The following is a 57,671-nucleotide window of genomic DNA, read 5'->3' on the forward strand; positions in this document are numbered from 1 at the left end:
ACTTGAAGATTTTGTTCGTCAATGTGCAGAATTTTATTGAATCGATCCATCGAAAGACCAATGCCACCGTGAATTGACAAAGCACCACCGCTCAAACCAGTTCTTCCGCCGATTGGGGTCACCGGAATTTCATACTGAAAAGCCAATTTCATAATTTCAGAAATTTCCTCAACAGTTCTGGGTTTTAAAACTACGCTTGGCGGAAAAACATAATCTTCCGTTTCATCGTGTCCATAATTATTTCGGGTTTCTTGGTCTAAAAAAAGAAAAGATTGACCAACTATGTTTTGAAATTTTTGGATTATTTCTGGAGATAAAATATCAGTTTTCATAGTATGATTTAATGAGCTAACAATTTTCAAAAATACTATTAATTTATGAGTAAGATCCTATCATTTTTGATTTTATCCAAAAGAAAAATGCCACAGATGTAAGGATTAAAACGGACTTATGTTTTTGTAAAATCCGTGAAAATCTTAAATCTGTGGCAATAATTTTTTATTAGAAACTTAATAATTCGTAGCCTTCGTTTTTTTATAAATAAAATGGTCTATAGAATATTTTCCGCTTCCGGTAATCAATAAAAGCAGGTAAATCAACAAATAAAGTGAAGCCAATTCACGTTCTTGAAAACCTTGTGAACCGTGAACCACAAAGACTGCGATTACCATTGTGAAGATCAAAGGAACGACAACTAATCGTGTGGCAAAACCTATAAAAAGTAATCCTGAACAAACAACTTCGGCAAAAACAGCCAAGCCTAAGGAAGTCGAATGTCCCACACCAAGCGGATCTGGAAATTGACTTGTATCAGCGCCAGACATCAGCATCTGCCACTTTCCGATTCCGTGAACGAGCATGAAACAACTCACCGTCGCCCTAACTATAAACAGCATCATATTGGTCAAACCTTTGTTTTGCGCTGTACTAAAAATTCTAATCATGATTTCTGTGGTTTTTTGGTTAATCTAGAACCATAAAATTACTGAAATTAACAAGATTAAAAAGGCAATCGGTGTTAAATCTTCTTTTTCAAATTTGGAAGAAACAAAGCTATTATTCCGATTAAAGGCAAATAAGCGCAAATTTCATAAACTCTTTCAATACCAATATGATCGGCGGTATATCCTAATAAAGCGGAACCCAAACCGCCCATTCCGAAGGCAAATCCGTAGAAAAGTCCAGAAACCATTCCGAGTTTTTTTGGAAGTAATTCTTGCGCATAAACCAAAATCGCTGGAAAAGCAGAAGATATAATTAAACCGATGATTACGGATAAAACGCCTGTCCAAAATAAATCGACGTAAGGCAACATCAAGGCAAACGGTGCCGCGCCTAAAACTGAGAACCAGATGACATATTTTCTTCCGAATTTATCGCCCATTGGTCCGCCCATCAAAGTTCCGACCGCGCAGGAAGCTAAAAATAAAAACAGATGAAACTGCGCATCTTGAACTGAAAGATTGAATTTTTCAATCAAATAAAAAGTAAAATAACTCGACATGCTTGCCATATAAAAGAACTTTGAAAAGATCAAAACCAGCAAGATTACAACAGAAACAACAATCTTTGTCTGAGATAAATCTGGAAGAATTATTTCGACTTTTTTCTTGGAACGCAACGTCAAATGATTGTCATACCAAACCGCGATATGTCGTAAAACGAATAATGCAATTGTGGCAACAATCACAAAAACCAAAATGTATTTTTGAGAATTTGGAACCACCAAAAGCGCCACTAATAAAGGGCCGATTGCTGTTCCTGCATTTCCTCCTAATTGAAAAACCGATTGTGCCAAACCACGTTTTCCGCCAGAAGCCAAGAACGAAATTCGGGAAGCTTCGGGATGAAAAATCGAAGAACCAATTCCGACTAAAATTACCGAGATAATTATGATATAAAAATGATCGGCAAACGACAGCAAAATAATGCCGCAAAGCGTAAAAAGCATTCCGTAAATTTGAGAATAGGGCTGTGGTTTTTTATCAGTGTAAAGTCCGACGAAAGGCTGTAAAATCGAAGCCGCCATTTGATAAGCAAACGTAATCAGACCAATTTGTGTAAACGATAATTGATAACTATCCTTCAAAATTGGATATACCGACGGAATCACCGCCTGAAGCATATCGTTTAATAAATGCGCAAATGCAATCGAAAATAAAATTGGGTAAACCGTTTTTTGCGCGTTGTCAGTTGCAACAGCGTTATCAACGTTTAAAGTTTCTTTCATAGGATTTAAAATCTGGTGCAAAAGTACGCTTCAAAGGTTAAAATATGTCTTAAAAAAAGATAATTTGTAAGAAGGAAATCTACAGAATGTTCAAAATATAATACCAAAAAGCGAGCGTCACAAAAGAAATCGGGATGCCAAAACCAATCATCATACTGCTTAATTTTGGTTTCAAGCCATAACTTGAAGCTAAAATTGCCGCAGTAATCATTGGTGCCATCGCCGATTCTAAAATAGAAACATCCACTTCGATGCCGCTACCTTTTAGAATAAATTTATAAAGAATTACGAAAAACAAAGGCGTGATTACTAATTTGAATAACAAACCTAAAGTCAGAAAATTCCAGTGCTGGCTTCGCTTGTCAATCTTTAATTGTAATCCGACAGCTACTAAAGCGATTGGAGTAACCGTATTTCCTAAACGTTGAAAAACCAACTGCAAATCTTCCACAAAATCAAATTTTAAAACGTTCATCATTACCGCCAAGAAAAACGCGATAAATGGAGGGAATAGTAAAATTTTGGAAGCAATCGCTTTTGGATTCGGAGTTCCTTTGGAATAAATTGAAGCGACGATAATTCCTAAAGTCGCCATCACGACAAAGGTTCCTGGTTGGTCAACTATAATTGCGGTTTCCATGCCTTTTTTGCCATAAAGTGCTTCGATTACTGGAAAACCTACGAACGAAGTATTTCCCAAACCGCCTGTCAAAACCAAACATCCGATGAGTTTTTTAGACCAGCCAAAATATTTTCCTAGTACGTTAAAAAATAAAAAAGCTAATAAAAATCCAATCCAAGCAATTCCGAGTGGAAATAAAAGTTTGGTACTTATTTCAATTTTTGGAATATAAAATAAGGCTAATGCTGGCAACGAAATATATATAACAAATTGGTTTAAAACCTGATGTGAATTCGCGGGAAACGCCTTTACTCGTTGTAAAGCGATTCCTAAAATCATACATAGAAATAGTAAAATTATGCTATCCATAAATTGTTTTTTGCCACGAATTCACGAATTTCAAACGTCTGCTTTTTTTTGAAGTTAAAAATAAATTCGTGAATTCGTGGCTAATAATTAAGCGATTTCTGCTTTCCACTTTTTAATCTTAAAATTCAAAAGCAAGATAATCAAAAAGCAAATCGTTCCGCAGAAAAACATTCCAAAAACCATCGGAAAAGTCGTTCCGTTGTGCAAAAGGCTCACCAATGCAGAAATTCCTGCGCCAGTAATCATTTGGATAAATCCGATTAATGCCGAAGCGCTTCCGGCGTTGTAAGTAAATGGCGCCAAAGCCAAAGCCGTGCAATTTGGAACTAACAATCCGAGTGAGAATAAAAAAGTGAAAATCATTGCAATTAAAAGTCCTGGCGACAGTAAATTTAATCCGAATAAAACGAACATTAAAATTGAAATTCCAACCAAAATAATACTTGAGATTGTAATAACTTGTAACGAAGAAAATTTATTTAAAAGTACGCGATTCATTTGGCTTCCGATGATGAAACCCATTGCGTTGCCACCGAAAACCCAACCATATTGTTGTTCAGTAAAACCGTGGAATTTCATAAAAACAAACGGCGAACCGCTGATATAAGCGAACATTCCCGCCATGGCAATACTGCTTGCCAACGCGTAATATAAAAATGTTTTTTCTTTCAAAACATCGGCATAATCGTTCAAAACATCTTTTGCTTTCAAGGATTTGGCACGATTTGGATTCTTGCTTTCCGGCAGAAAAAAGAACACACAAATAATCAATATGAAACTAAAAGTGGTCAAGAAATAGAAAATTGTTCGCCAAGAAGAAACCGTCAAAACCCAGCCACCGATTGTTGGTGCTAAAATTGGTGCAACGCCCACAATCAGCATCAAGATCGAGAATATTTTTGCTATTTCTGAGACTGGAAATAAGTCGCGAACCACTGCTCTACTTACCACCATTCCCACGCAACCGCCTAAAGCCAAAACAACTCGCATGGCAATCAGCCAATTGATGTCTGGCGATAACGCGCAACCAATGGAAGCCAAAAGAAATAATGAAAGTCCGAAAATTAGAGGTTTTTTTCTTCCGAATTTGTCGGTAATTGGTCCGTAGAATAATTGGCCGATGCTGATTCCGATGAAGTAACTTGTTAGCGATAAAGCCACTTGAGAAATATCAGTATTCAATGATTTTGCAATCGAAGGAAATGCGGGAAGATACATGTCGATGCTGAATGGCGCCAAGGCAGACAAGCCTCCAAGTATAAAAAGTATGGAATATTTTTGTTTTGTGGTCATAAAATTGTAGGACTAATTTGTGGCGCAAAATTAAGGCTTGAATATTTGTTTGAAGTGGTTTAAATCTTAAATAATTCTTAATAAAAAACCTTCGATACAATTAAAACAACTACATTTGTAATATAATTTATTACAGTATGATTTCAGGTAAATTCGCCATAACACTTCACATTCTTACGTTGCTTTCAAAGTTTCCAGACGAATATTTGTCTTCAGACTTTATCGCGGGAAGCATGAATTTGCATCCGGTTTTGGTCCGAAAGGAGATTGCAAACCTGAAGAAAAATCATATTGTGGAAAGCAAAGAAGGAAAAAACGGCGGTACAAAATTGCTGAAACCAGCTTCCGAAATTAGTCTTGATCATATTTTTAAGATGACTTTTGAAACGGTTTCTTTAGGTTATTCAAAAAATGATCCGAATCCAGATTGTCCAGTTGGAAAACAAATCAATAAAAATTTGGATGAATTGTATGCCGATATCAATCAGAAAATCAGCGTGCAATTAAGCGGGATTTCCTTAACGGAATTCTCAGATAAATTCTAGCCTTTTTTTTATATTAAACTGTAACATTTTTTATTACTTATAAATTCAATACTTATGAAAATCGCACTTATCGGAGCCACTGGCTTCCTTGGCAAAAGCCTTACAAATGAATTATCAAACCGCAAACACGAGGTTACGGCAATTTCTAGAACCGCGCAAGAATCTGACAAAGACAACTTAAAATATGTTGCCACTGACGTTTACAATATAGAAGCTTTGTCTGCAATTTTAAAAGGTCACGATGCCGTTATCAGCGCATTTAATCCAGGTTGGACGAATCCAAATATTTCTGCTGACTTCTTAAAAGGGGCTAAAGCAATTCAGGAAGCGGTAAAACTTTCCGGCGTAAAAAGATTGATCACTATTGGCGGTGCCGGAAGTTTGTACATCGACGGAAAACAATTGGTTGACGGTCCAGATTTTCCTGCTGACATCAAACCGGGAGCAACTGCAGCACGTGAATATTTAGACATTATTAAAGAAGAAAAAGATTTAGATTGGGCATTTTTCAGTCCGGCGATCGAAATGCATCCGGGAATTACTACAGGAAGAACTGGGAAATATCGTTTAGGTACTGACAATCCTGTTTTTAATGAAGAAGGACGAAGCCTACTTTCTGGTGAAGATGTGGCTGTGGTTTTGGCTGACGAAATTGAAAATCCAAAGCATCATCAAGTTCGTTTTACGGCGGCTTATTAAGTTGCAACGTCTTAAAGTCAAAAGACGCTAATTGATTTCTCGCAAAGTCGCAAATTATTGTGACTCGCGAGATTTCTTATTTTATATCTTTTTTTTGCAATCCAGCGACTTTATGACTTTTGACTTTAAGACTTTCAAACTTACCTCCTTTTCCCTACTTTTACTTTTCAAAATATAAAAAGTGTCCAAACCAAATCTACATAAATCAGCGTTGCAAGAAAAAGACGGAATCCCACAGCCGGAAAGTATTGGTGTGGCATCTGTTGCGCAAATTATTCAATCTCGAAAGCGCCAACCTTCGGCAGAAGAATTGATTTCTGGAATTTTAAAAGGTGATAAAACGGCTCTTTCTCGAGCAATTACTTTGGTGGAAAGCACGAATCCAAAGCATTTGGAAAAAGCAAATCAAGTCATTCAAGCGTGTTTGCCTTATGCCAATAATTCTGTAAGATTAGGAATTACGGGAGTTCCCGGCGTTGGAAAAAGTACTTTTATTGAAGCTTTTGGAAAGTATCTGACTTCTAACGGAAAGAAGGTCGCGGTTTTGGCGGTTGATCCCAGCAGTACGATTTCCAACGGAAGCATTCTTGGCGATAAAACCCGAATGGAAGAATTGGTCAAAGATGAAAACGCTTACATCAGACCTTCGGCTTCTGGCGAAACTTTGGGCGGTGTTGCCCGAAAAACTCGCGAAACCATTATTTTATGCGAAGCTTGTGGTTTTGATATGATTGTCATTGAAACTGTTGGCGTTGGCCAAAGTGAAACTGCCGTTCACAGTATGGTTGATTTCTTTTTACTCCTGAAAATTTCTGGCGCGGGCGATGAGTTACAAGGAATTAAACGTGGTATTATGGAAATGGCGGATGCTATCGTGATCAACAAAGCCGACGGCGATAACATCAAAAAGGCGAATTTAGCCAAGACAGAATTCAATCGTGCTTTACATCTATTTCCTGCGAAAAGTTCTGGCTGGCAACCCAAAGTGATTACGGCAAGCGCCATAACTCACGACGGAATTTCAAATGTTTTGGAAATGATTTCAGAGTATTTAAATCTTACGAAAGAAAATAATTATTTCAACGAAAGACGTCAAGCCCAAAACCAACATTGGCTTTTGGAAACCATAAATGAACAATTGAAAACCAATTTTTTCAATCATCCGGAGATTAAAAATTTATTGGAGGAAAATAAAAAAGCGGTGCAAAACAACGAAATTTCACCGTTTGCTGCCGCTTCAGTTTTGCTTGAGAAGTATTTTAGATAACAGATTTCAGTCGGCAGATTTCAGGAATTTGATTACCTTAAAAATTTCAGACTAAAGAAACTTGTTTGGATTTCTCATCATATAGTTTAACAATTTCCCAACCTCCAAACTTTTTTCAGTTAAACTGTTGAATACTTCCAAATCTAAATAACCACAAGAATAAGCATATTCTAACCAGACTTGGGTTTCAGAATTTTCAGCATCACTATCAGTAAGTTTTGAAATAAAGTGCTTTTCATAAATTCTTTTTCTTGTAGCTTCTGCAATATTTGCCGAAACACTTCTCGAAGATCTTCGCGCTTGATCAGTAAGTGAATATTTTTCTTCCGAAGGAAAACTTTTAGATACTTCAAAAATTGCCATTGCAACTTCAAAAGATTTTTTATAAGCTAATAAATCTTGGAATCTCATAATTAATCTGTTTGGTTTATATAATTTCTAAAGTCTAAATCGACTGTAATCTGAAAACTGCAATCTGAACATTGCCTACTCCTCGTATCTTCCCACTTCTCTATCATAAAAGTCATTTGCTTCTATGATTAACGTTTCCATAACTTCGTTAAGTTCGCCTTCGTCAAGATCTTCAGCCTCTTCTAAAAACTCCACTTCATCGTCTTTTAAATTGATTATGAATCGAGGATAATCCATGTGGATGATAAAAATATCTTCTGGAAAATCAGTGTTGTCTCCTAATAAAAATTTTGGTAATTCCATTTTTGAGTTATGAATTATGAGTTATGAATTATGAGTCGCTGTTGGCAATCTCCTTATTTGTTTCTGAACTAATGATCAATTTTTTGGTCAAATAATTAAAGCGAATATACAAAAATACTGCGGCAACTGTCAAACCAGCCAAAAGTCCGATCCAGATTCCTGTGGCTTTTAGTTCGGTAAATTTTCCTAAATAATAGGAAATTGGAAAACCTACAACCCAATACGCCGCAAAAGTAATATACATCGGAATTTTTACATCTTGCAAACCTCGCAACGCACCTAAAACTACGACTTGAATTCCGTCAGAAATTTGAAAAACGGCTGCAACTAACAGCAATTTTGCTGCAATGGCAATTACTTCTTCGTTGTCTAAAACCAACATCGTGTTTTCCATATTTAAGAAAAAATGTGGTAAAAATTGGTGAAAAGCGATGAAGAAAATAGCAAAAACTGTTTCTAAAATTATGGCTAGCAAGAAAATTGATCTTGCCACAACGACTAATTTCTTGAAATCAGATAACCCTTTTTGGTTACTCACACGAATCATTGCTGCAACGCTCAATCCCATCGCAAACATGAATGTAGCCGAAGCCAAACTCAACGCAATTTGGTTCGCCGCCTGACTTGTTTTCCCTAGAGAACCTGAAAGCCAAATCGCTGCTGTGAACAAGGCTACTTCAAAAAACATCTGCATGGCCGACGGAAGTCCGAGATTTATGATTTTATTCAGCATTGATTTCTTGATATCTTGAAAACTAAAATTCTGAAAATATGCTTTTAACTTGCTATTTTTAGATAAAATTACGTGCATAAAAATCAGCATCATAAATCTTGAAATCACGGTTCCTAAAGCGGCTCCGATAATTCCCATTTTTGGAAAAATCCAAATTCCGTAAATCAATAAATAATTTAAAATTATGTGAACGACGTTTGCCATAATGATTGCGTACATCGAATATTTTGTCATTGAAAGTCCGTCAGCGAACTGTTTGTAACCTTGATAAACCACCATTGGAATTAGCGAAAAAGCCACCCAGTCAATATAAGGTCTTGCCAAGACGATTACTTCTTCGCGCTGGCCCATATAATTCATTAATGGTTTTGCCAAAACAATTACGCCAAAAAGTGAAATTCCGAGAATCGTACACAAAAATAATCCGTGGTGAAAAGTGGCACGAATATCATCGGTATTTTTTGAAGCATCGGCTTGTGCTACAATTGGTGTGATTGCCGTTGAAAATCCAATTCCGAGAGAAATAGCGATAAAAATAAAACTGTTTCCAAGCGAAACCGCCGCCAATTCTGCCGCGCCAAGTTTCCCGACCATTATATTATCTACAATTCCAATTAAAGTATGTCCGAGCATCCCTAATATAATAGGATAAGCCAATTTTAAATTATAAGAGAATTCTCTTGTGTATTGCTGTAAGTTCACGATGTGTAGAAAATTTGGGGCAAAGATACTATCACTGTAGATGTTTTCCACACTTTTCAATATAATTAAATAATTTCTGTTAAAATAGCGAATATTATTAAAATACTGATTCCTAATAGCTTCATCGGCAATTAATCTTTTAACAATACTTTAAAATTTAACATTTGGAACGGTGGCGTTATTATTGGTAATTTTAATCTAACTAACAATTTAATATCCTCAACTATGAAAAGATTAAAATCAATTGCAGCGACAACTGCACTATGTATTGCTACGCTAACGACGACAAGTGCTGTTGCTCAGGACGGAACAGCTTTGCCGGCACAAGTGACTGAAAATTATGATCAAGGGTTCCGATTAGGGTTTGGAATCAATGGCGGTTATATTTTTAATGAAGATGCGGCTGATTTTGCACTCGGAGCAGATGCAAGGCTACAATACGACTTAAACAAGAGGTATTCTATCACCTTAACAACCGGTTTTACCAACGTTTTCGTGGACGGAGACGACAACGACCTAGGTTTTATTCCTGCAAAAGCTGGGTTTAAGGCGTTTGTTTGGGAAGACCGCTTTTACGTATTGGGAGAACTTGGTGCCGCGTTTGCAGTTACAAATGATTATGACCAGACAAGTTTGCTGTTAGCGCCAGGAATTGGATATGCTAATAAATATTTCGATGCTAGTTTAAGATATGAGCATTATAATGACTTTGGTGATGGTTTCGGCCAGTTAGCATTACGTCTTGCTTATGGTTTCAAACTTTAAAGATTCAAATAGTTAAAACACAAAAGCCTTGGAATCCCAAGGCTTTTTTTATTTCTCATTTTCTAATTCTGTGCGATAAAACGACAAATTTTCCTGCACTTTATCATCCAATTCAGGAAATTTTATGTCTTTGTATTTTAAAAGCACATCATAAATAGTCTGCAAAACAATATATCTCGCTAATTCTTTATCATCAGCTGGAACCACAAACCACGGCGCTTTTTTCTTTGAAGTCGCCTCAATTGCCTCGCCATAATAATTAAGATAATCTTCCCACAGTTTTCTTTCTTTCAAATCTCCCGGAGAAAATTTCCAATTGTGTTTTGGTTTTTCCAACCTTCTCAAAAGTCTTTGTCGCTGTTCTTCCTTGCTTAAATTCAAGAAAAATTTCAAGACAATGGTTCCGTTTTGAGCGATGTGATTTTCAAAATTTACAATCTGTTCATATCTTTTTTCCCAAAAATGCTTCGGAATAGCTTCAACACTTTCAATTCCGGGAAGATTTTCATTCAAAATATATTCTGGATGCACGCGCGTAACCAAAACATTTTCATAATGCGTTCGATTAAAAACCGCAAACTTCCCTTTTTCTGGCAATGCAATATAATGTCGCCACAAATAATCGTGTTCTAGTTCGGTTGAATTCGGCGTTTTAAAACTATGTACAACAACACCGCGCGCATTAAAATCCTTGAAAACCTCTCGAATCAAGCTGTCTTTCCCAGAAGTATCCATTCCTTGCAAGCAAATCAAAACGCTATATTTATTGTGCGCATACATTTTGTCTTGCAATTCGCTCAACGCCTTTCTGGTTTGCTTAAACTGCTTTTTCAGCTCATCCTCTGCGAAATTGTTTTCAATTTTAGTCGGAAAATCTGCGAGCTTTCTGCTTCCGTCAAATTTAAAATCTTTAGTATTTATCGTGCTCATAAGTTTATTTTTACATAAATGTATATATTTATATCAGAAATCACGTTCTATAATTTATATTTCTTTTTTAAGAAGCCAATCCCACTTTCCGCTTCAATCTTTTTTAAAAACCACTTTTTTCGCTAAAAGAAAAAAGAGCTTCCGCTGGTCGCTTTTTTTCTTCTGCAAAAAATAGTGCTTTTTTAAAAAAGGATTTCCGCTACAATCGGGGCTATCAAAACCATTATTATGAAAAAATTCAGTTTAGAAATATTATTTCAAATCATCGGAATCGGTTCCGCATCCGGATTAGTTTTTAAAGACAATTCGCTTTTTATCGTTTCAGACAATGCTTCCGTTTTATACGAATACAACATCGAAAGCAAAAATCTTGAAAGACATAATCTTTTAGAAAACACTTCTGAAACTCCGACAGAAAATATTCCAAAGAAAATAAAACCAGATTTTGAAGCCATAACTTCTTTTGGTGAAGATTGTTACATTTTCGGCTCAGGTTCCACAGAAAATCGCAAGAAAATGGTTCATTTTGACAGCAACCAAAAACAAAAAATCGCTGAAACTGACGTGAGCGCTTTATATGAAGTCATGCAAAGTTTTGGCGAAATAAAACCCGAAGATTTCAACATTGAAGGCGCAGTTTACACCGGAGAAGAATGGTTTCTCTTCAATCGTGGCAACGGAAAATCCTCAAAAAACGGAATTTTCACCATTGGTGGAAAAAATTTATCAGAAGAATTTTCGGTTTTATACAATTCTTATAAATTACCAAAAATCAAAAAAGTGCAAAGTTCATTTACTGACGCAGTTCGAGTGGATAACAAGATTTATTTCTTGGCAACTGTTGAAGACACAAAATCGACATACGATGATGGTGCTGTTCTCGGCACGTTCATTGGAAGATTGGACATCAAAAAAATGAAGATTGATTTCACCCAGAAAATTTCAGATTCCCATAAATTTGAAGGGCTGACAGTTTACAAAGAATCTTCAAAAGAAATTGAATTCTTGCTTTGCGAAGACAAAGACAATGATGATTTGAAGTCAGATATTTTTAGATTGGTTCTGGAGAAGTAGTGGTTAAGTTGGCAGTGTTCAGTGTTCAGCTGGCAGTTAACCAAAAAAAAAAACAGACAATAGTGTGCAAATAATTTCTTATCTTTAACACTATTGTCTGAAATCTAATCCCGAAGCCTCGGGAGAAATCTAAAATTAATTCGCTACTTCGCTGATAAATTTAATTCGCATTAATCGAAGTTCTTCAATATCATAATCGCCATCAAATTCTTTCAGGGCATTTTTGATGCTGTCTGATTCTGATTCCATGAAATATTCGGTAATTTCTTCTTGCTGGTCTTCGTCTAAGATATCGTCAACCCAATATTTGATATTTAATTTGGTTCCGGAATAGACGATTTGCTCCATTTCTTTCAGCAAAGCGTCCATATCAAGGCCTTTTGCTTTTGCAATATCGTTTAGCGACAATTTTCTATCTACGTTTTGGATAATGTATAATTTCAACGCAGAGTTGGTTCCTGTTGATTTTACAACCAAATCATCCGGACGCGTGATATCGTTATCCTCCACATATCTCGCGATTAATTCGACAAAATCTTTGCCATATTTCTTTGCTTTTCCTTCCCCCACACCGTGAATACTTCCCATTTCGGTAATAGAAATCGGATATTTCAACGCCATATCTTCCAAAGAAGGATCTTGAAAAACTACAAATGGCGGTACTTCTAATTTCTTTGCGACTTTTTTACGAAGTTCGCGCAACATTCCCATCAAAGCTTCGTCAGCCGTCGCCGTTGATTTTGATGCTGTAACAATAGCAGAATCAGCACTTTCATTATATTCGTGGTCTTCAGACATCATAAACGACTGTGGATTTTTGATAAAATCGGCACCTTTTGGAGTCAATTTTAAAATTCCGTAGGTTTCAATATCTTTTGATAGATAACCATCGACCAAAACCTGGCGAATCAAGGCCATCCAATATCTTTCTTCAAAATCAGAACCCGTCCCAAAAAACTTTTGGGCATCGGTTTTATGCGCTTTTATTGTTGCATTTACCTTTCCGATTAAGGTAAAAATAATCTCTTTTGATTTGTATAAATGCTTGGTATCGCGAACCACTTCCAGCAATTTAACCACTTGGTCTTTGGCTTCCACCTTGCTTTTTGGATTGCGAACATTGTCGTCCATATCTGCACCATCGCCGGTTTCGCTGTCAAATTCTTCCCCGAAATAATGAAGCAGGAATTTTCTACGCGACATAGATGTTTCGGCGTAAGCCACAACTTCTTGCAACAACGCAAAACCAATTTCTTGCTCTGCAACCGGTTTCCCAGACATAAATTTCTCCAGCTTTTCTACATCTTTATACGAATAGTAAGCCAAACAATAGCCTTCACCGCCGTCACGTCCTGCCCTGCCCGTTTCTTGGTAATAGCTTTCCAATGATTTTGGAATATCATGGTGAATCACAAAACGAACGTCCGGTTTGTCGATTCCCATACCAAAAGCGATGGTTGCCACCACCACGTCAACATCTTCCATCAAAAACATATCTTGATGTCTGGCGCGCGTTTTGGCATCCAACCCCGCGTGATATGGAACAGCACTGATTCCATTTACTTGCAGAACGTTTGCGATTTCCTCCACTTTTTTACGGCTAAGGCAATAAATAATTCCTGATTTTCCTTTATGTTGTTTGATGAAACGAATAATATCCGATTCAATATTTTTTGTTTTTGTACGTACTTCGTAAAATAAATTCGGGCGGTTAAATGACGCTTTGAACGTATTGGCATTGACCATATCCAAGTTTTTCAAGATGTCTTCTTGAACTTTTGGCGTGGCCGTTGCCGTCAAACCAATCACCGGAATATCTCCTAATTGCTTGATTATCGAACGAAGATTTCTATATTCTGGCCTAAAATCGTGGCCCCATTCTGAAATACAATGCGCTTCGTCAATGGCCACAAATGACAACGGAACGCTCTTTAAAAAAGAAGTATATTCTTCTTTCGTAAGCGATTCTGGCGCCACATAAAGTAATTTTGTGATGCCCGAAACGATGTCTTTCTTGACTTGGGCGATTTCAGTTTTGGTAAGCGATGAATTTAAAACGTGGGCGATTCCATTTTCTGAGGAAAGGCTTCGGATAGCATCGACTTGGTTTTTCATTAACGCAATTAGGGGGGAAACTACGATTGCGGTTCCTTCCTGAGTTAAGGCAGGAAGTTGGTAACAGAGGGATTTTCCGCCACCGGTTGGCATAATAACAAAGGTGTTATTGCCTGTAATGATACTCTTCACAACTTGTTCTTGCAACCCCTTAAATTGGCTGAAGCCAAAATATTTTTTTAATTCGTGGTGGATGTCAATTTCGTTTGAATTCATTCTTTTTTATATGGTATTTTACATAAATTTGCATTATATAAAGATACAATTTTCTTTCATAACCACAAATTTTATAAAAAATCTGTTTTGATAAATAAAGAAACTATTTTGGCTTCGGCTAAAAAAACAATATTGTCTGAAAGTGAAGCAATTGCAAATCTCTCGAATCTTCTAACGGACGATTTTGCAAAAGCGGTTGAAATCATTTTCCAGTCAAAGGGAAGATTGATCGTTACCGGAATCGGTAAAAGCGCGATCATTGCTCAGAAAATTGTTGCCACACTTAACTCAACCGGAACTCCATCAATGTTTTTACACGCATCTGAAGCCATCCACGGCGACCTGGGAATGGTGCAAGAAAACGACGTTGTGATTTGTATTTCAAAAAGCGGAAACAGTCCTGAAATTAAAGTTTTGGTTCCGTTATTAAAGCGTTTTGGAAATATTTTGATCGGAATTACTGGAAACCTAACTTCTTTCCTTGGAAAAGAATCCGACTATGTTTTAAATGCGTATGTTGAAACAGAATGCGACCCAATTAATTTGGCGCCCACAAATAGCACGACCGCACAGCTGGTTTTAGGCGATGCTTTGGCGGTTGCGTTGATGGAATTGCGTGAATTTAAAGCAGAAGATTTTGCAAAATACCATCCAGGTGGTGCTTTGGGTAAAAAATTATTGCTTCGCGTAAAAGATATGTTGGATACGACGCACAAACCTGTTGTTTCTCCAGATTCTAGCATTAAAAACGTAATTGTGGAAATTTCAGAAAAACGTTTGGGCGTAACTGCAGTTGTTGAAAACGAAAAAGTCATCGGAATTATTACCGACGGAGATATTCGTAGAATGCTGAACGACAGAGATTCTTTCGCTGATTTGACCGCAAAAGACATCATGACAAAAAACCCAAAAGTCATCAAATCAAGTGATATGGTGGTAGACGCGTTGAATATTTTAGAAGATTTTTCGATAACACAATTAGTAGTTGTCGATGAAAATAAGTATCTTGGTGTAATTCACCTTCACGATATTTTAAAAGAAGGAATAGTTTAATATGGCAAAGAAAAACACCAATGAAATGTCGTTTTTAGACCATCTCGAAGATTTGAGATGGCTTTTAATTCGATGCACTTTAGCAATTATAATCGGGGCAGTTGTTGCCTTTTTCTTCACAGATTTTATTTTTGACCATATTATTTTTGGTCCGAAAGACCCAAATTTTATCACTTACCATTGGTTTTGCGAAGCCAGCAAATTTTTTGGAGCTGATGGCGAAGGTTTCTGTAATTTAACGATGAATTTTACGGTACAAAGCCGTGTGATGTCTGGTCAATTTAACGCGCATATTTGGACGGCGATTACAGCTGGATTCATTATTGCTTTTCCTGTTATTCTTTGGGAACTTTGGAAATTTATTAGTCCGGCGTTATATGACAAGGAAAAGAAAGGAGCAAAATTGTTTATTTTCATCTCTTCGATTTTATTTTTCTTGGGAGTTTTATTTGGATATTTTATCATCACGCCACTTTCCATCAACTTTTTAGCTGGTTATCAAATAAGTACACAAATTCACAATGACATCGACTTAGATTCTTACATTTCTTTAATCAGAAGTACGACACTTTCTTGTGGATTGGTTTTTGAGCTTCCCGTGGCGATGTTTTTCCTTTCTAAATTAGGATTGGTAACGCCTACTTTCTTAAGAACTTATAGAAAATATGCTATTGTAATCATTTTGATTATCGCAGCAATCGTAACTCCTCCAGATGTTGTGAGCCAAATCACGGTCAGCATCCCATTATTAATTTTATATGAATGCAGTATTTTTATTTCAGGCTGGGTTCTAAAAACAAAACAAAGAAATGAGCAACTTAGTTAAAGAATTCAACGATTATCGTCAAGTAATGAACGATAAATTGTTGAACGACAACAATAAAATTATCAAAAGAATCTTCAATCTTGACACAAACGCTTATATGGAAGGCGCTCTTGATGTAAAGACAAAAGAACTTTTAGGCCTTGTGGCATCAGCGGTTTTGCGTTGCGACGATTGCATAAAATACCACTTGGAAACAAGCTACAAACAAGGAATCAACAAAGAAGAAATGATGGAAGCGATGGGAATTGCTACATTGGTTGGCGGTACAATCGTCATTCCGCATTTGCGAAGAGCCTATGAATTTTGGGAAGCTTTAGAAGAAAATGGAGCCGAAACTAAATAATTGTTAACACGCCAATTTGTTTAACAGTTTATTCGTTTATTTGCAGTCGATTGAACGATTAAACTAACAAACGATTAAACAGAAAAAATGATTTTAAGAGCTGATAATTTAATCAAAACCTATAAAGGCAGAAGCGTTGTAAAAGGCATTTCTGTGGAAGTAAATCAAGGAGAAATCGTTGGACTTTTAGGACCAAATGGTGCCGGAAAAACGACTTCTTTTTATATGATTGTGGGTCTTGTAAAACCAAATAGCGGTAAAATTTATTTGGATAATACCGAAATTACGGATTATCCGATGTATAAAAGAGCGCAAATTGGGATTGGATATTTGGCTCAAGAAGCTTCTGTTTTCAGGAAATTGAGCATTGAAGACAACATTTTAAGCGTGCTACAATTGACCAATCTGTCAAAAGCCGAACAGGAAGCAAAAATGGAGAGTCTGATTGACGAATTTAGTTTGGGACACATTCGTACCAACCGTGGCGATTTACTTTCTGGTGGAGAACGTCGTCGTACTGAGATTGCGAGAGCACTGGCAACTGACCCAAAATTTATCCTATTAGACGAACCATTTGCCGGAGTTGACCCCGTGGCCGTGGAAGATATCCAACGAATTGTGGCACAGTTGAAAAATAAAAATATCGGGATTTTGATTACTGACCACAACGTTCAGGAAACTTTGGCGATTACTGACAAAACGTATTTAATGTTTGAAGGCGGTATCTTAAAAGCTGGAGTTCCAGAAGAATTAGTGGAAGACGAAATGGTGCGAAGAGTATATCTGGGACAGAATTTTGAGCTTCGTAAGAAGAAATTGGATTTCTAGATAATTTTTGATTTAAGATTTAAGATTTTTGACAAAACTTCATAAATAATAAAAACCCTGAGAGTTTACGCAACTTTCAGGGTTTTTTATTTATAATTCACTTGAACCTTTCTCTCCAAAACCTTAAACCTAATTTATCACAAAATAACCCAATTGCTTCGGCGTTCCATTGTAAATATTAACATCGACAAAACCTTTGATTCCGGGAACGGTGGCTTTTTCTGTGAATTGCCAGAATGTCCAATCGTCTTTAATGTTTTCTACGAAGAAGTTATAATTGGCAATCCAAAACGTGTATTCGCTGAACTCCTCTTCAAGGAAATCGCTGTAATAACTCTCTCCCGAATAAATTATCGGTTTTACATTATAATGTTCTTCCACCCTTTTTAACCATCTTCTCAAACCAACTTTAAGACTGTCTAACGATTGTTCTTTTGGAAGCTTTTCAATGTCTAAAACCGGTGGCAAATCACCTTTCTGAAGCTTCACGTTTTTGATAAAATTATTGGCCTGCTCAATAGAATTTTCGTTCGGACGATAGTAATGATAAGCGCCACGGATGAACTTGTTCTTTTTTGAATCGCGCCAATTTTCCTTGAATTTTGTGTCAATTTTATTTTTCCCGGCGGTGGCCCGAATGAAAACAAATTTTAAAGGAAAAGTTTCCTCGATAGAATTTGCTTTTTTCCAGTCAATTTTTCCTTGGTATTCTGAAACATCGAAGCCATAAACTTGGTCATTATGTTTTCGTAACACCTGATAAATTCGAATGTCTGCCAATCTTTTATCTTCTTCTTCTCGCAGAATTTTGTCGGTTTTAAAACTGAAATAATACGCCAAACCGTTTCTGTAATGATAACCTAACCCAAGAAGAATCAGGAGAAAAAGCGCTACCAAACTGTATGACAAAACTTTTCCTGAAAAGAACGATTTCTTCTTTTTAGGTTTTCGTTTTGGTGCCGGTTTTCTTGGAAGCGGTTTTTTCATTGCGTAAAAATAATTGTTTTTGAGAATATCCGTAAGGTTTATTGACAATCTTGGTCCCTAACTTTACAAAAAAGCGGAAAGTTTCTCAAATAGCCCCGATTGGCGGCTGTAGCCTTTTTTTCCGGCACGGAGAAAAGCTACTGCAGAAAGCGGGAATTACCTTTACCGATAAATTACCGGTGATTCGCTTCTTACAATTAGCCACGAATTACGCGAATTATCACGAATTTCTTTTGTTGGTCAATAGCGATAAAATAATATAAAAAATAATCAACAACGGGATTCCGAGTGCTTTGAAGAAAATCAAAAGCAATACTGAAACGGCCAGAAAAAAGATTTGCAATTTGTTTTTGGCAAAGCTCATGCTCTTTATTTTCAACGAAAAAAGCGGAATTTCTGCGTTCAAAATATAAGCGCTCAGCAATGAAATTGCCAATAAAATATATTCGTTGCTCAAGGCATTTGTGATAAATTCAAATTGATTGTCGGCCAAAATTAACGGCAAACTCAAGATAACCAGTGCGTTTGCGGGAGTTGGCAGTCCGATGAAAGAATCGGTTTGGCGCGTATCGACGTTGAAATTTGCCAGTCGATAGCAAGAACCCAACGTAATTATAAATCCTAAAAAAGGAAAAAATAAAGTCGGCCAGCCAAAAGATGGAAAACCCAAAGCCTGATTCATCAGCTGATACATCACCACGCCAGGAACGACACCGCTGGTCACCATATCGGCCAAAGAGTCTAACTGCAAGCCAAGCGGACTTGAAACTTTAAACAATCTTGCGAAAAAACCATCAAAAAAGTCTAAAAAAATTCCAAGCGCCACGAACAAAAATGCAAATTTAAAGTCTTGATGAAAGGCAAAAATCAAGGCGAAACAGCCTGATAATAAATTCAATAGCGTAATAATGTTTGGAATCTGAGCTTTAATTCGCATAGCTTTGTGTTTTGGATTGCAAGTCCACAAATTTAGCACAATAAGTTTATAGTGTGGTGCGTTTCATAGTACAGATTTTTATTTGATATTTGCAAAAATAATTTACTTTGAAAAAACCCCTACTTGTTGCCTTTCTTTTCGTGTGCACTTTCGCTCACAGCCAAGCGGTTAGAAAATATTCCAACGAATTTATGAACATTGGTGTTGATGCTGCAGCTTTGGGAATGGCCAACGCGGTGACGGCAAGCACGAATGACGTAAACTCTGGATATTGGAATCCGGCGGGTTTGATTGGCGTTGAAGACAAGCAGATTTCATTGATGCACGCGAGTTATTTTGCCAATATTGCGCAATATGATTACGCGGGTTTTGCAATGCCAATTGACGATGAAAGCGCGTGGGGACTTTCTGTGATTCGTTTTGGGGTTGATGACATCTTAAACACAACCGAATTAATTGATTCTGAAGGAAATATCGATTATAATAGAATAAGCCTTTTTTCTACAGCAGATTATGGAATTACGTTTTCATACGCCAGAAAATTAAAAATTCCCGGATTTCAATATGGTGTAAATGCCAAAGTTATCCGCAGGATTATTGGCGATTTTGCTGATTCTTGGGGTTTTGGTTTTGATGCCGGAATTCAATTTGAACGAAACGACTGGAAGTTTGGCTTGATGGTTCGAGATATTACAACGACCTATAATATTTGGAACATCAACGAAGACGAATACAATAAAATCAAGGACGCGATTCCGGGGCAAAATCAAGAATTACCGGAAGATTCTGAGATTACTTTGCCAAAAGCGCAACTGGGAATGTCAAAGAAATTCATCATCAGATACGATTATTCTATCTTGGCTGCGGTGAATTTAAATATGCGTTTTGAACAAACTAACGATATTATTTCTACGGATTTCGCCAGTATTGACCCAGCAGTGGGACTGGAATTTGGTTATACCGATTTGGTTTTCTTGCGAGCTGGTGTTGGAAATTTCCAAAATGTGACTCAAATTGACAATACAGAAAAAGTAGGTTTTCAGCCGAATATTGGCGTGGGTTTCAAATACAAAGGAATTCAAATCGATTATGCTTTGACAGATATCGGCGACCAAAGTGTGGCGTTGTACTCAAATATTTTCTCGGTAAAAGTGGATTTGGGAATTTTCAGAAGATAACTCAGTCGAAAGTTTCAAAGTCGAAAGACAAAAGATTGCAAATCGATAGAATCATTTCTTTTTAATTTGCTAAACATTTCCAACTTGCGTGGCTAAATCAAATCTTTTAAAGATATTTGTGTACAAATTTGAAAAAAATGTCAAGATTCAAGCTTCTTCTAGTTCTATTTTTAATCACTTTTTTTAACGGTTTTGCCCAAAATGGCATTTTATCTGACGATGCAAAAGTCAGCATTTTAACCATTGGAACTTCTGATGAATCGCATACTTTGTACGGCCACACCGGTTTGCGCGTGCAAGACAAGCAACGCGGAATTGACATCGTGTACAACTTTGGCTATTTTGATTTTGACACTCCTTTTTTCTTGGCAAAATTCGTAAAAGGCGATTTGCAGTATTTTGTAGCCACAAATCCTTATCCTGATTTTGAGTACAATTACAGACAAGAAAACCGCTCTATTTATGAGCAAACATTAAACTTGACAAAGACGCAGAAACAGCAATTGTTTGACCGTTTGAACCAAAGTTTATTTTCTGAAGAACGTTTTTATACCTATAAATTTATTGACAGAAATTGTACCACGATGGTAATTGACAAGGTCAATGAAGTTTTGGGAAGCAAAATTATTACGACAAAAAAACCGGTTCAAAAAACGTATAGAGAAATTCTGAATCCGTATTTAACAATTAACTTCTTCCAAAAACTAGGCGTAAATATCATCTTCGGACCAAAAACAGACAAGAAAGCCGAAGTTCTTTTTCTTCCTTTGGAATTAATGGAAGCTTTGAAGACCACAAAAATCAACGGAAGCTCATTGGTTTCAGAAACCAAAACTGTTTTTGAAGCAAAACCGTTAGAAAATACCTTTTCAATCTGGAACAACATTTACTTCTTTTCGGCTGTAATTCTGTTAATTTTAGTCTTAAAAAAGAACAGTCTTTATATCGCTTACTTCAGTATTTTGGGACTTTTAGGTCTATTTCTTTCCGGAGTTGGATTTTACTCGTTTCACGAAGAAGTTGCTTGGAACTATAATATTCTGCTTTTTAATCCAACTTTACTTGTCTTTTTATATTTCTTGAAACAAAAAAATAGAAAATGGATATCTAATTTGGCCTTGTTCAATTTGCTCTGTATTGTGGTTTACATGGTGATTATCATCAACAAAGCGCAATTATTATTGTTCTTGCCAATGCTGATTACCTCAACGATTTTGCTGGCGAAATTTGCTAGAAATAACAGGAAAGTTAGATAGATTTATTGTTCAGTGTTTAGATTTCAGTTGGCAGTTTTTAGTTTGCAGTAATCAGAGTTAATTATTCAGTTTTACTGAAGCCTGAAATCTAAGTACTTAAAACTGATAACTAATTACTGAACACTCCAAACTGACTACCTACTGTCCCCGATAAAACAAAATGGTGCTTATCGTCTTTATCGTAATATTAATATCTAAAAAAACGCTTCGGTGTTTGATGTAATATAAGTCATACTGAAGTTTAATCAAGCTGTCTTTTATGGAATCTCCGTAAGAATAATTCACTTGTGCCCAACCCGTTAATCCGGGTTTGATGACGTGTCTGGTTTGGTAAAAAGGCATTTGGCTGGCGATTTTTTCAACAAAAAAAGGACGTTCTGGTCTTGGTCCGATCACGGCCATATCTCCTTTTAATATATTAAAAAACTGCGGAAACTCATCAATTCTTGACTTACGGAGAAATTTACCAAAGGCAGTAATTCTTGCGTCATTTTGAGTCGCAAAAACCGCTTCGTTGGTTTCGGCATTCCTTATCATCGTTCGGAATTTATAGATGGTAAAAGGTCTTCCATTCTTCCCTACTCTTTCCTGCGTGTAAAAAAGTGGTCCTCGATTAGCGAAAAAATTTCCGACATAAATAAATGGCAGCAGATAAAATCCAATAAAAATTCCAAAAACAGAAATGACAATTTCAATTAATCGCACTAAAATTAAGTATAAACGATTGTGATTGCTTCGGCTAAAAGGAAAATAGCGGTAAAAATCTTTGTTCACATATTGCACGGGAATTCGTTGCGTGATCGTTTCATAAACCTGCGTGTATTCGCGAATCATAAAACCTTTTTCAAGCAAAGCCAACAGATTGCTATATAAATCCACCGTAATTCCGTCGGTTTTTTGGGAAGCGATTACAATTTCAGAAACGCCTTTTTCCTTTACAAAAGACTGTAAATCAGGAATCTTTATATTTTCGATGTCAAGGATTTTTCCTTCGTCAATATCGCGAGAATCGGTGTTAATAAAACCGATAATCTTGTAGTGCGGATCTACTTTTCCCAGCGATTGCACGAGTTCTTCTAGCTGATTTCGGTCGCAAACCATGATCACGCCTTTCAAAAAACGATGCGATGCCAAAAATGCCTGGTAAAAAATACGCCAAGCGAAAAGTGATAGCGTTACCGCCAGAAAGAAATAAATAATCTGAAGTCTGTTGGAAGGCAAAACTGGCGTAAAAATTGGTGTCAGCAAAAAGAAAAGCACAGTGGTCGTGGACGTCAGCAAGATGCTTTTTATAACTTGAAATTGATTGCTCGCAATTTGCAAATTATACATTTCGAAAACTGTCCCAAAAATCGTGATATACAGCGATAAAACGATGGTCCAGTAAAAATTGGCTTTGGAAATATTGAAATAATCGAATTTAAAAATCTGCCCCACAAAATATAATGCGATCAAAACTGTAAAAATATCAAACAGTCTGAGAAGCACTTTTCGCTCTGAGATTTCAAAATGTATTTTCTTAGAAAAAGGCATATTCGTAGGTTATCGTTTTTGGGAAACGGTGCAATTTAACACTTTTACAAATAGAAAAGCAATGACATTCAATTAAATGATCGTTTCGTTCCATTTATTTTTAACAAAATTCCAGTCAAAACCGATTACTTTCTCTCTGGCAAATTGACTAGATTTTAAACTTAATTCGGGATTTTTACACAGAAAAAAAATGGTTTCCGCCATCGAAATGTAGTCATTGTCATTTACCAAAAAAGCATCTTTTTTATCTTCCAGAAGATAATTTAATCCGCCAACATTGGTACTTACAACTAACAAACCAAGCGCCATTGCTTCAATTACACTCACTGGCATGTTGTCAAAATGCGTGGTATTAATAAAAATATCATATTCTGTTGCACGCAAAATCCAGTCTTCTTTTGATAACTTTCCGGTAAATTCTATGTCTAAATTATATTGTTTCGCCAGCTCTTTTGTTGCGGCTAAAGAACCGTCTTTGTCCGGGCCGATCATGCATAAAGTAGCTTCCAGAAATTTTTCTTTTACGATTTTAAAAACCTCAACCGCCATTTTTGGGTTGTAAATCTTTGCAAAAGAACGAACCCACAGTAATTTTGGAGCAACTTTAGAACGCAATTTAAACTGATAATTTTCAATTTGAATCGTGTTCGGAATATAAATTGTGTTTGAAAATCCATTCGAAATAAATGCTTCCAAAAGATATTGAGATGGCGAAACGTTTTTATAAGAGTTCTTAAAAATCTGTTTGCTAAACCATTTCGATTTCTCTAGACGATTAGGCAAATTGCCACCGTGTAAAATTGGAATATATTTTACATCTAAAATTCTGGCCAGCTGACTTACAAAAAAAGCATACCAAAAATTAGAAGTGCTGTAGGTATCGATCAAAATATAATCGACTTTATTTCGTAGTTGAAAAGTAACTTTCAGCATTTCAAGAAGCCTAAAAAGCTTGTTATTTTTACTGGAGGCATATTTCACAGAATAACCCTCAGATTCCAAAAGTGGCCCTAACGTTTCTATCGTGGTAACTGACAGTCCGTGAACCGAAAGTTTATTCCCGATGTAAAGAAGGCTTTTCATTGGTATATACTTTTAAGAGTGATAATGCATAAACAAATGCTGGAGCGGCAGTTCTCATTGCGGCGTGATTGATCGTCAAAAGCCAGAAAATAAAAAACGGCAAGACATAGATATTAGCTTTGTTATCAAGATATAAAATCAAAGGTGTTGCTAATAAAATAAGCAAAGCAGCAATTCCCAAACTGCCGTGCTCTGCTAACATTCGAGTGATTTCATTGTGAGAGGCGGCAACGATTCCGGTTGTTTCTTCTCGGTATTCTTTGTTTTTCCCGACACCAATTCCCAAAAGCGGATTATCTAAAAACATCTGTATTTCGGAAATAGCAATTCGTTCACGACCTCCTAATTTATCTTCCTTTACACGACCAATTGCATCTTGGTTTGCATAGCGTTTTTCGATCAAACCGTTTGTTTGGTAAGAGCTATAACCCCAAACTAAAACCGCAAACAATACTGTGATACCTGCAATCCCGCCTACTCTCGCCTTTGTATTTTTGTTAGAAGTGAGATACACAACGATCAAAAAAACGATAATCATTAAGATTCCTGTATAAACGCCACCTCTGGAGAAAGTCACGAGACCTCGATACGTCGCAGCCATTGTCAATAGTGCATGGACGCCAAAGAGAAATTTTGATTTTGAATTTAGAAGGAATAAAGCAAAGAATACGAACATCCCGAGTCCTAAAATAGTAGAAACTTGGTTTGGACCAAATCCTCCAGAAGTTGCGAAATTACTCGATGTGCCTGTTACAACATCGCGCACACTCGGATTATACATAAACAAATAGGTCAAAAGGGAAACTAATGGCATTGCAAATGCAATGATAATCGCGTTGATTTCTGCAAAAGTGATTCGTCTTCGATAACAATATATGGAAGCAATTCCCAAACAAACCGGACCAGCGATGTTAAATGCAATCGCTTTTCTGATGTCTGCTTCTAAAGACAGCGTGACCGTTGAGAGTATCACACCCGGAATTAACAAAAGCAGAAAAAACCAATACGGCAACGAATTTTTAGAAAAACCGCTAAAAAACATTCCCATAATCATAAACAGAATGACTCCGTATTTGGCAAATTCGTTAAAAAACATATCGCCAGTCATGCGCATCAAAACTTCGATACTGATAAGATAAGCAGAAACAATTAAAACTTCGTTTTTTGTATTTTTCGTGTTATAAACGAAAAGCATCCCAAAAAAAATAATCATCAGGCTATAAATTTGGGAAAAAAATGGAGCGATGTAAAGCAGCAGCGCCAAAAAAACGTGTGCGATCAGCAAACCTCGATATGTAAGATTGTTTAATTTCAAGATAGTCCTCCAATAAATTTTTGATACTTGTCGATGACAGCAGCATCAGTATAATTTTCAAAAATAGTCTTTTGCAAATTAGCGGCAAACGCAATTTTTTTATCTTCGTCTTTCATTAATTGCATTAATTTTTTCGAAAAATCTTCTGAATCATTTGATGTAACTAAAAATCCGCTGTTGTCATCTTTAATTACACTTGAAATTTCGCCCACATTTGTAGCAATTACAGGTACCTTAAAATAGCCATATTCTAAAATTGCCACAGGAAGTCCTTCTGAAACAGAAGTCAAAATTCCAATATCGCACTTTTTTAATATTGCTTCAACATCTTCGCAAGCGCCATAAATGAAAACGGTTTGAGTCAGATTATTAGATGCAATTTTACTTTTCAAAAGCGTTGAATAATCATCTTCAAAATCTTTTCCAACCAAATGAAAAGTCCAATCTGGAAAATCTAATTTTATCTTTTTAGCAACTTCAATTAACAAATCATGATTCTTCTGAGGCCTTAAATTCGCAAGATGAATGATTCGTTTTTTAGAAGTTCCTTGTAATTTCGTGATCGCTTTTTCAGCATTTTTAAAGTGCACGAAATTATTAAGAACTATTACATCTTCGCAATTCAAATGTTCTTTTGACCACGTTTCAAGATTTTTGTTCACGGAAATAATTCCATCAAAAAAATTCGAGAACAGCTTTAAAAAAATAGATTTCCTTGAAGCTAAAAAATCGCTGTTGCCATAATGATCATGCCAGATTACTTTAATGTTCTTTGTCAAAATTTTGATAACCACCGCTAAAAAAAATGAACTTGAATGGGCGTGAATCACGGATATTTTATTTTCAATGACAAAGTTTTTTAATTTTCGTATCGCTTTAAAGTCTATCGTTTTCTTTTTTCCCAAAAACAAATAAGCAACTTCAGGATCAAGCTGTTCTTTCAAACCTCCCTCTGTTCTGGTACTGACCAACGCGGAAAATCCAGTCCCACTTTTTAATGCGTTTGCATAATTAACGGCCATTCGTTCGGCGCCACCAACTTCTAGAGAATCAATTAATTGTAGAACCCTCATTTGACCAACAGTTTTTTAATTTCGGCATCAAACTTTTCAAGCGTATAAAATCGAGACCAATTCATTGCGTTTTCAGATTTTTGATTATAAACATCGAAATTGACCATGAGATTTTCTATCAATTCACAATCTTTATCTAAATCTAGTTTTAACAATCCTCCTCTATCAGTTCCAATCATATTGGCAACGCACGAAATTGGCGTGGCAATCGGCAGACAGCCCCAAAACATGGCTTCTGCAACAACTTTTGGCCATCCTTCGCTTTGCGATGGCAAAATCAAAAAATGGCTGGTTTGATACGCGCTTTTTATTTCTTCTTTCCCTTTATTTCCTAATAAAAAAACAGATTCGGTTAAATTATTTAAATGAATGTAATCTTGCAATTTAGCTCGTTCTGGACCTTCTCCAAAAAATTTCAATCGCACGTTGTGTCCCCTTTTCAGCAACTTCTCGGCCAATTGCAAAACATAAAAAGGTCGTTTCCCTGCCGACAATGTCCCCACAAAAATCAGATCGACAATACCATTAAAATTACGAAGAGCAACTGGCTTTTTGTCGTTTTCAGAATAGCTGGCTGTAAAAAAAGGCTTTACATTTTTAGTTTGATTGGGCCATTCGCCATAGACCAAAACTGTCATGTTTTTGGTCAAAAATGTGTTGCTCAAAATCCAACGTTGTAATTTATAGCTTAATGGTTGCTTGGCGTTTGGATCCCAATTTCCGGCATATTTGGCGCTTTTTTTCTTCTTTGGAAAAAATAGTTGAACAATACATCCCAAAAGTCCAACGTTGCCGGGACAGCGAAGATGTATATGATCGGCCGTTTTCATAGCTTTAAAAATCTTCAGAAGATTAATAATTACAGCAAAAATAGATTTAAGAGCGCTATAAAATGATGTGGATTTAAATTCAATTAACTTGTTAATTTCATCAATATTGAAAGGAAGTGCTGTCGATAATAATCCTCGGTCATCAGTCCAAATTGGACAACAAAACATTATTTCTTTTGAATTGTGCTGCCAAATTTCCAGTTCTTTTGCATATGGACTATAGGCTTTCCAATTTTTTTCAGAAACGATTAATGGCGCCGATGATATTATGAGTAGTTTCATTTTTATTAAATGTAAGAGCCCGAACCATTTTTCGAAATTATTATCGCTGGAACGCCTTGAACCACGCTACTCTCAGTTACATCAGAAGTGACGAGTGAGCAAGCTCCAATCAGAACATTATCTTCTACAAAAATTTTACCAGCGACAATAGAATTTGCTCCAATATAAACGTTGTTGCCGATAGTTGGAACCCCTCTTTTTATTCCAACGGAGGAAACTCCAATGGTAACACCTTGTGAAATATTACAGTTTTGACCAAGAATAGCATTGCTATTGATGATAATCCCACCAAAATGACCTATGTAAAAAGACTTTCCGATTTGAGCGGAAGCCGGGATTGAAATGCCCGTTGTTATTTCAATTATTTTCTGCCAAATTAAACACAAAAACAATAAGATTTGTCTAAAAAAAGGGATTCTAATTTTTCTGAAAATGAAGTTTGCAAATCGATATTGAAAAATTGCCCAAAAACCTTGCGTAAAAAATACGATCCCAAAAAAATGTCCTCCATATTTTTTATATTTTTTATAATCGCTTGATATTAGCTGTAAAACATTCATAGATGAGAAATTTTAGGTTTATTAAACAACAAACTCCACCAACCTATTGTTCTTCCTAAAGACTCAGTGAATGCTTCTTTCCGTTTAATGGAAGATTTATCTAAAATATTGGTACTGCGAACGACCGTTAAAAGCCATGTAATGGCGTGCCATTTTACTTTGGATTTTAACGAGGGTTTTGGATTTTTTACTCTCCATACATAATAGCCATTTCTGACCACCATTTTTCCATAATCATATTTGTTGGGCCTACCACTTTCGTTGTGATAATGAGCTAACTTGGCATTTGTATTCACAAATAACTTCCCAATATTTGAAACTCGTAATGTAAAATCCGCATCTTCATATAAGCCATAACCTTCAAAATAAGTGGAGAATTGCAACTTATCAAAAACACTTTTTCTAAAAGAAGAAACGCCTCCCATTAATTGCTGTGTCTCATATATTTTTCCAGACGGAGGTAAAAAACCAATGCTTCGTCCGTGTGAAAAACTAGGCGAAAATCCTGGAGGAACATTGCTGTCAAGCCCTAGTTTTTTTCGTAAAACAAAACGTTTTCCTTCGTTTCGTTTCCACCCGTCGAAAGTGAATTCATTACTTTTTGCAATGTAATTGGGATCTGTTTTGGTCCAGATTACTTCATTGTTGATGTAGCCTCCAACCCCTAAAGCTTCGGGATAAATTGCATATGCATCTAATAGGTTTTCAAAATAATCTGCTTCCAATACCGTGTCATCGTCTAAAAAACAAAGTATTTCGCTGTCTGAACTCGCTTTCTTGATGCCAAAATTACGCTGTCTTGTCAAACCTCTGTCTTCAGAACTTACCTTAAAATAAGTCAAGTTTAAAAATAAGTTGTTTGAAAGCATGAGACTTGTTTCGTCGTCAACACTTCCATCAATAATTAGTATTTCTGAGGGATAACAAGTCTGTACAGCCACAGACTCCAGAAGTTGTAACAAGGGCATCGCCCTTTTGTAAGTACAAACCAATAACGAAAATTTCATACCACTTGAATTCAAGCAAATATAATTACAATTAGTGTTAAAGCAGCCCCGATCGCCTCGCTTTTTAACCTGTATTTTTATCAACCAGCAAATTTTCAAAAACTCTGATAAAATAACAAATTCGATTCAATTGCTCCAATGCCAATTTTCGATTAGCCTTTTGTATTGTAGCAAGGTCTTCTTCCGATTTTGAATGGTGGAAATCCAATAATGCGGATTCCATTTTAATAGCGGTTGCAAAAACACAATGATTTTTCCAATCAATAATTTCTTCCAATGGCAATCGGCAGTCGGTATCCACTAAAACCGGAATTCGTCCCATTAAAAGAGTTTCATAAAAACGCACAGAAAAATTACCCGAGCCACGCAGGCAGAATGTATAAAGATTTCTATTGATATTTTCAAAGAATTCTAATGTCGAAACTTCTCTTTGTTCTTGCGTAGTTGCACCCGCACGATATTTTTTTCTGAAAATAAAATCGGTGGCAATTTTTTTATTTTTTTCAAGCTTCTTCAATATTTTATATCGCTTGATGCTAGAAGGAAAAAACGACTGTTTGTCTGAAAATTCATAGCCAAATTTCCTTCTCATAGTATGTCGAAAATAAATAAGATATTCCTTTAAATACTTAGAAATTGTTCCGCTGGCATGGCCAACAAACCCAACAGTTGGCAATGTTGATTTCGGCTTAGCTTTCCAATTATTTTCAAAAAAATCGGCGATTGGATCATTTAAAAAAGACGGTAAAATAAAGGTATTTTTGTTTAAGTTGGATTTAAATCCCCCCATTCTAAATGTAACTATATCTTGGGGTAGCGTTATGCCAAAGTCGCCTGCCGAATAAACACAAACCGGAATTTTAAATGCTTTCGCATTTTTTATAAATTCAAATAATACCGCCTCTTGTTTGGTTTCAAAAAAATAACCAATATCTAAAGGAAAAATGGCGAAATCAGCACTTTTAAAATCTTCAACTTGACTAAAACTTGACACCAAGATCGGATTGCGCAAGTAATGGTAATCGAATAAAAAGGGAAAAACTTTTTTACGATTTTCTGATGTTAAGTAATCGGTAAGAGTTATAAATTTGTGCATTTATGTTTATAGGTCAAGTGAAATCATTTTTTGCAACGACAATTTATTTAACTTTATTACTATTTCATAATAAGTCAACTTTCGATTTTACTAATATCAACACTTTATCTACGCCTCGTATAAGTTAAAAGACCCCGTTTATTTTTATCATAAAATAAATATTCAATATGTAGTCGAAAGGCTCTGGCAAATCTTTTAAATTTCTTAAATGCTTTTTTTAGCTTAAGTTCGGGTGGCCTATTTACGACGGATTCGTTATAATTTGAATTGGCAATGTAATCTTTATTTAAAATTCCTATTCTAGCATTTGATTTAAAAATTCTTATTGCAAATTCTGCTTCGCCATAGTCACTATCCGTATTTCGAGATATAATCCATAATTATCATAAAAAATCTTGTTGACAACAAATGGATTATCGCTGTACTGAAATGCATTGTAGTAAAAATTTCTAAATGAAAATTTCGGGATTCTATAAACATTTTTTGTTAATTGTACCAGTTTGGGAAATGTATAATTCGCTCTTAATCGAACCATGTCGAGATCATGGTCTAACACTTTAAAAACCTCAGAGAGCACATTTTTAAAATCGTGTTTGATAAGGAAATCCTCTTGACAATATAATATAAACTCGCCGTCACATGCTTTAATACCTTTATTTAAGTTTGCCGCAAGTCCCAAATTTTTCTCGCTCAAGATGAGCTTATCATATCTGAAAGTTTTTATTTTATCTAAAACGTTCAAATCGCTAAAATCATCACTAACAACTATCTCAAATTTGATCGCCATTTTTAGATTATGAATAGCATCAATGCACTGTTCTAAAGCCAAAGGTCGATTGTAGTGCGTGATTAAAAAACTAATCTTTAACAAATTTTCGCTCATAATTCTCTTTTTATTACATTCATCCAATAATAACTTGACTTCCAATTTTTATTAAATTTTTGAAAGTGGACGATCGGATTGATTTTAAAAAAGTTACTTTTCCACCTTTTAAAAAAATAAATAAATTTATATCCTAAAATTTGATGTTTTGTATAATGTAAATCTTTCAGCAACATTATAGTCGGCGAGGGCAAAGGCTTTATTTCTTCGTTATCCCACTGCTTATAAAAACTAACCCTAAATCCTCCATTCGGAGCTTTTAAGTGTATTATTGAAGGGTCAGGAAAATAGATGACATCATAACCCTCAATCTTCATCTGGAGTCCAAAATTATTATCTTCCCCGTAACCAAATTCAAACCTACTGTCGAATTTCACTTTTTCTAGAATACTCTTATTTAAAAAACTATTTCCAGACCCAAATATACTGGATTGATGCACTACCTTGATTTTCTTTTCTTCAAATGGTTGCAAATAAGATGTAGTTGCTACTTTTATTCCATATTGGGAAATTTTAGACAATATATCGACTAACAAATTATTTTCAAACCTGTTATCATCGTCATTTAAAAACACCCATTCGCTCGTGACTTTAGATAACGCAATATTTCTAGCATTGCAAGCACCTGCCTGGTGTGTAAAAGTATGATCAATATGAAACGGCCAAGGTTCAGAAGTTAAATAATCTAGTTCTGAACTGCTATCTGGCAACGGATTTTGTTCGACAATAATAACATTTACCGGAAGATGTGTTTGCGCGCTCAAATCCTTTAGCACATCATAAAGATATTTTTTTCTTCCGATGGTGGGAATAATTACATCAATCGTCTGCTCAGAACTGCTACTTCGGTTTGACTTTACTGCTACTGAATCTAATACGTCATCTTGTTGGAATCGCCTATTAAACAAAAATGAATACAAAAAAGGCAGCATCTTTAATCTCTTTTCATAAACAAGTAGATTAAAAAAAAGCAAAAACACCCATCTGGTTTTATAATGTTGTCTCGTAAAGCGAAATAAGTCATAAAAATTGGACTTGCTATTTGTTGTATTTCGATTTTCTAAAAGTAACCGGGGTTCGGAATAACAAAATAAGCCAACGCGCATAAATTGTTTGGCCAACGAATTTAAGAAATAATCAAAAGATGCGTCGCTGTTTTTAAAAGGATTGCAGTTTAAAACGGAAGCATGGATTCCTCCAACCAAACTGCTCATTTGAAAAGTGGGATAAGTGACGTTTTTCGGCAATTTTATAAATGGAGATTGATCCACATAACCGATGGCATCAAGCAAATAATTTTCAGTCGGATGAAAAGAAGCCATGATTTTTTTATGGTGAAAAATAGAATCAAAAGCTTCAAAATTTAAGTTTCCTTGTTGAGAGACGTGATACCAAATCACTAATTCTTCAGGATATTTTTGAGCTATTTCAAACAGTGCCTCCGAAGGTTGTTTTGATCTTATGGCAACAGCAGATCCGTCTAACGAATTAGACACAGAAACAATCCTGTCATATTCATGGCACAATAAAATCATAATTGTCTTTTATAAAAATCGATATTTTGCTGTGCTACCTTTTCGATGTCGAAATACATTTCAACACGTTTTTTGGCATTTTCTCCAATGGTTTCAACTAACTTTTTGTCTTTCAAGAGCATAGTAATTTTTGAAGCATACGCGTCATGAGAAGCTGGATGCACTAAAAAACCGCTTTCTCCATCAACCAAAAGTTCGTTCGCCCAGCCAATATTGCTGTTGACAACCGCTTTTTGCATCGCCATCGATTCGATGGTAACCATGCCTAATGTTTCTGCATAAGTTGGAAAGATACAAACATTCGCCTTTTTTATGTATTCGCTTACCTCTTCATAAGGTATTTTTCCAAGGTAAGTCACGTTTTCTTTTAAGGTTTCATCAAATTGTCTCTCCAATATTTCCCATGTCGATTTTGAATTGGTTTGGATATCAAAAGAATCCGAACCAATCAGAACCAGTTTGGCTTCGGGAAAAGCCGAAACTACTCGTTTAAAAATGTCGGGCAATTCAAAAACTCCTTTCTTCCGGATTATGGTTCCAATATAAAGCAGTAGTCCTTTTTCAAAAATGGAAGGCTCCTGATTTGAAAATACATCCAATTGTATTCCGTTATGAATGGTTCGAATTTCCTTATTTTTCAAATGGAATAGTTCTTCTGTCAACTTTCCGGCAAAATTGGTTGGCGCAATAAAAGCGTTGGCCTTTTGCATTCCTAATTTTTCAAACCAGTAATTTTTCAGTTTCTGTTTCCTGTTTTCCAAATGGCAGAAATAGGCATCGCTTCCGTGAAAGCGGATAACTAATGGCGCTTTTAAATTCATAAAAGCAGTAATTCCTGTCCAATCAGGTGCTTCGACCAAATCGATTTTATCTAAATAAATAGATCGGTTAAGGTAATTTTGAATGTATTTTCGGTAAAAAAACCAAGAGAAAAATTTATACTTTTTGTGCGGTATCAAGTGAATTGTAATGCCGTCTTGTTCAAGAACCAGCATTTCTTTTTGCGAATACACAAATATTGAAACTTTAACCCCTTTTTGTACCAAAGCCACCGCCAAGTTTTTGATACTCGTGCCAATTCCTGCAGCGTGACGAACTTTTTCGTGTGGATATTCGGGTGTTAGAAAAGCAATGTGCATTATTTTGTCAATTCTTTAATTCTATTCCAAATCATTTCGCAAGCCTCAGTGGGTTTTTCGCCAACAATTGTATCAAACCATTTTTTCCCTTCAGTTACATTCGAGGAATTTCCATCTAAAATAGATTGCACAATAGCAGTTAGTTTTGATTTGTCATAACACCACAAGGCCGCTTCTTTAGAAGGCATCGAACGAAAATGAATGTACTTGTAATTCTGTCCGATATCTCTGATTCCTTTTTTTAATTGTGGTTGTTCGTAGTCAAAAAACAGACACGATTTATTGTGCGCCACGAAATCAAATACCATTGAAGATGCAATATTGGCAACAAATTCAGTATGTTCGCAAACATTGGCCTGTAATGCAAAATCTGCTTTTGTAGGCATAATTTCATTCCAGCTGGTTCCGATGGGTTTCCAAAGCGGATCAATGGAAACGATCACGTCTTTATATTTTTCCAATACCTCATCATAACGGCTTGTGAAATCAACCGGGCATTTTCGGTAGATAATTCCTAAATTATAACCGTTTTGATTTAATTCAATAACGGATTTGGCAAGATCTTCAAGGTAAAATTGATCTAGCGGAGAAGTCACTATATCATCGCCAGAATAACAGATGTATTTTTTATTTAAATCCAGTTGGTGCGATTCAAAAAAAGCTTCCTTGGTCTGCAAAAGCGAACGGTCAAAATGGCTTTCAAATTGCGGTGTTCCGGTGACAAAAACTTGGGAAGCATCAACATAAGAATGGTATTTCAAAAGCTCCATTTTCATGTGTTCGCTCCACACAAAATAATAGTCGGTTTCCACCACAGTCATTGCCTTAGGAAGATTATCCCAAGAAAAAATAAATGTCGCAGTTGGAATTCCCAAATCTTGAGCCGCCAAAAGTGCGCTGATAGCTTGAGTTGGACGTTGATTGGTGCAAAAAACAAAATCCGGACGATGTTCTTTTAACTGTGCTTTGCAAAGCGCATATTTTTCAGTGGTTCGTTCGTTACTTTTAATTTTGTTCCGAACATATTGTAAGCCATTTTGGTTAGAGCCAAAAGTAACCAGCGTATCGACAATCAGGCTTTTAAAAAGATTCTTGATACCGCTGTAGCTTTGTGGAAAATTATAGGTATTGTAAACCGTTTCCTTAAATTTTTTATCAAAGATATTGAGCTCAATCCTTTTTCGGGCTCGGCTATAGACCGGAGTCATTGGATGGATTTTGGTGCTGTCAATTTTAACTTCAGAATACCCAAGCTGGTCTTCCAATGAAAAAACAGTATTGTTCCAATACTGGATGTCAAAGCCGTTTTTTTCGCCCACGTCTTTAAATCGTGTTAATGCGAAGTTGCGCAAACCCACGCCATCGGGAAGAAATAGGAATATTTTTTTCTTTTGATTCATCAAATCTTATGCTTTTCTATTCTTCAATTTCTCTCGCTGGACCATTTCAATATCCAAAATATCTTTTGCTTTGTAATTTAGCGCGCTATAAACCGCCGCTAAATCTCGAGTAAGTTTTCGAAGTCCCATTGGTTCTAAGGATGCCGCATGATCTGTTCCTTTCCAAGTTCGGTCAATTGTATAGTGTCGCTCAATAATATTGGCTCCTAAAGTAAAAGCGGCAATATCCACGGCGATGCCCAAATGATGCCCGGAAAACCCGATATGTTTCACTTTGTTACCATATTTTTCTTGAAGAATTTTGATATCTAAAAGACAAACATCTTCAAACGGAACTGGATATCCTGACGTGCAGTTGTACAAAACCAAATCCTTATTTCTGTTGTGTTTTGTAAAAAAATCGACCAAAACATCAGTTTCATCTTTCGTAGTCATTCCGGTTGAAATGTGTAGTTCGCCTTTGTAATTTTCACAAAGCCATTCCAACATTTCATAATTGTTATTGCAGGCCGAAGGTATTTTTATAAATTCGGGCTGTAGCGAAGCTATTTCTTTGGCAGAAGTCAAATCCCAAACCGATGTAGAATATGTAATTCCAATTTCGGCACAATACTCTTTAAGTTCTTGATGCTGTGAAGCGCTGAATTCTAAATATTCTCTGTGCTCGCCATAAGTAGATCCATAAGAATTGGCTGGATTGGGATGTGGCGTGTTATATTGTTCTTCGGTTAAAAGCTCTTTATTATGTCTTTTTTGGAATTTTACGGCATCGGCATTGCAGAAGATTTTAGCGATCTTAATCAATTCTTTGGCAATGTCCATTTCACCCTTATGATTGCATCCGATTTCGGCGATCACATAAGGTTTCTTAAATTCACTCATATCTTTGGTTGTATTTTATTATAAATTCGCACAATTCTCTAATGGCACCTTCTGCAGATTTATTGGCCAGAACGAGGTCAGCATGCGGTTTCACTTCCATTACCGCATCTTGTGGAACAAAAGACCAACCCACAGAGCAGATGTTGGCAAGATCGTTAACGTCGTCCCCGCAATAAGCCATAGAATTAAACGAAATCGCCCGATCCATCGCGAAGTGGCGAAGAAACGAATATTTATCTTTCACGCCAAAAAAGGCGTTTTCAATTTTTAATTTTTTCATGCGTTGTTTGACCAATTCCGAATTTTCAGAAGTAATCACGATAACCGAAACATCATGCTGGCGAAGAATTTCTAATCCCATTCCGTCGCGCATGTTGAACTTTTTGGCCATTTCGCCTTCAGAATCATAATATACGCAGGCATCTGTAAAAACGCCGTCAACATCCAAAACCAAATGATCAATACGATTTGGTCGTTTATTTCTTTTTTGCCTTTCAAAAAGTAAAGTTTCCACAATCTTCCAGTCAGTCATGCTGTCTATTTCTGCGAGCGTTTCTTCGGGCATTGCTACAACACCAACAGTACCGCTGATTCTGTTTTTACTTTCAAAAAGAGCTTCCTTTTTTGTGGCATAAACGGCTCCGTTTTCCACCAAAAGCCCTTCAAAATCTTGACGGCGAGGTCGATTGAAAACATCATAGTTTTTTGCGGTTCCGTCAGCATTCCAAATAAAACGATGGGTTTTTACTGCAGTCAATGCTGAAGTGAAATTATCTTTTTTAATTTTATCAAGACAGGCGTTGATGTCAGTTGCAGTTGTCATTGGCGATGTCGCTTGCAACAAGCAGAAGATATCAAAAGAAATAGCTTCATTGGAACAAAATTCAAAAATCGCACTTTCGGTAGAAGAAGTATCAACCGCATTTTCTTCCGAACGAAGGACGGTTTTAATCTTAGAATTCCAGTAATACTCCGCTTTGATGTAATCGATTATTTCGGTATCATCCGTAAAAACGTAAACTTCATCTAATTCTGAAAACAAGGCTTCGGTAAGAACCCAAGAAAAAAGCGGTCGTCCGGCAATTTTCCTTTTGTTTTTATTTTTAATTCCTTTTGAACCTTTTCGAAGTGGTATAAATCCTATGCTTTTCGCCATCTTTTTTGATTGAAGTCTTTATTGGTTCAAATTTATGTAATTACTTAGTTCACTCGTAAAAATTTTAGCACCTTTTGCGTTTAAATGTGATTCGTCATAAAAATTAGAAGCGTCTTTATAACTAGAATTTAAAGAATCATAAACAAAAAATGAAGAATTCGGGGTTTTAAACTGGCGCATTCTTTTCTCAAAAGCGATGTTATAGATTTGAAAATTAGGAGAAAAAGCAAAAATTAACTTGATATTATTTGACTGGCATTGGTCTAAAATGGACTTAAAAGCTTTCCGTTTTTCATCAGATTCGTCTTTAATCTCATAATTTCCGACAGACAAAATGTAATCAGCTTTAAAATTTGGATTTTCAAAATCCAACGGAGTCGAACCATCAGGCTGCACATTATCAAATTTCGTACTGTTTCTTTTGAGCGAAAGATTAGTTTTATTAAGTCTGGACAAACATAAAAACCAAGATGTAAAATTTCGATCCCCTTTATTTATTAATTCTTGATTTATATAATCATATTTAACCAAAGGATACAAACGGTCAAATCGGTAGTTGATTGATGCTGTCGGGAGCAATTCTGAAGGCGAATCCAAAGCAAAAATAATAATCTTAGGTTTTTTATTAAATTTCAAAAGTGTTTTTAATATAAAGTCATGAAAGGTCACATCTGATCCCGGAAAGGCAATATTATAAGCAGATTTCGCTGTTTGCGCTTCTAATTGGTTGGCCATTATATTCATTGCACCTCGCGAAGAACCTAAAATTATGACTTCTTTATTTATTTCTCCTTCCAAAAGTTTTTCAATTCTATTATCAACTTGATAGTTGGGAGACAGGTAAATAAAAATATAAAACAGCTTGTCCACAACAAAAAAAAGGACTGTAAAAATCAAAAGACGTTTCAAAAATTTCTTCATATCAAAATTGGAAATAAATAAACTCTTGAGCTTTAGAGCCCATAATAAATAGAGAAATTAGTAATATGATGTAAAAACCCCATCGAAAAGAAGCGCTCCAAGACAGTGCAAAATTTTCGAGAGCATAATTATTTTTTCGACCAAACCATTCTATTGATATGAAAAATAATATCAAGACGATCACATTGCTGGGACGTACTTCGGGCAGTGAAAACAATTTTGAGCTAAAAATACCTTTTATATAATCGAATGCGTGTTCTAAATTATTCGCCCTAAAAAATATCCAAGCAAAAACCGTAAGTCCAAAAGTACAACAGATTTGAAATAGTTCTTTACCATTTGGAAATACTCGGTTTTTCGCAACGATTTCAATGTGATTTCTGTTTTTGTTGAGCAATAACAACGGTAAAAAATAAAGCGCATTTAAAAAACCCCAAGCGATAAACGTCCAATTTGCGCCGTGCCAAAAACCGCTTAACAAAAAAACAATAAAGGTATTTTTAATTTGCGACCATTTGCCTCCCTGGCTTCCTCCTAGCGGGATATAAACATAATCTTTGAACCAAGACGACAAGGAAATGTGCCATCTTCGCCAAAATTCTGCAATATCTCTGGAAAAATAGGGAAAAGAGAAATTCTTCAGCAATTCAATTCCAAGCAATCTGGAAGTTCCCAAAGCAATATCAGAATAACCCGAAAAATCTCCGTAAATCTGAAACGTAAAAAATAACGCGCCCATAACCAGCGTGCTTCCGGAGTAATGATTTGAGTTATTAAAAATTTCATTGGCATAAATGGCGCAATTATCTGCTATTACAATTTTCTTAAAAAGCCCCCAAAGAATTTGCCGAAGTCCGTCCACGCCTTTTTGGTAATCAAAAGTGCGTTTTTGCTTTAATTGGGGCAAAAGATGGGTCGCGCGCTCAATTGGACCAGCAACTAATAATGGAAAATAAGAAACAAATAATCCATAATCCACAAAGTTTCGCTCTGCAATGATTCGCTTTTTATAGACGTCAATAACATACGAAAGTCCGTGAAAAGTATAAAATGAAATACCGACGGGCAGAATAATCTGGAGTGTCCAAGTACTCGCGTGCAGTCCAAAATTAGAGAGCAATTCTTGAAACGAAGCGATAAAAAAATTGTAATATTTGAAGAAGCCTAAAAATCCCAAATTGCAACCGATACTGAGCCAAAGCCAGAATAATCGTGTTTTTTTATGTGTGCTTCTTTCGATTAAAATTCCAGAAAAATAATCCAGCAAAGTGGAAAAAACGAGGAGAAACAAAAATTTCCAATCCCAACAAGCGTAAAAAAAATAGCTAGACGAAAGCAACAATGCGTTTTGCCAGAAAAGACGCCGTTGCAACATCCAATAGCATGCAAAAACGACAACAAAAAAGAGCGCAAAGTCGAGGGAATTGAAAAGCATGCTGAAATAAAATCGTTAATTTTTACAGCCCAAATATATCATTAAATTTAATAGTGCAATCCTTTAAGTTTCTTCATTTTCAGGAAAGTCGCTTTGGATATTGGTTTCCGATACGCAGGAAGTTTTGGCAATCCGATCAAGACGCTGAAAACACTTTTAAAAAACAATCGGAAATACCGAAAATCTTGCAATCCATACTTCATAAAATTGTGACGCAACATCTTTGCAATTTTAAAAGTTGGATTTTGATAATAAGCCAAATAATATTTAAAGGTATTTTTAAGCTGTTTTTCAAATCTAAAATAGTTGCGCCCCGTCAATAATCTTTTTTGCACATCAACGCGGTGATTGACAACGATCTTTGGTTGGTATAAAATGTCATAATTATTTTCTAAAACCTCAATTGCCAAGCAAGATTCTTCTCCGTAAATATCAATCCAAGTTGGAAAACCTCTTGTTGAAAAATAAGCTTCTTTTGAAATGGCAAAACCACAGCCCACAAAGTCGTTTGTCAGATGTGAATTTTGATTATAATTTGCATTCTCCAATGCCTTTTCATCAGTGTCAAAAACCCCTCTGACTTCTTGAAATGCAATAATCCCTAATTTTTTATTATCTAAATATTCTCGTTCAACAGCAACAATAAAATCTTTGCTGAGAGGATGTGCATCATCATCAAGTCCAATAAAAACAGAGCCGGAAGCTTTTTTATAAAGGAAGTTTCGCGCCGGACTTGCTCCTAAACTTTTAGTAGAATTGTCCCAAATTACCCACGGATATTTGCCAATCAGAGCTTCCGTTGCCACACAACCATCGATATAAACCAAGACTTCGTGAATTTTAAGATCAACCAATGCCTTTAATTTTTGCAGGGTCAAGTCTAATTCGGTAGGCCTATTTTTGGTTACTATTAAAAAAGAAACTTCCATGATTATTTATTTGGCGCTATTGCAGGATATAAATCTACAATTTTAGATCTCAATTGCTGGCGGTTGTAATGCGTTTCAATAAATTTTATGTTATAATCTTGCGCATTTTCGCGAAGCGAGGAGGAACGTAAAGCCGTTTCAATATGTTGGGCAATTTCTTTGCTGTCCATTGGATTTTCAATAAGCAATCCCGTTACACCATTTTGAATAACTTCTTCTGTTACACCACCAGGATTCGATTGAATAGGAAATGCGCCCATTCCCATGGCTTCGAGAAGCGCATTGGGCATGCCGTCAGAGATACTATTGCCGATGTGCAAAATACTCTCACCCATCAACGCTAATAATTTTTGGTTTTCAAAAAATGCATCCCTTGAGTGATAACTCCAATTTAAACTATTGAAAAATGGCGAACTTTTCATTTTTAACACAACCGATTTTTCAGCGCTATACACCGCAATTTTAATATTTTTAAATACGCTGATATCTAAAAGTTCCAATGCTTCAATCACTTTCAGAGCTTTCCCAAATTGGTCGTCATAGCCTTTGATCAAAATACAAGTCCTATTTTTACATTCTTTTATAACATTTTCAGGGATCGAAATGCCGCCGTTTCCAGGAAACATTCCAAGATATTGACCTGAAAAATGATGCTTTTTTGCAATTTCAAAATCGCGATGGCAATCGGTAATCAAAAAATTAGTTCTAGAGAGAAACGACTCCACAGCTTCCCTTTTTAATCCAAGTTTCGCATAACTGAAAAGATCGCTTCCCCAGGAGGAATACACTAAAGGCAAATCATGATATTTATTTAAGACTTCTAAAATAGGAATTCCTGATAAGTTCATTTCGAAACAATGAACCAAATCTGGTTGCAATTGTATCACGGTTTTTTCAAACTGCGATGCTACTTTTCGCTCATTTAGTTTTTGCAATAAAGAATAAATTTTCGGAAAACGTTTCTTGATAAGATATCGAAAAGGAAAATCATAGCGCATTTTCCAACCTCGTATCTGATGAACCCAGTTGATTTTTTCTACAAAGTCGCTTCCGTCAGTAACATCAAACCAGTGAACTTCATGCCCTGCTCCTTCCAACTGGTTGACCCATTGAAAAAAATGATGGTTTGGTATGGCAACGAAGAGGATTTTCATTGAGTTTGTTGTAAATTTTCAATCAAACGCAAATATTCTGAATCGACTTTACTTTTCGAATAATTGTCAATGTATTTTTTTCGCAACTCTTTTCGAATCGAAATCAGTCGTTCACCAATTAAGGTCTCGATTGCTTCTAGAGAAGTCAGTAAAGATTGCTTATCGTTTATGTCAAACCAAAATTGATTTTGCGTATTGTTCGTGCGGTCCATCATCGCACCCACCCTTGTAGATAAAATAATTTTTCCGGCGGCCATCGCTTCAACGCCAACCAATGGTCCAGATTCTTCGTGCGATGGAATAATTAGTACATCAATTTTAGAAAAAAAAGAAGCAATTTCAGAAGGTAAAAGTGCTCCTGAAAAATTAAAATTCACGTTATTTTCACACAAATTTTTAACCTCATGTACAAGAGGCCCACTTCCTGCGATGTGAAGTTGCCTTTCACTTTCTTTAAAATTTGCAAGAAGCTCTAAAATTCCTTTTTCTTTTGAAAAGCGACCTAAATATCCGTAAATCAACTCAGGAGTGTTTCCAATTTTAATACGGAGCAGATCTTTTTCTAAAAGTGTGGTTTGATCAATAATTTTAATATTGTTGAGGTTATTTGTTTTAAAAATTTGTGAGTTGTTTTCAGAATGTATTATGATTTTTGATATTTTTCTTAGTGTTTCTTTTAAGCTTTCAGGAATTTCGCTGACTGTGCCTGTGGTTCGAAATATTATTATTTTATTTTGAATGCTACAATATTCTACAATCTCTTTAAAAAATCCGTTGGTGAAAACGCCACAAAATAATACTAAGTCAACATTATCAATTTCTTTTTTTATAACTCTAAGGCATAATTTGTTTAGGTCAAATAATTGATTGCTTAATTTGTTGCTTATAAAACAACCTAACGGTAGATTTGAATTGCTCTTCTTCTTTGTTAACCATGCAAGCATCCTTATAAAAAAATTTATTTTTAATAATTGGTCATTTAAGGTGCTCCAATCTATTTTCGTTTCTTTAAGGGCAAATGTTTTTTTAGTCATCTCTATGGTAGAAAAAAGATTTACTCTGTAATCTTTATTCAGTATGTGAATCAGAGTGTTAACTTCAACTTCCCTTCCACCAAAATCAGAGATTGAACCTATTAAAATTATTTTCTTCATTTAGCCAGCAGATTGCTAATTATTTTTTTTTTGAAAAACAAACTTAACCAAAAAAACAAAACGTAATACTATATAATAAAAATCAATAAAAAAGCTTTTTACCAAATTAAATGATGATCCTAAAAATTGATGTATCGCATTTTTAAAAGTAACTTTTTGTCCCCACAATTGGAAATTTCCAATAATATCATTTTTATAGCGCTGAAAGATTTGCTTACGTGTTCTTTTGATTTCATAAGAAAAAATGGCCGGCGCAAATTCAATTTTGTACCCCGCCTTTAAAACTCTCACAGTCCAATCTTTATCTTCAAAAGTCGCAACGCTGTCATCAAATGGAATCTTTTTCCAAATGGGTCTATAAAATGCGGAACCGCTAAAAATTAATCCCGATTTATTGGGATCAATTTCGGCAGAAATATTTTGGATATAATTTCTGTAATCATTGGGCTGATGTAAACATCGAACTCCTGCCAAATCCTCTCTTCCTTCAAACTGTTTTTTTATTACCTTAAAAAAATCATGGCTTACTGGATAAGAATGGGCGCTGAAGAGAACCACAATTGGATTTTTGGCACTTTGTGCCGCTAAATTGGCACTTCCACCATAGCTAAAATCTCGTATGGTGACAAATGAAGCGTGGTGTTCAGCAACAATGTTCTCTGAATTATCATTTGACAGGTTATCTATAACGATAATTTCATCGATATCTTCAGAATATCGCGCTTTCAGATTCTTCAGAAGAAACTCGAGCGCAGGCGCTTGATTTTTAGCACGGATGACTACACTTATCATGGGGAAACTGAATTTAGTGTATCAGGTTTCTATGTTTTTTTCTTTGCTTTAAAAAGTTTAGACCTGATTTTATTAATAATTTTTTGCGGTTCGTGGTAATAATTTTGGATGTATTTTACAGTCAGAAAAAAGGGATTAGAAGACACAAAGACCGTGGTATAATCTTTATGGATGCTTTTTTCTAATTTTTCGACAGCGCTTTTGTAATGATTATAAATTAATTTTTTTTGGGTTTCATCCGTCAAATAAGATAGCAAAGCCGTGTATAGATTCACGTTATAACGAGAACGCTTGGTTCTTATTTCTCCTGAAAAGGTACCGATGCCAACGCGATATACCGCCATAACATCGTCTAATTTTTTAAGTTTTCCATGTTGCGCCAGCATCATATATGTAAAATAGTCAGCCACGCAACATTCGTAGTATTCAAATGGAAAATCTTTAATAATATTTCGAAACATTGCAGAAGGCGTGTGGATATAATTTCCATGGCGGGCAAGATCAATAACTGTTTCGTGGTTTTCCGGAACAATTGTAATATAATCTGGCACTAACTTACCGCTGGGTTCCAAAACTTTCATCGCATGAAAACTCAATATATAATCAGGATTACTTTCTAAAAAATCGACTTGTTTCTGCAATTTTAAGGGATCGCTCCAATAATCATCTCCTTCACACCAGGCAATATATTTCGCTTGGCACAAGGCAATATTTGTGGTTTCATTATAAAGCATTCCGAGATTTTTTTCAGGAAGTTTAAGAATGATATTTTCTGGATGTTTTTGTTGGTAGCTTTTTACAATGCTTCGTGTAGAATCAGTACTGCAATCTTCACCGATAACCAAAACAAACTTAAAATCAGTTTGTTGCATCAAAATGCTTTCAATTGCTTGCGCAACGTGCGCTTCTTGATTATACGTAATTAAATCAACACAAACTAGCGGTACATCTGAACTAGTTTGATCAACGACAGGAATTAGGACACCGTCGAGCGTCAAGATTTGGGTGTCTTTATAATATAATATCTCTTTTGGCATCTTTCAATTGATAACTATTCTTTTTCAAAAAGAACATCCATTCGGTAATTAGAAATGGTTGAGATTTGGTTTTTTAATGTTATTTTTAATCCCAACCCTTCTGCAATTTGCAGAAGATCAGATTTTTTCCACCATCTTCCCATACCATTATTTGATTCATCGCCATTTTCCACTCCTTTTAAATAAGTTTCTTTTCGTTCGTCAGTGTCATAAAAATTCCACTTAAGTGCATCATTTGGTACCCCGGTCAGATAAAAGGAAAATCGCGGTGCCTTGGCTATAATATATTGAAGAATTTCCAAAAGTTCATTGGGGGAAAAATAACCCAAAGCATCGTTCATTAAAAATTTATTTGGGATTTGAGATATCGAAAAAAGATCTAAAAAACTTGCTTTTGCATCACCAACTTTATATTCAATGGTATTGTTTTGCTTAAGTCTTTTTGCTGCCTCAATAAGATGTGGTGCAAAATCAAATGCATAAATCTTAGATGTAATCTGGCTTAATGGAAAAGTCACTAAACCATTACCGCAGCACATCTCGAGTACAGTATCCTTAGACTTGATCGAAAGGCTATCAACTATATCTTCAAAAGCGGCATTAAAAACAGCCTCTGAAACAGGTTCTTTATTGACTGTTTTGCCAACTTGAAAAAAAAGATCTCTCTCAGTTCTTGATTCCAGAGCACGGTAATTATTCCAAAAAGAATTCCAATCGATTGTATTCATATTATTAATTTAAAGTATAATTATTCAGCATTTTTTTAATAGCAAGAACGTCGTTAAACATCATCACATCAATTATAGAAAGCCATGGAACAAACAAATTTGCGAATTGTTTATATTCGATATCGTCTGATTTAAGAAATTTTAATATTAAATTATTTCTCTCAAATTCTGTGGCGTCATAAAGCATCTTCCCTCCGATAGCGTTGATATAAGTAGTTCCTCCAATCCACTTGCAGATGGAAATAATTCGGTCAGATGCTTTTTTGTCCGATACTAATTGTAGTTCCGAAGAAACTAAAATTCTTGTTTGAATTTGAAGATATTCGCAAATTTTAAGCAACGAATTGGTTAAAAATTTTGAAACATTTTTATTTTCAAATTGAAAAACCTCCTCAATTATTGGCAATACACAATTAAAATTAGGAGCATGAGAGTAAGCCATTTTTATGGTTTTCAAAAATTTTGTTGAAAATAAGTCAAACTTAAGTTCAGATATTTTCGAGTTTTGACTCGCTCCTATTATCGAAAAAGTAAATTTAAATTTTCTTCCATTTACCAAAATTGAATTCCGATTAACATAACCTTTATTAATATAATTCACATCATCATACACCACAAAAACATCTACTGCATTGATTAGCTGAAAATAACCAATGTAAGGAAAAAGATAAGGTTGCATGATCGCTACTTTCATTTACAACGAATTTAGGATGGATATAATTTGATCTTGTTCTTCAGGAGTGAGCCCAACATAAAGCGGTAGGCAAGCGATTCTTGAAGCAATGCTTTCAGAAATCGGCATGACATTACCTTTCGTATAATCGATAGTGTTGAGCGAGGGATAAAAATAACGTCTCGGGAATATTTGTTGCTCGTTTAATTTTCGGAGTGTAGAGACCAGTAATTCTTCTGTTTCAAAAATGATTGGATAATAACTGTAATTCCATTGTGTTTCCGGTCGCAATTCAAATGTTCTATATTTTGAAAAATTCAAAAAATCAGTATATCTTTTTATAATTTTTTTTCGCTCTTCTAATATGTGCGGAAAATGTGGCAATACCGAGAGCCCCATAGTAGCTTGCAATTCAGATGCCTTTCCGTTAATTCCCAAACCACTAAATTCAATATAATCTTTGTGTCCAAAATTATGGCTATAAAAAAGTTTTTCATAAAGCGCGGTGTCGTTTGTAATCATTGCGCCACCTTCTCCTGTATGAAAAATTTTCGTCGCATGAAAACTGCAAGTTGAAACAGTGCCGAAAGATAGTAACGATCTATTTTTATAGGAAACTCCAAAAGCGTGGGCTCCGTCATAAATGACTTTTAAATTATGTTTTGTTGCGATTTTCTCTATTTTTTCCACAGCACATGGGTTGCCAAAAACATGAGTTGCCAATATAGCAGTTGTTTTTTCGGTTATAGCAGTTTCGATCTTGGTTTCATCTATGGTCAAAAAATTAGGATGGATATCTACAAAAATCGGCGTACAATTTTCCCAAACGATAGCTGCGGATGTAGCTACATAACTAAATGGCGTAGTAATAATTTCTCCCTTTTCTCCAAGCAATTTCAATGCAATTTGCAATGGGATAGTTCCATTGGTGGTAATGATGATATTCGATAACGAGAGATAAGACTTTAACTTTTCCTCTAATTCTTCGATTAATTCACCACGGTTCGTGATCCAATTTTTGTTCCAAGCGCGTTCGAGTTGTGCCGTATATTCAGCGATTGGAGGTAAAAAAGTTTTGGTTACGCTGATCATATCAAATTACTTTGTAAGAATCGATTAAACCTCCTTTTTTAATAAAAACCATTTCCATCAGCCACAAAAATTGAGGTTGAAAAGGTCTATTTAAATCGGTAATTTCAAACAGTTTATAATCAATCTCATCCATAAATGTTATAACTGTTGATACGCTATTCTGAAATTCTTTCTCAAAAACGGCAGCCTCTACCATAAAAATTTCAGTTTTACCAAAATAATTGCTGGCTCCTTTTAACACATCAATATCCAGTCCTTCCGCATCAATTTTTATGATATCAGGAACTGGCCATTCGGCATTTTCTTGAAGAATTTCATTTAAAGGCTTGATCGCAATATCTTTCTGGACAAATCCGCGTTTGATAACATCTTCTTGATTGTAAACGAACGAACTGCTGTCATCTCGATCCGCAAACGTAAATTTTAAGGTTTCTGATTTTGATCCAGCACCAACAGGATAAAAAATAACTGTTGGTTTTGAAAGAAGGTCTTTAAAATAATTGCTAAGTTCTTTCTGTGGTTCAACCAATGTATAATAAGCATCAGGAAAAAAGCACATGGTTTTTCTTGTCCAAGTTCCTCGATTTGCACCTACGTCCACAATGTGCTTCGGTTCAAAACCAATTTTTTTAAGATTGCCGTACAAAGTAGTAAGCAAACCGTCTTTTTCGCTTTCTGAGGTGTAGCCGAGTTTTTTGATAAAGGGATCAAAAAAGTAAATGGCCATTTTTTTAAATCGTTTCTTCAGCTTGATTATCATTAAAATGCTATTGGTGGTATTAGAAACAATAATTTTAAATCGAAAAGCAATTTGCAAGAAACCAAAACAAATTACTTATTTTCAAAAAAAATAAAGGGTTGTTAAAAAAATCGTTCTGCAAGCAAAAAATGCTGGGGATAACAAAATCGATTTTAATTTAATTCAGGCTAATATCTGAAAATTATTTGAAACTTAAAGATTATTTCCGGCAAATGTTAAGTGTCGAAAGAATGATATAATTTTCGGAATAATTTCTTGTGAGATTTAATCAACTTATCAAATTTGAAATACAGCAGACATCGAAAGTAAAATTTATATAAAACCTTAATATCTTTGAATTTGTTGAAATAAAATGTATCCTCAAGTTTGATAAGCAATAGCCCTTTTTCGCTTGAATTTAGTTTATGAAATTGATGCACATAGATTAATAGCAAATATTGGCATTCCGCCTCTCTAGCTATTTTGTTTGAAGAAGATCCTGATAGACTGAAGTCAGAAACTCGAATATAAACTACTGCTTCGTTAAGTGATAGAATTTTCTTTTCTTCTGAAAAATCAAACCAAGCCTTATCATCAGAATAAAATGCGGAAGGAAAATGTGTGAATTTATGCCGGCGATATGTTTCCTTTTTAAAAATGTATTCAGATAATGAACTTCTTGTTTCATGTTTTAATTTTCGTATTGAAAATTCTATTCCAGTTTCAAGTTCAGGATGTGTAAATAAATCTGAGTACGTTTTGTTTTGCTCATCAATTACTATAGTTGCACACCTTATCACATTAGAAGCAAAATTAGGCCGTTCTAAACCTTTATAAAACTCTTCTACAACCGTTTCGCCAAGAACGTCGTCATCACCCAATATCATAATCCAGGCTTCATCCGCCGTCAAATCGATACATCGTTCCCATTGCTTCGTCAGGTATTTTTCTCCTAGATTTTCTTCAAATCGAAAATATTCACATTCAAAAATATTTACAAAATCCTGTAAAAGAAATTCAGGATTATTTGAACTTGCGTCATCTCCAATATAAACCTTGAATTTTTTGCAGGTCTGATTCGCTAAAGAGGTTAGTGTGTCTCTGAAATAATTAATTTTGTAATATGGGATTACTATGGCAAGCATTGAAAGTAACTAGATATTATTTATCATTTCTTTAAAATCTTCAAATGATACCAAATTTAGGCTGTCTTTCCTTGTAGCATCTAAAACATTATATTCATAAAATGGATTATCAGTTATTGCTGGAGTTCCTATCGCAGATCCCTTTGACAATATTCCAATACCCCAATCAGTATCTACGCAGCACGAATGAAGGCTTTTTTCTTTTCTATATTTAAAAAATGCTTTCCATGTGGTTCCATTCCAGTAGCCCATAATTTTGTGGATTCTAGAATAATAATCTTCCCTCGCGTTATATTCAGTTGGCGGGTTGCAATCATGAAGAACAACAAAGCCGTCGTCCTTTATGAACTTTAACGAATTTTGGATATCCTTTTCTACTTGTTCGGCTAAGTGAAGGCCGTCCACAAATATGATGTCAAATTTAATGTTTTCATCTAAAATTTCATTTTTCGACAACTTCTCAAAGAATGAATCACTCGTGAAGGGAAAGCTTACAGGGTTTTTTTTGAATTCTATTCCGGGATCAACACTATATTTGACGGCAGCTTTTATTTTATTAAAATTATCCTTCGGGTCTCGTACTCCAATTTCTAGATAAGTCGTTTCGCTAAAGTTCCTTTTACTCAGTAAAAAATTTATAACATCGCTCCTTAATGGTTGCTTGTTCAACTCAGCTTCAATTTTATTCGTCGCATCAATTATGGTTTGATTCTTAGAAAAATCTAAACCTATATGATAATATTTCTTAATCTTTCTATACAATTTGATCATCTCCTGATTCGTTTAAAAAATTATTATCGGGAGCAGCGCAAAGAGACTTCACTTTTCTATTTATTTTCTCAATGTCCCATTCCCACCATTTTTCTTTTAGTAGCATAGCAATATGTTCGTCTGAAAATCTCCTTTTTAAAAATCTTGCTGGATTTCCACCCCAAATCTCATAGCATGGAACATCTTTCGTTACAATTGCTCCAGCTGCAATAACAGCCCCATCTCCAATTGTTACGCCTGATAGTAGTGTGACTCTATTTCCTATCCAAACATCATTGCCTATGGTAACATCTCCCTTTGTCATGGGATGTCCTTTAATATTTGTTGCGTTTGGAAAATCGTCCGATAAAATGTTAAAGGGATAAGTTGAAATCCAATCCACACGGTGATTGCCACCTAAAAAAATTGTCACTTCGTCAGCAATGGAACAGAATTTACCAATACGCAATTGAACAGTTGGTTCATTAAATAGGATATTCGGCCGGCCGTATGTGTAGTCTCCTATCGTAAAGTTCTTATTCTTTAAAATATCTTTTGTATAAAAAAGGTAATGATTGTCTTGTATCTTGCTTTTTGGTAAAAAACCAAAAAACTTTAAAATCTTATTTACTACTCCCATTTTCCCTCAATATAGATTTTGCCGATGTCGAAAGTTTCTAGATGTGAAAAAGCCTTAATATTTTCAAGTATGACAAATGAGCAAAATTCAATAACATTGTCATATTGTGCGACAGCTGGATGATAAATTATGAAATTCATCTTATAATTTCCCTTAACTAAAGTATGACTTGGAATTATAAAATTATATAAATCTTTATTCGAGTCTAATTCCGTTTCAGACGAGAATAAAACTTGATCAAGGTGATCCATTACACGGACTAGTAAAAATTTATGTCTTGAAAATTTGATATTTTTAGCTACTTCAATAACAAACGCGATACTTTCATCACTGTAAAAATTGTTAGAACTTGCCTTTAGTTTCGCTCCTTTAATGTAAATTTCTTTGACAGAATTCGCTACATAGTATTCAGTTTGATCAAGGTTGCTGATTTGATAGTTATTGACACATTCCTCAATCCCACCTTCAAATACAATCCCGCCATGTTCCATCACAATCCCTCTGGTACACAAGCTTTTCACAGCCGCCATGTTATGGCTCACAAAAACAACGGTACGCCCTTCGCCTTTGGAAATATCCTGCATTTTCCCGATCGCTTTTTTCTGGAATTCTGCATCACCCACGGCAAGCACTTCGTCAATAACCAATATTTCGGGCTCTAAGAAGGCAGCAACAGCAAAAGCCAGCCGAACGGTCATTCCCGAGCTGTAACGTTTTACCGGTGTATCGATATATCTCTGGCATCCGCTAAATTCTATAATTTCAGCGATTTTGGATTGAATTTCTTTTTTAGTCATGCCGAGAATGGCTCCGTTTAAAAAAATATTTTCTCTCCCGGTCATTTCGCCATTGAACCCAGTCCCAACTTCCAACAAAGATGCGATTCTGCCTCTTGTTTTAATGCTTCCGGTTGTCGGCGCGGTTACTCTGGAAAGTATTTTTAATAAGGTTGATTTTCCGGCGCCATTTTTTCCGATGATGCCCAAGACCTCGCCTTTGTAAACATCGAAATTAATATCCTGCAAAGCCCAAACATAATCAGATTCCCCTTTCGTACTTCGGTCATTCACCTCGCCAATCTTCAAATACGGGTCTTCTTTACCGCGAATTCGCGCCCACCATCGATTCAAGTCATGGCTGACCGTACCAGTACCAACGCTTCCGAGTCGATACTGTTTTGAAATTCCTGATGCGTTAAGAATGACCTCTTGATTCATTATTGAGCACAATTAATATATAGAAAATGCTTGCCCAAATATAGCAATTCTGCTAGGATTATAAAGTTTCTAAATTTATTTCACATATAAAAATTCACTTGTTCGCAAAAGTGTAAGAAAAGTCATTTTTATGCGTTAAATTTGTTTAATCCTTAAATTCTGAGCATTTTGTTTTTCTTCCCAAAAGCCAAACCTATTTTAAAAGACCTCATTGAAGGTTATATCGATATACATTCTCATTTGCTACCCGGCATAGATGATGGATCAAAAGACTTTGAAACAACAGTTTCTTTGATAAATTCGTTGAAAAGCTTCGGTTTTGAGCAATTTACGGCCACGCCGCACATCATTAACAACATTTGGGACAACACAAAAGAAGGCATTGAAAGCCTCGCACTCGAAACTTCCGAAAAACTCAAGCTTGGAGGCCACACTTCATATTTTAGAGCTGCCGCAGAATACATGATGGACGATTCGTTCTCTAAATTGATAGAATCAGGGCCGTTACTGACTGTAAAGGAAAATTATGTGTTGGTAGAAATGTCTTATATCAATCCGCCAATGCAACTTTATGATATTCTTTTCGAAATAAGAGTCACAGGATACCAGCCGATTTTGGCCCATCCCGAACGTTATCTTTTTTATCATTCGAATTTTGATGAATATAAAAAACTAAAAAAAGCGGGATGCTTGTTGCAATTAAATTTGCTTTCTGCAGTAGGTTATTATGGAAAAAGTGTTGCAAAAGTAGCACAGCAATTACTCGAAAAAGGCATGATAGACTTTACAGGATCTGACGTTCACCATGAAAACCATACGAAAAGTTTCCATAAAAAATTAGAAATAAATAATTCAGATGCGCTAAAAGAAGCGATCCGAAGAAATGATTTTTTTAGGTTATAAATAATTGTTGGCCTTAAAATAAGTCAGTATTTCCTAAATTTATTTACATAAAACATCTCCCAATATTCTAGCAAATAAAAAAGGCATCCAATTTCGGATGCCTTTTTGTTGATATCTATGTACCAAAATTATCTAATTACTATTTTCTTTTAAAAAATGTTTTGTACCAAGGAAGTACTTCTTCTTGAGCACCATAGCCATATCCGTATCCATAACCATATCCATAACCTTTTTTCATGATTTTTGTATCATTCAAGACCATCGACATATTTGGAAGTTTTTTCTCGTTATAGAACATATCCGGAATACGAAGCATGCGTTTGTCAAGGTAATTTGCCCTTGCCACATATATGAAAGCATCAGCGTTTTGGGCAATCAATACAGTATCGGTTACAACACCAACTGGTGCAGTGTCTACTATAATATAATCGAAATCATTCTTCAATTCCTCGAACATTTCAGTAAGTTTATTACTCATTAAAAGCTCAGCCGGATTTGGAGGAATGGCGCCAGATGCCAGCACATAAAAATTCTCATAGTTGTCCAGCTTAGTGATAAAACTTGAAATTTGAGAACCCGGTTTTGTCAAGTAATGGGTAACTCCTTGTGGATTAATAGGAAGATATTCTGAAAGTTTTGGATTACGAATATCCATTCCTACTAATAATACTTTTTTACCTGACAGCGCGATAGTTCCGGCAAGATTTACAGAAACAAATGTTTTTCCTTCACCAGGAATAGTCGAAGTCACAAAAATGGTTTTCGCCTTGTCGTGTGTGACAGTCGAAAGCATAAATTCTAAATTGGTTCTTACGATACGAATTGCTTCCGCAGAGCTAGATCGGCTATTAATGCTGATTAGTTCTTCATGCGATTCGGAACGAGGCACATCTCCCAAAAATGGAATTTGCAAACGTTTTTCAATATCGAGACGACTCTTAATTTTAGTATTCAACAAATCACTGATGTAAATAAACCCAAAAGGTATTAGCAAACCAGCAATAAGGGCACCCAGATAAATGATCATTTTCTTTGGAGAAACCGGCATATCAGAACTCAGTCCGGCATCAATGACTTTCGCACTTTGTTCCGTGGCAGCCAATGTTAAAGCCGTTTCTTCTCGTTTTTGCAAAAGGTACAAATACAAAGCTTCTTTAACTTTCTGTTGCCTGTCGATAATTCTAAATTCGCGTTCCAAACGTGGTACTTGCGCTTTTCTACCTCCAATTTGCGCACCTTCGTGATCCAGATTTCTTTTCTTAATGGTTAAAGAAGATTGCATTCTCGACAAACTTTGAGCAATATTAGATTTCAGAGCATTAATTCGCTTGTCAGCATTTTGAACTACCGGATTTTCCAACGTGGCGCCGGCCGCAATACGATTACGTTCAATTACTATTCGATTGTATTCAGTAATGAGACTTCCAGCTTCAGATCCGTTGCCGGCAGAAAGCAGGTTGGTAGGAATCAAGTCATCAGGCTTGCTGCCATTTAGAAAAGAAATCATCGAGGCAACAACGTTAAGCTGTATTTCAGTTTCTATTTTCTGCTTCTCGTAATCCGAAGCATTTTCTAAAAACAATTTGGTTTCAGATTCAATATCGGTAAGACTATTTTGATTCTTGAAACCTTCCACATCACGTTCTACATCAGAAAGTTCGCTAGTGATAAACTCTAACCTTTTGCTGATGAATTGAGACGTTTTTTCTGCTACCAGATTCTTATCTTCAATGGCATTTTGGTTGTAAAGTTCAACCAATGTATTTAAAAAATCCTCAGCTCTCTCTGGGACTGGGTCAATAAATGCCAATTCTACCACGCTCGATGTTTTGTTTAATGTATTTACATTTAGCCTGCTTTTAAAACCAGCCGTAACCCTAGCTATTGGATTGTAAATGCAATCAATTTCAAAACTTTGATTCGATTCATCTACAGCAAAAATAGTCTTGCTAATGCTTACTTTTCCGCTGCTAATATTGACAATAGAATTATATTTAAAAATTCCAAGCTCTTTCTCTTCGTAAGTTAATTTATATGTGGTGTTGCTTACTGAAGTTATATTAAACTTAAAGATTTTATTTTGGTCTGAAAGCAATTTTGTAGGTGAAAATATTAAAATAATTGGCGAGGAATAAATATCTGCCGATTTTACACGACCATGAGTGATATATGACACGTTCAATTTTAAATTTTTAATCGTATTTTCAATCAGAGTGCGCGACTTCAAGATTTCTATTTCGTTATCGATATTACTTTTAGCAACGCCGAAGCCTCCCAAGTCAGAAAGGGCAGAAAGCTCAGAAGAGAGTCCCCCTTTTTTATCATCTTTTACTAAGATAGTTGTATTAGCTCTATAAAGTGGTGTAGCATACCGCAAATAAACAAACGCTATGGACAACGCTAGAAATGCTGACAAAGAAAACCATTTCCAGTGGATAAGGTATTTTTCTAGCTGCTCTCTGATGCTGAAGTCAGATTCTTGACTTTCTGATATGGAAGAGTCGGGATATTTATTCATAAATTATCGAATTATAAGGGCTACTACGGTGAGAAGTAACGAAATGGCAGAAATGATGATTCCTGTGTTCGGACCAACTGCGGATGCGTTTACTTTAGTTTTGTTAGGCTCAACATAAACATGGTCATTTTGCGAAAGATAATAGTAAGGAGAATTGATAAAGTCAGCTTTGGTAATATCTACGCGCCCGATTTCCTTTTTACCGTCTTTTTCCCGGATGATCATGATATTATCTCTTTTTCCATAAGGTGTCAGATCGCCCGACATGGCCAGTACTTCAATTAGAGTGATACGTTCGCTGGATATAGTTTTGATGCCGGGTTGCAAGACCTCTCCGCTGACGGTAACCTTATAGTTAAGAATGCGGAGATTTATCTTAGGGTCTGTGATATATTTTTTCAGCACTTCGACCAATTTTGCATTCGCCTCGGCTCTTGTCAGTCCGCCAAGGTGTATGGATCCAATAACAGGAAATTGAATATCGCCATTAACATCGATCAAATAGCTACTGATACGAAGCTGTTGATTATCCAGCTCAGTAGTAGATTGCGTTAGCAAAGAAGGAAGATTGAAAGGCGCGGCTGCTTCCTGAGTTTCAGCCATTACAACAATCATCAATAAATCGTCTGGCTGCAACTTGGTGTTGAAAGAGACGCTTGAGTCAGATCCCAAAACCTGATCTATATTTTGATAGTAAGCAATTTTTTCCCTTGAAGCACAAGAGAATAAAAAAATAGGAATGAGGAATAATAAAAATTTAACGGCGTTCATTTTATTCATAGCGATATTTTGAGCGTGCAAAGATAGTATTTGTTAATTATAAATATATAAAAACTTACAATTGCGGAGCAGTTTTATTATCCAACTCTTCAAAAACAGAATTCATGCTTTTAAATTCTGGAACAATGGCCTTCATTTTTCCTACTATTTCAACATTAGAGGTAATTTCTGACACATCAATCAAATCGTCAATTGCAATACTCACCATTTCATAGTCAGAAAAAATTTCTTCAGCAATCATAATTTTCTCATGGTGCGTTGGAAGGGTTTTGGCAGAATCGTTCAACAATTCTTCGTATAATTTTTCCCCTGGACGCAATCCTACAATTTTGATTTTTATTTCTTTATCAGGAGAATACCCTGCCAATTTGATCATTTTTCGGGCCAAATCAATAATTTTTACGGGATCACCCATATCAAAGATGTAGATTTCTCCACCATTACCCATTGCACCGGCCTCGAGAACAAGCTGACAAGCTTCGGGAATCGTCATGAAGTAACGAATAATATCGGGATGCGTGATTGTAATAGGTCCGCCTTCTTCGATTTGGCGTTTGAATAAAGGAACTACAGAACCATTTGACCCTAAAACATTTCCAAAACGAGTGGTAATAAATTTGGTTCCTTGATTGGCATTTTCTTTTTTGCTTTTAAAATGAAGGGATTGCACATATTTTTCAGCAATTCGCTTACTCGCACCCATTACATTACTCGGATTTACTGCTTTATCTGTAGAAACCATTACAAAACGTTCAGCACCATATTTCAAAGACAAGTCTGCTAAAATTTTAGTTCCCATAACATTGGTGAAAATCGCTTGTGAGGGATTTTCTTCCATCAACGGAACGTGTTTGTAAGCCGCGGCATGATAAACGACTTGAGGTTTATAAAGTTTAAAAACTTGTTTCAAAACTTGTTTATTACGTACATCCGCCAAAACATTGTGAATTTGAATATTAGAATTTAATGCCGCAATTTCAAGACAAAGCGAATGAAGTGGTGTTTCAGCTTGGTCTAAAATAATGATTCGTTGCGGACTAAAATTTAAAACCTGACGCACAATTTCACTTCCAATGGAACCAGCGGCACCAGTAACCATAATCGTTTTACCTCGTAATTGTGAAGATATGGATTTCATATCAAGCACAATAGGCTTTCTTTCCAAAAGATCTTGAATTTCAAAACTTTTGATGCTCTTGGAGATTTCTTCCTGATTTTCCCAGTCGGTAATCAAAGGAATAGTATAAACTTTGAAATTATATTCAAGACATTCGTCAACAATAGCCAATCTTTCTTCCTTGGTTAAAGTTTTATCAGCAATAATTAAAGATTCAGCGCCAACCGAACGCATTATAACGGGAATTTTACGCTTCATCTGAATAATTGGCAGATCTAAAATTCTTTTAGAGCCGTTTTGTCCTAATTTATCGATAAATCCAATAAGCTTAAATCGGCTTGGAACCTCAGCTCTTAAAGCATTGGCAACCGCAATGGCGTTGGCATCAAATCCAAAGATAACAGCTTTAGTACGTCCCTCTTCTTTGGAAACATTTAAATATTTCTCGAAAGTTTGTTTGACAACAATTCGATAAAAAAAGAGAAAAAAGA

The 57,671-nt window shown here is 35.6% G+C and carries 56 protein-coding genes (2 of these 56 only partly in view); 12 read left to right on the forward strand and 44 right to left on the reverse strand.

The window, feature by feature from the left end; genetic code table 11:
* The 5 genes from ACFPVY_RS15205 to ACFPVY_RS15225 form a co-directional block, all read right to left on the reverse strand.
* A protein-coding gene (locus tag ACFPVY_RS15205) for an FAD-binding oxidoreductase (RefSeq protein ID WP_379792981.1) crosses the window boundary here: on the reverse strand, positions 1 to 332 show its 5' portion. It extends 1,081 nt beyond the left edge of the window; only the first 332 of its 1,413 coding nucleotides appear in the window; its start codon is at positions 330 to 332; its stop codon lies beyond the left edge, outside the window.
* A gap of 177 nt (positions 333 to 509) precedes the next feature.
* The gene (locus ACFPVY_RS15210) at positions 510 to 944 is read right to left on the reverse strand and encodes a DoxX family protein (protein ID WP_379792982.1); all 435 of its coding nucleotides are present in this window, start codon (positions 942 to 944) and stop codon (positions 510 to 512) included.
* A gap of 74 nt (positions 945 to 1,018) precedes the next feature.
* A complete protein-coding gene (locus ACFPVY_RS15215; RefSeq protein WP_379792983.1) occupies positions 1,019 to 2,230 on the reverse strand; it encodes an MFS transporter in 1,212 nt (403 codons plus the stop codon).
* Positions 2,231 to 2,309: 79 nt separating this feature from the next.
* On the reverse strand, positions 2,310 to 3,221 hold the full coding sequence (locus ACFPVY_RS15220; RefSeq protein ID WP_379792984.1) for an AEC family transporter: 912 nt from the start codon (positions 3,219 to 3,221) through the stop codon (positions 2,310 to 2,312).
* A gap of 87 nt (positions 3,222 to 3,308) precedes the next feature.
* The gene (locus tag ACFPVY_RS15225; protein ID WP_379792985.1) at positions 3,309 to 4,514 is read right to left on the reverse strand and encodes a multidrug effflux MFS transporter; all 1,206 of its coding nucleotides are present in this window, start codon (positions 4,512 to 4,514) and stop codon (positions 3,309 to 3,311) included.
* A gap of 137 nt (positions 4,515 to 4,651) precedes the next feature.
* Between ACFPVY_RS15225 and ACFPVY_RS15230 the strand changes: the two genes are divergently transcribed.
* The 3 genes from ACFPVY_RS15230 to meaB all read left to right on the forward strand — a co-directional run bounded on the left by ACFPVY_RS15230 (position 4,652) and on the right by meaB (position 7,025).
* Complete coding sequence (locus tag ACFPVY_RS15230) at positions 4,652 to 5,059, forward strand: RrF2 family transcriptional regulator (RefSeq protein WP_379792986.1); 408 nt, start codon at positions 4,652 to 4,654, stop codon at positions 5,057 to 5,059.
* Positions 5,060 to 5,113: 54 nt separating this feature from the next.
* On the forward strand, positions 5,114 to 5,758 hold the full coding sequence (locus ACFPVY_RS15235; RefSeq protein ID WP_379792987.1) for an NAD(P)-dependent oxidoreductase: 645 nt from the start codon (positions 5,114 to 5,116) through the stop codon (positions 5,756 to 5,758).
* 181 nt (positions 5,759 to 5,939) lie between these two features.
* On the forward strand, positions 5,940 to 7,025 hold the full coding sequence (meaB, locus tag ACFPVY_RS15240) for a methylmalonyl Co-A mutase-associated GTPase MeaB (RefSeq protein ID WP_379792988.1): 1,086 nt from the start codon (positions 5,940 to 5,942) through the stop codon (positions 7,023 to 7,025).
* A 51-nt stretch (positions 7,026 to 7,076) separates the two neighbouring features.
* Here meaB and ACFPVY_RS15245 read toward each other — a convergent pair whose 3' ends face one another.
* From ACFPVY_RS15245 to ACFPVY_RS15255, 3 genes are all read right to left on the reverse strand, one after another.
* Entirely contained in the window at positions 7,077 to 7,436 is a 360-nt protein-coding gene (locus ACFPVY_RS15245) for a four helix bundle protein (RefSeq protein ID WP_379792989.1), read from the reverse strand.
* Between the two features lie 75 nt (positions 7,437 to 7,511).
* Positions 7,512 to 7,739: a hypothetical protein gene (locus tag ACFPVY_RS15250; RefSeq protein WP_379792990.1), complete on the reverse strand. Its 228-nt coding sequence runs from the start codon at positions 7,737 to 7,739 to the stop codon at positions 7,512 to 7,514.
* Between the two features lie 28 nt (positions 7,740 to 7,767).
* Positions 7,768 to 9,174 (reverse strand): MATE family efflux transporter, encoded by a 1,407-nt coding sequence (locus ACFPVY_RS15255; RefSeq protein WP_379793085.1) that lies wholly within the window; start codon positions 9,172 to 9,174, stop codon positions 7,768 to 7,770.
* Positions 9,175 to 9,399: 225 nt separating this feature from the next.
* Between ACFPVY_RS15255 and ACFPVY_RS15260 the strand changes: the two genes are divergently transcribed.
* Positions 9,400 to 9,939, forward strand: coding sequence for a hypothetical protein (locus tag ACFPVY_RS15260; RefSeq protein ID WP_379792991.1), 540 nt, complete (start codon positions 9,400 to 9,402; stop codon positions 9,937 to 9,939).
* Positions 9,940 to 9,987: 48 nt separating this feature from the next.
* Here the strand turns inward: ACFPVY_RS15260 and ACFPVY_RS15265 are convergent, their stop codons facing one another.
* On the reverse strand, positions 9,988 to 10,869 hold the full coding sequence (locus ACFPVY_RS15265) for a PPK2 family polyphosphate kinase (protein ID WP_379792992.1): 882 nt from the start codon (positions 10,867 to 10,869) through the stop codon (positions 9,988 to 9,990).
* 228 nt (positions 10,870 to 11,097) lie between these two features.
* Here ACFPVY_RS15265 and ACFPVY_RS15270 point away from each other — a divergent pair, with 228 nt between their 5' ends.
* On the forward strand, positions 11,098 to 11,943 hold the full coding sequence (locus tag ACFPVY_RS15270) for a DUF6929 family protein (RefSeq protein WP_379792993.1): 846 nt from the start codon (positions 11,098 to 11,100) through the stop codon (positions 11,941 to 11,943).
* 135 nt (positions 11,944 to 12,078) lie between these two features.
* Here the strand turns inward: ACFPVY_RS15270 and recQ are convergent, their stop codons facing one another.
* Positions 12,079 to 14,274 carry a DNA helicase RecQ gene (gene recQ / locus ACFPVY_RS15275; RefSeq protein WP_379792994.1) on the reverse strand — a complete coding sequence of 732 codons (2,196 nt, stop codon included), beginning with the start codon at positions 14,272 to 14,274 and terminating at the stop codon, positions 12,079 to 12,081.
* Positions 14,275 to 14,361: 87 nt separating this feature from the next.
* Here recQ and ACFPVY_RS15280 point away from each other — a divergent pair, with 87 nt between their 5' ends.
* The 4 genes from ACFPVY_RS15280 to lptB all read left to right on the forward strand — a co-directional run bounded on the left by ACFPVY_RS15280 (position 14,362) and on the right by lptB (position 17,324).
* Entirely contained in the window at positions 14,362 to 15,327 is a 966-nt protein-coding gene (locus ACFPVY_RS15280) for a KpsF/GutQ family sugar-phosphate isomerase (RefSeq protein ID WP_379792995.1), read from the forward strand.
* A 1-nt stretch (position 15,328) separates the two neighbouring features.
* Positions 15,329 to 16,153: a twin-arginine translocase subunit TatC gene (tatC, locus tag ACFPVY_RS15285; RefSeq protein ID WP_379792996.1), complete on the forward strand. Its 825-nt coding sequence runs from the start codon at positions 15,329 to 15,331 to the stop codon at positions 16,151 to 16,153.
* Positions 16,137 to 16,496 carry a carboxymuconolactone decarboxylase family protein gene (locus tag ACFPVY_RS15290; RefSeq protein WP_379792997.1) on the forward strand — a complete coding sequence of 120 codons (360 nt, stop codon included), beginning with the start codon at positions 16,137 to 16,139 and terminating at the stop codon, positions 16,494 to 16,496. Before tatC ends, ACFPVY_RS15290 begins: the two co-directional genes overlap by 17 nt.
* Positions 16,497 to 16,583: 87 nt before the next feature.
* Positions 16,584 to 17,324: an LPS export ABC transporter ATP-binding protein gene (lptB, locus tag ACFPVY_RS15295; RefSeq protein ID WP_379792998.1), complete on the forward strand. Its 741-nt coding sequence runs from the start codon at positions 16,584 to 16,586 to the stop codon at positions 17,322 to 17,324.
* 129 nt (positions 17,325 to 17,453) lie between these two features.
* Here lptB and ACFPVY_RS15300 read toward each other — a convergent pair whose 3' ends face one another.
* Positions 17,454 to 18,311 (reverse strand): glycoside hydrolase family 25 protein, encoded by an 858-nt coding sequence (locus tag ACFPVY_RS15300; RefSeq protein ID WP_379792999.1) that lies wholly within the window; start codon positions 18,309 to 18,311, stop codon positions 17,454 to 17,456.
* 220 nt (positions 18,312 to 18,531) lie between these two features.
* The gene (locus ACFPVY_RS15305) at positions 18,532 to 19,248 is read right to left on the reverse strand and encodes a CDP-alcohol phosphatidyltransferase family protein (RefSeq protein WP_379793000.1); all 717 of its coding nucleotides are present in this window, start codon (positions 19,246 to 19,248) and stop codon (positions 18,532 to 18,534) included.
* Between the two features lie 107 nt (positions 19,249 to 19,355).
* On the opposite strand from ACFPVY_RS15305, the gene ACFPVY_RS15310 reads away from it, so the two are divergent.
* Together ACFPVY_RS15310 and ACFPVY_RS15315 are read left to right on the forward strand one after the other, a co-directional pair.
* Positions 19,356 to 20,426 carry a putative type IX sorting system protein PorV2 gene (locus ACFPVY_RS15310; RefSeq protein WP_465254391.1) on the forward strand — a complete coding sequence of 357 codons (1,071 nt, stop codon included), beginning with the start codon at positions 19,356 to 19,358 and terminating at the stop codon, positions 20,424 to 20,426.
* Between the two features lie 137 nt (positions 20,427 to 20,563).
* Positions 20,564 to 21,682: a lipoprotein N-acyltransferase Lnb domain-containing protein gene (locus tag ACFPVY_RS15315; protein ID WP_379793001.1), complete on the forward strand. Its 1,119-nt coding sequence runs from the start codon at positions 20,564 to 20,566 to the stop codon at positions 21,680 to 21,682.
* A gap of 138 nt (positions 21,683 to 21,820) precedes the next feature.
* On the opposite strand, the gene ACFPVY_RS15320 is transcribed toward ACFPVY_RS15315, so the two are convergent.
* The 29 genes from ACFPVY_RS15320 to ACFPVY_RS15460 form a co-directional block, all read right to left on the reverse strand.
* Positions 21,821 to 23,215 carry a sugar transferase gene (locus tag ACFPVY_RS15320; RefSeq protein ID WP_379793002.1) on the reverse strand — a complete coding sequence of 465 codons (1,395 nt, stop codon included), beginning with the start codon at positions 23,213 to 23,215 and terminating at the stop codon, positions 21,821 to 21,823.
* 72 nt (positions 23,216 to 23,287) lie between these two features.
* Positions 23,288 to 24,298: a glycosyltransferase family 4 protein gene (locus ACFPVY_RS15325; RefSeq protein ID WP_379793003.1), complete on the reverse strand. Its 1,011-nt coding sequence runs from the start codon at positions 24,296 to 24,298 to the stop codon at positions 23,288 to 23,290.
* Complete coding sequence (locus ACFPVY_RS15330; protein WP_379793004.1) at positions 24,270 to 25,511, reverse strand: O-antigen ligase family protein; 1,242 nt, start codon at positions 25,509 to 25,511, stop codon at positions 24,270 to 24,272. The genes ACFPVY_RS15325 and ACFPVY_RS15330 overlap by 29 nt, the downstream gene beginning before the upstream one ends.
* A gap of 98 nt (positions 25,512 to 25,609) precedes the next feature.
* Complete coding sequence (locus ACFPVY_RS15335) at positions 25,610 to 26,686, reverse strand: glycosyltransferase (protein ID WP_379793005.1); 1,077 nt, start codon at positions 26,684 to 26,686, stop codon at positions 25,610 to 25,612.
* Complete coding sequence (locus ACFPVY_RS15340; RefSeq protein WP_379793006.1) at positions 26,683 to 27,798, reverse strand: glycosyltransferase family 4 protein; 1,116 nt, start codon at positions 27,796 to 27,798, stop codon at positions 26,683 to 26,685. Before ACFPVY_RS15340 ends, ACFPVY_RS15335 begins: the two co-directional genes overlap by 4 nt.
* Positions 27,799 to 27,803: 5 nt before the next feature.
* Entirely contained in the window at positions 27,804 to 28,358 is a 555-nt protein-coding gene (locus tag ACFPVY_RS15345; protein ID WP_379793007.1) for a serine O-acetyltransferase, read from the reverse strand.
* Positions 28,355 to 29,365, reverse strand: coding sequence for a glycosyltransferase family 2 protein (locus ACFPVY_RS15350; protein ID WP_379793008.1), 1,011 nt, complete (start codon positions 29,363 to 29,365; stop codon positions 28,355 to 28,357). Before ACFPVY_RS15350 ends, ACFPVY_RS15345 begins: the two co-directional genes overlap by 4 nt.
* A 64-nt stretch (positions 29,366 to 29,429) precedes the next feature.
* Positions 29,430 to 30,461: an exostosin domain-containing protein gene (locus tag ACFPVY_RS15355; RefSeq protein WP_379793009.1), complete on the reverse strand. Its 1,032-nt coding sequence runs from the start codon at positions 30,459 to 30,461 to the stop codon at positions 29,430 to 29,432.
* 322 nt (positions 30,462 to 30,783) lie between these two features.
* Entirely contained in the window at positions 30,784 to 31,344 is a 561-nt protein-coding gene (locus ACFPVY_RS15360; RefSeq protein WP_379793010.1) for a glycosyltransferase family 2 protein, read from the reverse strand.
* Entirely contained in the window at positions 31,341 to 32,879 is a 1,539-nt protein-coding gene (locus tag ACFPVY_RS15365) for a glycosyltransferase family 2 protein (RefSeq protein ID WP_379793011.1), read from the reverse strand. Before ACFPVY_RS15365 ends, ACFPVY_RS15360 begins: the two co-directional genes overlap by 4 nt.
* Entirely contained in the window at positions 32,876 to 34,018 is a 1,143-nt protein-coding gene (locus tag ACFPVY_RS15370; RefSeq protein ID WP_379793012.1) for a glycosyltransferase family 4 protein, read from the reverse strand. The genes ACFPVY_RS15365 and ACFPVY_RS15370 overlap by 4 nt, the downstream gene beginning before the upstream one ends.
* Positions 34,018 to 35,418, reverse strand: coding sequence for a glycosyltransferase family protein (locus tag ACFPVY_RS15375; RefSeq protein WP_379793013.1), 1,401 nt, complete (start codon positions 35,416 to 35,418; stop codon positions 34,018 to 34,020). Before ACFPVY_RS15375 ends, ACFPVY_RS15370 begins: the two co-directional genes overlap by 1 nt.
* Before the next feature lie 6 nt (positions 35,419 to 35,424).
* Complete coding sequence (locus ACFPVY_RS15380) at positions 35,425 to 36,300, reverse strand: N-acetylneuraminate synthase family protein (RefSeq protein ID WP_379793014.1); 876 nt, start codon at positions 36,298 to 36,300, stop codon at positions 35,425 to 35,427.
* Entirely contained in the window at positions 36,293 to 37,456 is a 1,164-nt protein-coding gene (locus ACFPVY_RS15385; RefSeq protein ID WP_379793015.1) for a cytidylyltransferase domain-containing protein, read from the reverse strand. Before ACFPVY_RS15385 ends, ACFPVY_RS15380 begins: the two co-directional genes overlap by 8 nt.
* 18 nt (positions 37,457 to 37,474) lie before the next feature.
* Complete coding sequence (locus ACFPVY_RS15390) at positions 37,475 to 38,377, reverse strand: hypothetical protein (RefSeq protein ID WP_379793016.1); 903 nt, start codon at positions 38,375 to 38,377, stop codon at positions 37,475 to 37,477.
* Between the two features lies 1 nt (position 38,378).
* Complete coding sequence (locus ACFPVY_RS15395) at positions 38,379 to 39,812, reverse strand: MBOAT family O-acyltransferase (protein ID WP_379793017.1); 1,434 nt, start codon at positions 39,810 to 39,812, stop codon at positions 38,379 to 38,381.
* A gap of 47 nt (positions 39,813 to 39,859) precedes the next feature.
* Entirely contained in the window at positions 39,860 to 40,741 is an 882-nt protein-coding gene (locus ACFPVY_RS15400) for a glycosyltransferase family 2 protein (RefSeq protein WP_379793018.1), read from the reverse strand.
* A gap of 2 nt (positions 40,742 to 40,743) precedes the next feature.
* A complete protein-coding gene (locus tag ACFPVY_RS15405) occupies positions 40,744 to 41,895 on the reverse strand; it encodes a glycosyltransferase (protein WP_379793019.1) in 1,152 nt (383 codons plus the stop codon).
* Entirely contained in the window at positions 41,892 to 43,049 is a 1,158-nt protein-coding gene (locus ACFPVY_RS15410; protein WP_379793020.1) for a glycosyltransferase family 4 protein, read from the reverse strand. The genes ACFPVY_RS15405 and ACFPVY_RS15410 overlap by 4 nt, the downstream gene beginning before the upstream one ends.
* A gap of 15 nt (positions 43,050 to 43,064) precedes the next feature.
* Positions 43,065 to 43,841 (reverse strand): glycosyltransferase family 2 protein, encoded by a 777-nt coding sequence (locus ACFPVY_RS15415; protein WP_379793021.1) that lies wholly within the window; start codon positions 43,839 to 43,841, stop codon positions 43,065 to 43,067.
* Positions 43,842 to 43,870: 29 nt separating this feature from the next.
* A complete protein-coding gene (locus tag ACFPVY_RS15420; RefSeq protein WP_379793022.1) occupies positions 43,871 to 44,878 on the reverse strand; it encodes a glycosyltransferase in 1,008 nt (335 codons plus the stop codon).
* A gap of 14 nt (positions 44,879 to 44,892) precedes the next feature.
* Positions 44,893 to 45,606: a class I SAM-dependent methyltransferase gene (locus ACFPVY_RS15425; RefSeq protein ID WP_379793023.1), complete on the reverse strand. Its 714-nt coding sequence runs from the start codon at positions 45,604 to 45,606 to the stop codon at positions 44,893 to 44,895.
* 4 nt (positions 45,607 to 45,610) lie between these two features.
* Positions 45,611 to 46,300, reverse strand: a complete 690-nt coding sequence (locus ACFPVY_RS15430; RefSeq protein ID WP_379793024.1) for a WbqC family protein — start codon at positions 46,298 to 46,300, stop codon at positions 45,611 to 45,613.
* Positions 46,301 to 47,371, reverse strand: coding sequence for a DegT/DnrJ/EryC1/StrS family aminotransferase (locus tag ACFPVY_RS15435; protein ID WP_379793025.1), 1,071 nt, complete (start codon positions 47,369 to 47,371; stop codon positions 46,301 to 46,303).
* 1 nt (position 47,372) lies between these two features.
* Positions 47,373 to 48,098: an FkbM family methyltransferase gene (locus ACFPVY_RS15440; protein WP_379793026.1), complete on the reverse strand. Its 726-nt coding sequence runs from the start codon at positions 48,096 to 48,098 to the stop codon at positions 47,373 to 47,375.
* A gap of 248 nt (positions 48,099 to 48,346) precedes the next feature.
* The gene (locus ACFPVY_RS15445; protein ID WP_379793027.1) at positions 48,347 to 49,255 is read right to left on the reverse strand and encodes a glycosyltransferase; all 909 of its coding nucleotides are present in this window, start codon (positions 49,253 to 49,255) and stop codon (positions 48,347 to 48,349) included.
* A 9-nt stretch (positions 49,256 to 49,264) separates the two neighbouring features.
* Positions 49,265 to 49,924: a class I SAM-dependent methyltransferase gene (locus tag ACFPVY_RS15450; RefSeq protein ID WP_379793028.1), complete on the reverse strand. Its 660-nt coding sequence runs from the start codon at positions 49,922 to 49,924 to the stop codon at positions 49,265 to 49,267.
* Positions 49,925 to 50,009: 85 nt separating this feature from the next.
* Positions 50,010 to 50,645, reverse strand: coding sequence for a CatB-related O-acetyltransferase (locus ACFPVY_RS15455; RefSeq protein WP_379793029.1), 636 nt, complete (start codon positions 50,643 to 50,645; stop codon positions 50,010 to 50,012).
* Entirely contained in the window at positions 50,636 to 51,862 is a 1,227-nt protein-coding gene (locus ACFPVY_RS15460) for an ABC transporter ATP-binding protein (protein WP_379793030.1), read from the reverse strand. Before ACFPVY_RS15460 ends, ACFPVY_RS15455 begins: the two co-directional genes overlap by 10 nt.
* A gap of 168 nt (positions 51,863 to 52,030) precedes the next feature.
* Here ACFPVY_RS15460 and ACFPVY_RS15465 point away from each other — a divergent pair, with 168 nt between their 5' ends.
* A complete protein-coding gene (locus ACFPVY_RS15465; RefSeq protein ID WP_379793032.1) occupies positions 52,031 to 52,765 on the forward strand; it encodes a tyrosine-protein phosphatase in 735 nt (244 codons plus the stop codon).
* Positions 52,766 to 52,904: 139 nt separating this feature from the next.
* On the opposite strand, the gene ACFPVY_RS15470 is transcribed toward ACFPVY_RS15465, so the two are convergent.
* The 3 genes in view from ACFPVY_RS15470 to ACFPVY_RS15480 are tightly spaced (at most 55 nt apart) and all read right to left on the reverse strand, a layout consistent with a single transcriptional unit that may run on beyond the window.
* Entirely contained in the window at positions 52,905 to 55,283 is a 2,379-nt protein-coding gene (locus ACFPVY_RS15470; protein WP_379793033.1) for a GumC family protein, read from the reverse strand.
* Positions 55,284 to 55,286: 3 nt separating this feature from the next.
* Positions 55,287 to 56,063: a polysaccharide biosynthesis/export family protein gene (locus ACFPVY_RS15475; protein ID WP_379793035.1), complete on the reverse strand. Its 777-nt coding sequence runs from the start codon at positions 56,061 to 56,063 to the stop codon at positions 55,287 to 55,289.
* Between the two features lie 55 nt (positions 56,064 to 56,118).
* On the reverse strand, positions 56,119 to 57,671 hold the 3' portion of the coding sequence (locus ACFPVY_RS15480) for a polysaccharide biosynthesis protein (RefSeq protein WP_379793036.1). Its footprint extends 433 nt past the window's final position; only the last 1,553 of its 1,986 coding nucleotides appear in the window; its start codon lies off the right edge, out of view; its stop codon occupies positions 56,119 to 56,121.

The sequence above is a fragment of the Flavobacterium qiangtangense genome, assembly GCF_042658345.1.
Lineage (GTDB): Bacteria > Bacteroidota > Bacteroidia > Flavobacteriales > Flavobacteriaceae > Flavobacterium > Flavobacterium qiangtangense.

Coding starts and splice junctions, on each gene's coding strand:
- ACFPVY_RS15210 (WP_379792982.1), bottom strand. CDS start 944: ATGATTAGAATTTTTAGTACAGCGCAAAACAAAGGTTTGACCAATATG.
- ACFPVY_RS15215 (WP_379792983.1), bottom strand. CDS start 2,230: ATGAAAGAAACTTTAAACGTTGATAACGCTGTTGCAACTGACAACGCG.
- ACFPVY_RS15220 (WP_379792984.1), bottom strand. CDS start 3,221: ATGGATAGCATAATTTTACTATTTCTATGTATGATTTTAGGAATCGCT.
- ACFPVY_RS15225 (WP_379792985.1), bottom strand. CDS start 4,514: ATGACCACAAAACAAAAATATTCCATACTTTTTATACTTGGAGGCTTG.
- ACFPVY_RS15230 (WP_379792986.1), top strand. CDS start 4,652: ATGATTTCAGGTAAATTCGCCATAACACTTCACATTCTTACGTTGCTT.
- ACFPVY_RS15235 (WP_379792987.1), top strand. CDS start 5,114: ATGAAAATCGCACTTATCGGAGCCACTGGCTTCCTTGGCAAAAGCCTT.
- ACFPVY_RS15245 (WP_379792989.1), bottom strand. CDS start 7,436: ATGAGATTCCAAGATTTATTAGCTTATAAAAAATCTTTTGAAGTTGCA.
- ACFPVY_RS15250 (WP_379792990.1), bottom strand. CDS start 7,739: ATGGAATTACCAAAATTTTTATTAGGAGACAACACTGATTTTCCAGAA.
- ACFPVY_RS15260 (WP_379792991.1), top strand. CDS start 9,400: ATGAAAAGATTAAAATCAATTGCAGCGACAACTGCACTATGTATTGCT.
- ACFPVY_RS15265 (WP_379792992.1), bottom strand. CDS start 10,869: ATGAGCACGATAAATACTAAAGATTTTAAATTTGACGGAAGCAGAAAG.
- ACFPVY_RS15270 (WP_379792993.1), top strand. CDS start 11,098: ATGAAAAAATTCAGTTTAGAAATATTATTTCAAATCATCGGAATCGGT.
- recQ (WP_379792994.1), bottom strand. CDS start 14,274: ATGAATTCAAACGAAATTGACATCCACCACGAATTAAAAAAATATTTT.
- tatC (WP_379792996.1), top strand. CDS start 15,329: ATGGCAAAGAAAAACACCAATGAAATGTCGTTTTTAGACCATCTCGAA.
- ACFPVY_RS15290 (WP_379792997.1), top strand. CDS start 16,137: ATGAGCAACTTAGTTAAAGAATTCAACGATTATCGTCAAGTAATGAAC.
- lptB (WP_379792998.1), top strand. CDS start 16,584: ATGATTTTAAGAGCTGATAATTTAATCAAAACCTATAAAGGCAGAAGC.
- ACFPVY_RS15300 (WP_379792999.1), bottom strand. CDS start 18,311: ATGAAAAAACCGCTTCCAAGAAAACCGGCACCAAAACGAAAACCTAAA.
- ACFPVY_RS15305 (WP_379793000.1), bottom strand. CDS start 19,248: ATGCGAATTAAAGCTCAGATTCCAAACATTATTACGCTATTGAATTTA.
- ACFPVY_RS15315 (WP_379793001.1), top strand. CDS start 20,564: ATGTCAAGATTCAAGCTTCTTCTAGTTCTATTTTTAATCACTTTTTTT.
- ACFPVY_RS15320 (WP_379793002.1), bottom strand. CDS start 23,215: ATGCCTTTTTCTAAGAAAATACATTTTGAAATCTCAGAGCGAAAAGTG.
- ACFPVY_RS15325 (WP_379793003.1), bottom strand. CDS start 24,298: ATGAAAAGCCTTCTTTACATCGGGAATAAACTTTCGGTTCACGGACTG.
- ACFPVY_RS15330 (WP_379793004.1), bottom strand. CDS start 25,511: ATGATTATTTTTTTTGGGATGCTTTTCGTTTATAACACGAAAAATACA.
- ACFPVY_RS15335 (WP_379793005.1), bottom strand. CDS start 26,686: ATGAGGGTTCTACAATTAATTGATTCTCTAGAAGTTGGTGGCGCCGAA.
- ACFPVY_RS15340 (WP_379793006.1), bottom strand. CDS start 27,798: ATGAAACTACTCATAATATCATCGGCGCCATTAATCGTTTCTGAAAAA.
- ACFPVY_RS15345 (WP_379793007.1), bottom strand. CDS start 28,358: ATGAATGTTTTACAGCTAATATCAAGCGATTATAAAAAATATAAAAAA.
- ACFPVY_RS15350 (WP_379793008.1), bottom strand. CDS start 29,365: ATGAAATTTTCGTTATTGGTTTGTACTTACAAAAGGGCGATGCCCTTG.
- ACFPVY_RS15355 (WP_379793009.1), bottom strand. CDS start 30,461: ATGCACAAATTTATAACTCTTACCGATTACTTAACATCAGAAAATCGT.
- ACFPVY_RS15360 (WP_379793010.1), bottom strand. CDS start 31,344: ATGAGCGAAAATTTGTTAAAGATTAGTTTTTTAATCACGCACTACAAT.
- ACFPVY_RS15365 (WP_379793011.1), bottom strand. CDS start 32,879: ATGATTTTATTGTGCCATGAATATGACAGGATTGTTTCTGTGTCTAAT.
- ACFPVY_RS15370 (WP_379793012.1), bottom strand. CDS start 34,018: ATGCACATTGCTTTTCTAACACCCGAATATCCACACGAAAAAGTTCGT.
- ACFPVY_RS15375 (WP_379793013.1), bottom strand. CDS start 35,418: ATGAATCAAAAGAAAAAAATATTCCTATTTCTTCCCGATGGCGTGGGT.
- ACFPVY_RS15380 (WP_379793014.1), bottom strand. CDS start 36,300: ATGAGTGAATTTAAGAAACCTTATGTGATCGCCGAAATCGGATGCAAT.
- ACFPVY_RS15385 (WP_379793015.1), bottom strand. CDS start 37,456: ATGGCGAAAAGCATAGGATTTATACCACTTCGAAAAGGTTCAAAAGGA.
- ACFPVY_RS15390 (WP_379793016.1), bottom strand. CDS start 38,377: ATGAAGAAATTTTTGAAACGTCTTTTGATTTTTACAGTCCTTTTTTTT.
- ACFPVY_RS15395 (WP_379793017.1), bottom strand. CDS start 39,812: ATGCTTTTCAATTCCCTCGACTTTGCGCTCTTTTTTGTTGTCGTTTTT.
- ACFPVY_RS15400 (WP_379793018.1), bottom strand. CDS start 40,741: ATGGAAGTTTCTTTTTTAATAGTAACCAAAAATAGGCCTACCGAATTA.
- ACFPVY_RS15405 (WP_379793019.1), bottom strand. CDS start 41,895: ATGAAAATCCTCTTCGTTGCCATACCAAACCATCATTTTTTTCAATGG.
- ACFPVY_RS15410 (WP_379793020.1), bottom strand. CDS start 43,049: ATGAAGAAAATAATTTTAATAGGTTCAATCTCTGATTTTGGTGGAAGG.
- ACFPVY_RS15415 (WP_379793021.1), bottom strand. CDS start 43,841: ATGATAAGTGTAGTCATCCGTGCTAAAAATCAAGCGCCTGCGCTCGAG.
- ACFPVY_RS15420 (WP_379793022.1), bottom strand. CDS start 44,878: ATGCCAAAAGAGATATTATATTATAAAGACACCCAAATCTTGACGCTC.
- ACFPVY_RS15425 (WP_379793023.1), bottom strand. CDS start 45,606: ATGAATACAATCGATTGGAATTCTTTTTGGAATAATTACCGTGCTCTG.
- ACFPVY_RS15430 (WP_379793024.1), bottom strand. CDS start 46,300: ATGAAAGTAGCGATCATGCAACCTTATCTTTTTCCTTACATTGGTTAT.
- ACFPVY_RS15435 (WP_379793025.1), bottom strand. CDS start 47,371: ATGATCAGCGTAACCAAAACTTTTTTACCTCCAATCGCTGAATATACG.
- ACFPVY_RS15440 (WP_379793026.1), bottom strand. CDS start 48,098: ATGGCCATTTACTTTTTTGATCCCTTTATCAAAAAACTCGGCTACACC.
- ACFPVY_RS15445 (WP_379793027.1), bottom strand. CDS start 49,255: ATGCTTGCCATAGTAATCCCATATTACAAAATTAATTATTTCAGAGAC.
- ACFPVY_RS15455 (WP_379793029.1), bottom strand. CDS start 50,645: ATGGGAGTAGTAAATAAGATTTTAAAGTTTTTTGGTTTTTTACCAAAA.
- ACFPVY_RS15460 (WP_379793030.1), bottom strand. CDS start 51,862: ATGAATCAAGAGGTCATTCTTAACGCATCAGGAATTTCAAAACAGTAT.
- ACFPVY_RS15470 (WP_379793033.1), bottom strand. CDS start 55,283: ATGAATAAATATCCCGACTCTTCCATATCAGAAAGTCAAGAATCTGAC.
- ACFPVY_RS15475 (WP_379793035.1), bottom strand. CDS start 56,063: ATGAATAAAATGAACGCCGTTAAATTTTTATTATTCCTCATTCCTATT.